The organism is Primorskyibacter flagellatus (assembly GCF_900176485.1).
Lineage (GTDB): Bacteria > Pseudomonadota > Alphaproteobacteria > Rhodobacterales > Rhodobacteraceae > Primorskyibacter > Primorskyibacter flagellatus.
Window position 1 is genome coordinate 56,216 of the sequence record NZ_FWYD01000011.1, and the last position, 44,611, is coordinate 100,826.

Below are 44,611 nucleotides of genomic sequence, written 5' to 3' on the forward strand. Positions count from 1 at the left end.
GCGGCAGCGTGAAGCTGAGCCCCGGCATTAAATTCTCCATGGCTGTCAGAGACAAAAAGTGCCGTCCGGAATGGTCCGGACGGCGACAAAGACATGTTCAAACGGTCAGAGCTTCAGCTCTAGCCCCTCGGTCAGCGCCGGATCCACATAGCCAAGCGATCCGGACTGCATGTACTTTAGCTGGATGTCGAATATCCGTGCCGCCTGCGGATCACGGTTGGCGTAGTCGAACCAGATTGGCACGGCGACTTCGGTCATCAACTCCACATCGTCCTGAGACAGGCGGGTCACTTCGGTACCATCGGCCTCGAATTTGGCCCATGCTTCCTGATCGGCAGCCTGGATGGCGGCGTGATGCATGTCTGAATAGACGTGGGTTTCCATTTCGACGAATTGCTTCATCTCTGGCGACAGCGCCTCCCACGCGGCCTGCCCCACGGTGATGTCCATGATGTCGACGGGCTGGTAGAGCGACATGAAACCGGGCGGTCCCATGACGATGTAATCGGTGACCTGGCTGAAGCCGAGCGCGTAGTTCACCGCGGGCCCCACATAATCGGCCACGTCGATCGTGCCTTTTTCCAGCGCCGGGAAAATCTCGGACCCCGGCAGAACCGTGGTCTCGGCGCCGATGGCGGTGAAGATCTCGGCGACCATGCCGCCCGGCAGGCGCATCTTGCGGCCCGCGAAATCGTCAATCGACCGGATCGGCACCTTGGAGTGGATGATGTTTGGGCCGTGATGCACGGGACCGACGAAATGCATGCCCTGCGCTGCGTAAAGTTCGCGCGCAATGTCGATGCCACCGAGGCCATAGTAAAACACATCAAATTCATGCGGGTTGCGCAGGCCCAGAGGGATGGAGGTCAGAAACGTCGCGGCCGGAATGATGCCTTGCGCGTAGATGGTGAAAGGATTCACCGCATCCAGAACACCGTTCTTGACCGCATCGAAAAGCTGAAAATCGCCAACCACGTCGTTTGCACCGAAGGGTTGAAACGCCAATTCGCCACCGGTCTTGTCGGCGATAGAGGCGCACCAGTCCTTGAATATCTGAAGACCAGCGCCACCGGGCCAGCTTGTCTGGATTTTCCAGGTCGTGCCATGAGACGCTGCCGTGGCAATATGCGGAGCGGCGAGCACCGTCGCACCTGCGCCCGCAAAAGCCCGCAACGCATTGCGCCGAGTGGTGATCTTGTTCATGTTTTTGTCCTCCCTTACATGCGCCGAGGGCCATTTTTTACAGATGGCTCATCCCGACATGCCCTAGGTTAGCGGCAACGGTCTAAATTGGTAAAGTTATTTCTCCACCTCATTGCAAGTTTATCGGCACCCGCATTCAAGAACATTCATCTTCCATTCTCTCGGCCACGACATGTCAGTGAGGGTCAAGCGTTTGACAAAAAATGTATTTTTAATCGATCATTTCCCGGTCGCCCGACACCGGGTAACTGACAGCGTCGATCTAGCAAACCGTCGGGCCAGCGCGCCTTGGCACTATTGCCGCCGCCGGACATATGAACTGAATCCTATCGCTGTCGAAGCAGGGAATGATCCTTCGGCAAATTACCGGCGTGCAAAAGAAATGCGCTGCCGGGAGTTCATCCCCGGCAGCGCAGCATTTTCAGGTCAGGCAGCCTACAGGTTCAGGCAGCGCGACGGCGTTGACGACCGCCACCATTGCCACCGTTCCCCCCACCGCCACCGCCGGAACGGCGACGACGCTGGTTGGAATTTGGCTTGGGTTTCTCACCGCGGACAGGCTCCCACGGGCGGCCAGACGCCACGGGAATTGTCAGCTTCATAATTTTCTGGATCGCCTTCAATTCGCCCATCTCGTCCGGGGCGCAGAAGGCCACCGCGCGGCCTGAGGCCCCGGCGCGCGCAGTCCGGCCAATACGGTGGACATAATTGTCGGGCACGTTCGGCAGATCGAAGTTGTAGACATGGCGCACAGCCGGAATATCCAGACCACGGGCCGCAACATCGGTGGCCACAAGCACCTTGATCTTGCCATCGCGGAACGATTGAAGCGCGCGATCGCGCTGTCCCTGGCTTTTGTTGCCGTGGATCGCAGCCGCAGAGTAACCCGCCTTGTCCAGCGTCTTCAGCAGCCGGTCGGCACCGTGTTTGGTGCGGGTAAAGACCAGCGCCAGTTCTTCACGGTGGACATCCAACTGCTCCACAAGGAAAGACGGCTTTTCAGCCTTCGCCACGAAGTGGATGCATTGATCGATCTTGTCGGCTGCCTTGCCCGGAGGCGAGACCTGCACCTTGACCGGATTGGTCAGATAGCCCGCTGACAGCTCTTCCATCTGTTTCGGCATCGTGGCCGAAAACAACATGGATTGACGCTGTTTGGACAGATGCGGCGTAATCCGGCGCAATGCGTGGATAAAGCCCATGTCCAGCATCTGATCAGCCTCGTCCAGCACCAGAAAACGTGCCTTGGACAGATCCAACGCGCGGCGGTCCAAAAGGTCGATCAGGCGGCCCGGCGTGGCAATCAGCAGGTCGGTGCCGCGCGCCAGACGGTTGATCTGCGCGTTGATCGACGCGCCACCCACAACGATATTCACCTTGATCGGCGTGCCATCCGTCAGGGTCTTCAAGGTTGCGGCGATCTGGTTGACCAGCTCGCGGGTCGGGGCCAACACCAATCCGCGCACGGTCTTGGGGGCAGGCTTGCCTGGCTCTGCCAACATTGCGGTGACCAGCGGCAGGCCGAAAGCGGCGGTCTTGCCGGTGCCTGTCTGGGCAAGGCCCATCACGTCGCGGCCTTGCAGGGCCTCGGGGATCGCGCCGGCCTGGATCGGCGTGGGCGTATCCAGCCCTAGGTCGGCAAGTCGTTTCAGCAGTTGGGCCGGCAGGCCCATTGATTCAAAAGTCGTCAAGGAAAATCCTTCTCTGGCCACGCGACATGCGCAGCCGTGGTCGGGCACGCATTGGCACCCTCATGGTGGTCGGAGACAAAACCGGCGGCCGGGCCGATTGCCCGCCTGCCCTTCAACTCCGCTGCCCCATGCGTGATCGTGGAAGCATTCCCGTTACTCCGATCAGGGGCACCAACAAGGGGCGCGGCCCGTCCTGCTCACGCGGCAGGGAGTAGCGTTGGCATGCATATGCGCTGGCAGGCCCCTAAAGTCAACCCGCCCTACCCACGTCACGTCCTGACCGTGACCTGCCTTCCACCCGGCCCGCCTTTACCCTGCCAGGCCGACGAAAGGTCGCGCCGCAATGTCAAATTTAGGCTTGGCCCATGGCGGAGGTATTCGTTAAACGTCGAGGCCACGAAACCGGAGACCGCGGATGGCCGACACGATCATCGAACGCTGCGAGGCCAAGGGCCTGCGCATGACCGACCAGCGCAGGACCATTGCGCAGGTGCTGGAAGAAGCGACCGATCATCCGGACGTCGAGGAACTGTACGCGCGCGCCAGCGCACGCGACGCCGCAATCTCGATCGCGACGGTCTATCGCACGGTGAAGCTGTTCGAAGAGGCGGGCATTCTGGAACGGCTGGAATTCGGCGATGGCCGCGCCCGGTACGAAGACGCAGAGCGCGAGCACCATGACCATCTGATCGACATGCAGTCCGGCGAAGTGATCGAATTCGTCGACCCCGAGATCGAGGCGCTTCAGGAAAAGATTGCGGAAAAGCTGGGCTACCGGCTGAAAGGCCACCGGATGGAGCTTTATGGCGTGCCCATCACCCCGCGCGCGCGCCGCTGACCCTGTGCTCTGACGCAGGTTGGTCTGTGCGCTCAACAACACTGGTCATTCGCGGGACGCTGAATTAGGTCCAAACCAACCGCACCCATAAACCAACAGGAAAAGAGCCCGCCATGCCTCTGCGCGCGATCATGCTGATGGTTCTGGGGATGGCCTTCCTGGCGCTCAGCGACATGTTCATCAAGCTGGCAGCCGCACGGATACCGGTGGGTCAGGTCATGGTGATGCTCAGCCTCGGCGGCACGACGGTCTTTTATATTGTCGCGCGCATACAACGCGTCCCGATCTTCACCAAGACAGCGCTGCAAAAGCTTGTTCTGATGCGCAACGGAATGGAGATGATGGGCGGTCTGGGCATGGTTCTGGGCATTGCCCTGGTGCCGCTTTCGCTTGTCGCGGTCATCATGCAGGCCACGCCGCTGCTGGTCACGCTGGGTGCTGCGCTGCTGCTGCATGAACCGGTAGGCTGGCGGCGTTGGGCGGCCATTTTTGTGGGTCTGCTGGGCATGTTGCTGGTCGTGCGGCCGGGTTTTGAGGGCTTCGCGCCTGCGACGCTTTTCGTTGTTATGGGCGTCGTGGGACTGGCGATGCGCGATCTGGTAACGCGCATGGCACCTGTCCATATCCCCTCGATCGCGCTGTCCACCTGGGGGTTCGGCGCGACCATTCCCGTGGGTGCCTTGCTGTTGCTGATCCAGGGCGATGTCCCGGTAATTGACGTCATGGCGCTGGCACAGGTTGGCGGTGCGGTGCTGGTCACGACCTCCGGATACTACGCCGTGACGGCGGCAATGCGTCTGGCGCCTGCCTCGACCGTTGCGCCGTTCCGCTATTCGCGGCTGGTCTTCACTATGAGCGTCGGCATCCTGATTTTCGGCGATATGCCCGACACCCTGACCCTGATCGGGGCTGCGATCATCATTGCATCGGGGCTTTACTCTTTCCTGCGCGAACGGCGGCTGGCCAGAGATCCCTTGATCGAGGCGCGGATAACCTCGCAAATGCCCTGACTGCCTGTGAAGGCTGTTCCGGCACACATGCAAGCAAGAGGTTAGCGCTAACGGTCGCAGTTTACTTTCCCCAACGAGATGCTATGACTGCCCCGAAGTTCCATTCAGGCCGAGGACGCCCCAATGAGCACCATTATCGACATTCACGCCCGCGAAATCCTTGACAGCCGGGGCAATCCGACCGTCGAGGTCGACGTCATCCTTGAGGATGGCACACTTGGCCGCGCCGCCGTGCCATCAGGTGCCTCGACCGGCGTACACGAAGCGGTGGAGCGCCGTGACGGCGACAAGGCCCGCTACATGGGCAAAGGCGTGCTGGAGGCCGTGGCCGCCGTCAATGGCGAGATTGCCGATGCGCTGGTCGGCATTGACGCGACCGAGCAGGTTGCCATCGACTCCGCGATGATCGAGCTGGACGGCACCGATAACAAAGGTCGTCTGGGCGCGAATGCGATCCTCGGCGTCAGCCTCGCCGCAGCCCATGCCGCAGCCGATTTCACCGGCCAGCCGCTGTTCCGCTATATCGGCGGCACCTCGGCCCGCGTCCTGCCCGTTCCGATGATGAACATCATCAATGGCGGCGAACATGCCGACAACCCGATCGACATTCAGGAATTCATGATCATGCCGGTCTCGGCCAGCAACATCCGCGAAGCGGTGCGCATGGGGTCCGAAGTGTTCCACACTCTGAAAAAAGAGCTGTCCGCCGCTGGTCACAACACCGGGATCGGCGACGAGGGCGGCTTTGCGCCGGGCCTCAACTCCACCCGCGATGCGCTTGATTTCATTCTCAAAGCCATCGAGAAAGCGGGCTTCAAGGCGGGCGAGGACATGTATCTTGCCCTCGATTGCGCGGCGACCGAATATTACAAGGACGGCGCCTATCACATGAAGGGCGAAAACGCGGTTCTGTCATCCGATGAAAACGTCGCCTACCTTCAGGCGCTGGTCAACGACTACCCGATCATCTCGATCGAGGATGGCATGGCAGAGGATGACTGGGACGGCTGGCGCGCCCTGACAGAAGTGCTGGGCGAGAAAGTGCAATTGGTCGGCGACGATCTGTTCGTGACCAACCCTGCCCGGCTGGCCATGGGGATCGAGCAAGGCTGCGCCAACTCCATGCTGGTCAAGGTCAACCAGATCGGCACCCTGACAGAAACGCTGAAAGCCGTCGAAATGGCCCATCGCGCACGGTTTACCAACGTGATGAGCCACCGTTCCGGCGAGACCGAAGATGCCACCATCGCCGACCTCGCTGTCGCGACCAATTGCGGCCAGATCAAGACCGGCTCTCTTTCGCGTTCCGACCGTCTTGCGAAATACAACCAGCTGATCCGTATCGAGGAAATGCTGGGCGTAACCGCCGAATTTGCAGGCCGTTCTGTCCTGAAATAACCGGCGTTGCGTCGGCGCATGACAAAGGCCCCGTCCCGATCGGGGAGCCATTCCGAAGTTTAGAACACGGGCGACAGGAAACTGTCGCCCGCTTTGCGTTTCAGCCCGCCACGGGTCTTGACGTTTTGTCCATATCTGCGTGCCGTGAAACAGCCACAGTTGGTAGATCAGGCGGGTGAGGACGGTCGTCCCGCCGACGGTCTCGCTTCTTCCGGGTGGCTGTGTCGGGGGCGATCTCCCGTCCCGGCGATCGTTTCTTTTGCCCGTCATCGCCCGCTTGGGCCATGGGGGTCCGCATGGCACGCTTGCACCGATGGCGATGGGCATGTCGGCAAGCAGACGCAGCGGCGATTTCGAGTCCGTCCGCCTGCCGCGGGCCTTGCATGATTTTCGCATCACCAACCTCGCCGCTGCGGCAACGCAATACCGGATGACGCGTAATTCCGGCGAGGCCAAGAATTTTACCCGCGCCTTTGACAAGCTGTCCTTCACGGACGAGCCAGTCTGCTCGGAAATCGCGACCTATGTTGATCAGGTTTTTGGCACCGAGATGCGTTTGATTTACGGCACGACGGAAATTGGCGTCACTATCGCCAACCGTCCCGGATTCTTGGGAAGAACGATCGCCAGACTATACGCCGTCTTTGCCGCGCGATCACGCGCTCTCTGCCAGCGCCCGCGCCAGCCGGGTCTGCTGAGTGATGACGTCTTGCAGGTCAATCGTCACCACATGACCATCCCGCACCACTTGTCGGCCTTCGACGAAGAGATCACGCACCTGCATTGGCCCCGCCAATAACAGCGCGGCCCTGTCCCAGCTTCCTGCGCTTTCGATGCCGCCAATATCCCAAAGTGCTAGGTCCGCACGCTTGCCCACGGCCACCTGACCGCAATCGTCTCGGCCCAGAACTTCGGCCCCGCCTCGGGTGGCAATATAGAGCGCCTCGCGCGCGCTCATTGCATCTGCGCCGCGCGACACCCGTTGGAGCAACATCGCCTGTCGCGCCTCTGCCACAAGATTTCCCGCATCATTGGAGGCGGATCCGTCCACGCCAAGCCCGACACGCACCCCGGCATCGCGCATCGCGCGCACGGGTGCGATGCCCGACCCCAATCGGCAATTGGAGCAAGGGCAGTGCGCAACACCGGTGCGGCTGCGCGCGAAGAGATCAATCTCTTGTGCGTCCAGCTTCACGCAATGGGCGTGCCACACATCCGCGCCGGTCCACCCCAGCTCTTCGGCATATTGCCCCGGTCGGCAGCCGAACTGCGCTTGTGAATAGGCAATGTCCTCGTCGTTCTCGGCCAGATGGGTGTGCAGCATCACCCCCTTGTCGCGGGCCAGAAGCGCCGCGTCGCGCATCAACTCACGGCTCACCGAGAAAGGTGAGCAAGGTGCCACGCCAACGCGGATCATCGCCCCTTCGGCCGGATCGTGGAACGCATCAATCACACGGATCGCGTCGCGCAGGATCTCGTCTTCGCGTTCCACCAGACTGTCGGGGGGAAGGCCGCCCGCGCTTTCGCCGATGCTCATCGCGCCGCGCGTCGGGTGAAACCGCAGGCCGATTTCCTTGGCGGCATCAATCGTATCATCCAACCGCGACCCGTTCGGATAGAGGTAAAGGTGGTCCGAGGTCATCGTGCAGCCCGACAAGGCCAGTTCCGCCAGCCCTGTCAGAGCCGAGACGCGCATATGGTCCGGCGTGAACCCTGCCCAGATCGGGTAGAGCGTCTTCAGCCACCCGAACAGCAGCGCGTCCTGCGCACCGGGGACAGCACGGGTCAGCGCTTGGTAAAGATGGTGATGCGTGTTGACGAGACCGGGGGTGACCAGCGCACCGGCAGCGTCCACGATCTCGCCAGTCGTTTGCAAGCCCTGGCCGATGGCCGCGATTACCCCATCGCGCAGCAGGATGTCGCAGCCGCTCAATTCGCGGGCCTCGTCATCCATGGTCAGCACATGGGCGCAATTGCGGATCAGTATTTCTGTCATCTGTTACAGTCCTCCTGAAGTGTCAGTCCCTTTCGGAGAACGCATTGGACCGGCGACAGAAAGGGCAAGGACTCGACCGGTGCGCCTCAGCTTACCCCGGTCCAGCCGATGTGGGAAGGCCCCACGACCTATCCGATCTCGATCACGACCTTTCCAGTGGAGCGCCTGTAGCGCAGCAGATCCATTCCCTCCGCCGCGCTGGAAAGTGGCAGCAAATGGCTGACATGCGGATGAATGCGCCCCTCCTCATACCAGCGCAGCAGTTCCGCCAGACTGTCGGTGATCACCTCGGGGCGGAATGCCATATACCCCCCCCAATAGAGCCCCAACACCGAAATATTCTTGACCAGCAGATGATTGGCCGGGATCTGGGGAACATCGCCGCTGGCAAAGCCGATGGGCAGGATCCGCGCCTCGGGGTTGCAGGCCCTGAAGGCGGCCTTGAACAGATCCCCGCCGACCGGATCATAGACCACATCCGCACCGCCAAGCGCCTTGACCTCGGCGCGCAGATCCGCCGTTTCGGTGTCGATCAGGTGATCAGCCCCCATATCGCGGGCGATCTGCAACTTGTCGGCTCCGCGCGCGCAGGCAATGACCTTGGCCCCCATCAGCTTGCCGATCTCAACCGCCGTCAGGCCAACGCCGCCGGCAGCGCCCAGCACCAGCAGTGTCTCCCCCGGTTGCAGACGCGCCCGGTGCGACAGCGCAACATGGCTTGTGCCATAGGCAATCTGAAAGGCAGCCGCTTCGGGAAAAGGCATGGCGTCGGGCAAGACAACCGCACGCGCTGCCGGGAAACAGCCGTATTCAGCCAGCCCGCCATGCCCGCCGAACACCGCGACGCGGGTGCCGGGCGCAAACCCCTCCACTCCCTCGCCCACGGCATCGACCGTGCCTGCGACCTCCATCCCTGGCACGAAAGGCAGCGCGGGCGTGTCCTGATAGGTTCCCTTCTGCATCAGAAGGTCCGCGAAATTCAGCCCGCAGGCCGCGATCTTGACACGAATCTCTTCCGGGCCGGGCCTTGGCAGCGCCAGTTTTTCCAGCCGGGCGGGTGTCTGATGTGATGTGACCTGATATCCAAGCATGCAAGCTCCTGTGTTGGACATAATTACGCGACAAAACTACTTAACTTGTCAAACTGTTGCAGAGCCTACATGAATCCAAAAGGTGACTGTACGTCACGCAAGTCTAGATTGCGTAAAATTAACCTAGTATACCTGCGATGGATCAAAATACCTTGCTAGTTAGCATTTTCAAAGATAAGTATTTAGATGCTGTAGGGGTGCGCGGCTGTTGCAAATTGAAAGGGCCGTTTCGCGGCTTCTCTCGGTATGTTGTGACATTGGTAAAAGTGACGAAGGAAAAACGTATGACGCACCCTGTAGATGTACATGTTGGCAAGCGTATCCGACACCGCCGCTGGCTCGTCGGCATGACGCAGCAGCAGCTTGCCGAACGTGTGGGAATCAAATTCCAGCAAATCCAGAAATACGAAACCGGCGCGAACCGGGTCAGTGCCTCCCGGCTTTGGGACATCGCCGACGCGCTTGAAGTTCCGGTCAGTTTTTTCTTCGAAGGGCTGGAAACCACGGAAACCGAGTCGAAAGAATCGGCGCCCGCCGACATCCTTGGCGACAAGGAAGCTTTGGATCTGGTGCGCAGCTACTATGCGATCCCGGAAAATCAGCGCCGTCGCCTGTTCGAGCTTGCCAGGGTTCTGTCCGACGTTGCTTGAGCCATCAGCCGGGCTGAGGTAGCTAAAGGCGGATCACATCTGCCGGAGGGACCATGGCCGGATATTCCGACGAAGCGATGCAAGAATTCAGACGGGTGGCTTTCGCGTTGGCGGATGCCGCCCGTTCCGCGATTCTGCCGCATTTCCGCAGCGCATCACTGACCGCCGACAACAAACTTGCTGCGGGTTTCGACCCGGTGACCATCGCCGATCAGGCCGCCGAGGACGCAATGCGCGATGTGCTGTCCAAGATGCGGCCAGACGATGCCGTTCTGGGCGAAGAGTTCGGCGAAATGCCCGGCACATCCGGCCTGACATGGGTGCTTGATCCGATTGACGGCACGCGCGGGTTTCTGTCGGGCACCCCCACCTGGGGCGTTCTGATCGCTCTGGCCGACGAAACCGGCCCGATCCTGGGCGTCATCGACCAGCCCTATATCGGCGAAAGGTTTCATGGCGGGTTCGGCGCGGCGGAATGCATCGGGCCACAGGGCACACGCCGTCTGGCCTGCCGCGCCGCCCGTGACCTGTCCGAAGCCATCGTGTTCACCACATTCCCCGAGATTGGCAGCGACGCGGAACGGACGGCGTTTCAGCGGGTGTCCGCCACGGCCCGCCTGACGCGCTACGGCATGGATTGCTACGCCTATGCGCTGGTTGCCGCAGGTCAGGTGGACCTGGTGATCGAGGCCGGGCTGAACGCCTATGACATTCAAGCCCCGATCGCTGTCATCGAGGGCGCAGGCGGCATTGTCACCGACTGGCAAGGCAACCCTGCCCATAATGGCGGCTGCGCGCTGGCGGCCGCCAATCCGGAAATTCACGCCGCGGCGCTTGCGCTGCTGGGCTGACCTATCTTAGGCAAAGCGTCTCATTGGCCTTGAAAAAAGTTGGTTCTGCTCCGATATTGACGGCAATGGCCGAAGAATGTCTTCGGTCGCCCGGTTCTTCATTCGGAGGCTTCAATGGCTGAATACAACACAATCCGGACAGGTGCGGCAGGCGCTCGCACAGCCCAGATTGACGAGGGTCTTCGCGCCCATATGAACAAGGTCTACGGCACGATGTCCGTCGGCATGTTCATCACCTTCCTCGCCGCTTGGGCGATTGCAGGCCTTGCTGTGACCACGGATCCCAGCGTGACGGGCATCCAGATCGGCACGGACAAGTTTCTGACGGGTCTTGGGCAGGCAGTCTATGCATCCCCGCTGAAATGGGTGATCATGTTCGCCCCGCTGGCGTTTATTTTCTTCGGCATCGGTGCGGCGATGAAACGTCTCTCCGCAGCGGGCGTGCAGCTTGTCTTTTACGCATTCGCGGCGTTGATGGGCCTTTCGCTCAGCTCGATCTTCCTTGTGTTCACCGGCTACTCGATCATTCAGGTGTTCCTTGTGACCGCGATTTCTTTCGCGGGGCTTAGCCTTTGGGGCTACACCACCAAGAAGGACATCTCGGGCTGGGGGTCGTTCCTGATCATGGGCGTGATCGGCTTGATCGTCGCCTCGATCGTCAATATCTTTCTGGCATCCTCGGCAATCGCTTTCGCCGTATCGGTACTGGGTGTGCTGATCTTCGCAGGCCTGACGGCTTACGACACGCAGAACATCAAGAACACCTATCTGGCACATGCTCAGGGTGGTGACAGCGAGTGGCTTGGCAAGGCGGCCATCATGGGCGCACTGAGCCTGTATCTCGACTTCATCAACATGTTCATGTTCCTGCTGCAGTTGATGGGCAATCGCGAATAACCCATCTCTTCAAGACTGACAGACATGACCCCGCCGGACCCATCATCCGGCGGGGTTTTTCGTGCGATATGACGGTGCAAACCAGAACTCTCGCTAGATCGCAGTGCGATCTCATGGACGTTGAGACGCATTCAAGCTCAGACAGGCCCAACGCCTACTCACCCTCGTCCGGAACGAAAAAACCGCGCCAGCCTTGGGGCCGCGCGGTCTTGACTGTAGCTGCCACCCGAACGGGCAGCGGGTGCAAGATCTTACTTGATCTTGCCTTCCTTGTACTCGACATGCTTGCGCACAACCGGGTCGTACTTACGAACGGCCATTTTTTCGGTCATCGTACGCGCATTTTTCTTGGTCACATAGAAGTGGCCCGTGCCTGCGGTCGAGTTCAGGCGGATTTTGATTGTGGTAGGCTTCGCCATGGGTCGTCTCCTGCACCGGGCGCGGATGCGTCCCGTGAATATCCTAGAAGCCGCCTTTTACTGCGACACGCGCCCGAGTCAACCAGTTAGCCGGGTATCTCATCGAAAAAACCCTGTTTTCCTGTTAGTTGATCCAAAACTGCGCGCCACGCGACCAGTTTAGTTGTCCAACTTAGCGTTTGCGTCACCCATTGGTTCGAAGGGAGCCGCTGAAAGGTCCAACTTGGCGAAGGTTTCTGGACCTGCGCTTGTGCCTCTTGCTTGGGGATTGGCATGAACGGAACCACGCGCACGGCACCCAAAACCATGCTATGATCTCGCTGGACGCGCTGGACGAAGATCGCACACGGCTTGTGCTACCCCACGAATGGCTGGAACCCGCCCTCAGCGCGGCTTGTCGGGTGCCGGTGGCACAGGCCCTGCAAAGCATCCATCCCGGCCCTCGGGCCAATTACTTAAAGGAAGGAAATTTCATGCCAAACTTCATCTTTGCATTTCACGGTGGAAAAATGCCCGAGACGGAAGAAGAAGGTGCGGCCGCGATGGCGGCCTGGGAAGAGTGGTACAAGGACATGGGCGATGCGGTGGCCGATCCCGGAAACCCGGTGGGCATGTCCATGACGGTGTCCTCGGGCAGTGTTGACGACAATGGAGGGTCGAACCCGCTTTCGGGCTACACCATTGTCACGGCCGACAGCCCGGAGGCGGCCTGCGAGATGGCCAAGGGCTGCCCGATGCTGAAGGATGGCGGCACTGTCGAAGTCGCCCCCATCATCGAGATGTGATCCACACGGGCCATTCCTGTGGCCGGGGTGGCCATATGAGAACAGCACGATTGGCCACAACAAGGCGGCCCTGTGACCGGCAAGAACGACACATGGCCTTGGGGCAGCGGTGGATGGTTTCGTGGTCAAATTTGCGCGGAGGGCCTGTAAGCCGGATTCTGTTCCCCCGGGGCCGAAACCCTGGGTTCGATGACCATTCCTCTACGGCGCCTGTTGCCAGACGCCTTTAGCTGCCAACCCGGACCTCTGGGCTGAAGCAGCCCTGCGGTGATGTCGGTTGCCCGATCAACCCGCCCGAGGTCCCTATTCGGCATTGCTCCCGGTGGGGCTTGCCATGCGGCGCGTGTTGCCACGCCCCCGGTGCGCTCTTACCGCACCGTTTCACCCTTACCCGTCATAATTTCCTTTGGCGTACCTCCGGTATGACAGGCGGTCTGTTTTCTGTGGCGCTTTCCGTCAGGTTGCCCTGCCCGGGCGTTACCCGGCACCGTTGCCTCAGGGAGTCCGGACTTTCCTCGGAACATTGCTGCCCCGCGGCCATCCGGCCCTCCGCGCAAGCGATCTGTTAGGCGTTGCGTGGCACCGGGTCAACGGGATAGTCACGCGCGAGTTTCAAAGCCAGCGCGCTGTCGGCCCGCGACGCGGGCCCCGTGGCGGCAGGGCGATAGCGCAGCCGAAACGCGGCCAGCTTCGTCGTCATATCCGCGTCGGACGTATAGCCGATTGCTTCAAGCGTCTTGCCCAGATCGTCAAGCTCGGCCGGGGTGTCGTCGCCCTCAGCATCCAAATCGCTATCCGACCAAACTGCGAAGCCCCGCAGCGCCAGCCGCCGCCAGTCAAAGCGCGGACCGGGATCTATCTTGCGGCCGGGGGCAAGGTCGGAATGGCCGATGACGCGCTCTGGCGGCACCTGCCAGCGCGCCGTGATGCCACGCAGCAAATCCTCCAGCGCGGCCATCTGCGGCTCTGGGAAAGGCTCTGCGCCGGTATTGGCCAGCTCTATGCCGACAGAGCGGGAATTCACATCCGACACGCCGCCCCAAGCCCCTGCCCCGGCATGCCAGGCGCGCATCTCTTCATCCACCAGTTGCCAGACCGTGCCGCACCGCGAAATCACATAATGCGCGGAAACCTCGGCCTGCGGATTGCACAACCAGTCCCGCGCCTCTTGGGCGCTGGTCATCGCGGTATAGTGAATCACCACCATATCCGGCCGGGCACCATCACGCCGCGGCCCGAAATTGGGCGAAGGATGCAACAGCGGTGTCAGTTGACCGCGCGCACCGTGCGGAACGGTGCGGGATCCCAAGCGCAGGCATAGCCGTCGCCATCCGGGTCAAGTCCCTTGCGGTCCTTCTGCGGGCCGCCGTTGGCGAGGAAATCCTCTTGCGCCAGATCTGCCGAATCAAACCGCGCACAGTTGCGCTGGAACTTCGATTGGGCGTTAAAGCCGGACCGGCTGAAGATCGGCGTCCCCTTGGGGTTGGACGTCCGCAGCGCGTATTCGACAATATTGGGCCCGCTGGACCCGCTGCGCGTCGGCAGCGCGGTGGGCTGCACGACCTCGTATTGCGCGCGGTTGCGTGCGATGAGGGCTGCGTCACTTTCAATGCTGCGCTCGCCCGACACGGCGTTGAAATCGTTCTCGTCGGAAATGCCCGCCGCGTTCGACACAACCTGGGGCGCTGCGTTGGTGGGCGACGCGTTGATCGGCACCACGCCGGAATTTTGTTCGGCATCATCGGACAGGGCCGCTCGGGCGGCGTCTATCGGATCTGGCGCGCCGTCGGTGATCGGCCCCTGACTGACGGCCGAGACCGGCGGGATGGAACTTCCCTCCAAGGCGACATCGCGTCGGGCGCGATCTTCGTAACTTTCAAAACCGGCTCCCGCGCCGCTATCTGGAATTCCAGGCTGGCAAGCGCCAAGCACAACCAGCGCCAGACCACTAAGTAAAAGCCGCATTTTTGTATCCTGTCATCGGTTCACCGGGTTCCTGCGTCTACCACCATTTTCCGGGTTTTGCCATAAATCCTGCCGCAGCCTCCAGCGCGTAGGCGGTATTAAGCAGATCGCCCTCCTCCCACGGACGGCCAATCAGTTGCAGCCCCATCGGCAACCCCTGCTTGTCCTGCCCCGTCGGCACCGAGATCCCCGGCAGACCGGCAAGGTTCACGGTCACGGTGAACACGTCGTTAAGGTACATCTGCACCGGATCTGCCTCTGCCATCTCGCCCAGACCAAAGGCCGAGGACGGCGTGGCCGGTGTCAGGATCGCGTCGATCCCGGCGGCGAAGACATCCTCGAAATCCTTCTTGATCAGCGTGCGGACCTTGCGGGCGCGGTTGTAATAGGCGTCGTAGAAGCCCGCCGACAGCACATAGGTGCCGACCATGACGCGGCGCTGCACCTCTGGCCCAAAGCCTTCAGCGCGGGTTTTCTCGTACATCTCGGTGATGCCGTCGCCTTGCGCCAGCGTCGCGCGGTGGCCGTAACGCACCCCGTCATAACGCGCGAGGTTCGAGGACGCCTCGGCCGGTGCGATCACGTAATAGGTGGGCAGCGCGTATTTTGTATGCGGCAACGAAATATCGAGGATTTCCGCACCCGCATCGCGCAGCATGTCAGCACCGTCGGCCCACAGCTTTTCAATCTCCGACGGCATGCCATCCATCCGGTATTCCGACGGGATGCCGATTTTCTTACCTTTGATGTCGCCGGTCAGCATCGCCTCGAAATCCGGCACTTGCAGATCGGCAGAGGTGCTGTCCTTGGGGTCGTGCCCGGCCATGGTGCCCAGCACGATGGCGGCGTCGCGCACCGTTTTGGTCATCGGCCCGGCCTGATCCAGCGAGGACGCAAACGCCACAATACCCCAGCGCGAGCAGCGCCCGTAGGTCGGCTTGATCCCGACAGTGCCGGTAAAGGCCGCTGGCTGACGGATCGAACCGCCGGTATCCGTACCCGTCGCGGCCAGACACAGATCCGCCGCAACAGCGCTTGCAGAGCCACCCGAAGAGCCGCCCGGCGTCAGGGCAGTGTCGTCATTGCCGCGCCGCCACGGGTTCACGGCATTGCCATAACAGGACGTTTCGTTCGACGATCCCATGGCGAATTCGTCCATGTTCAGCTTGCCCAGCATCACCGCGCCCGCATCGAACAACTGCCCCGACACGGTGGATTCGTATTCCGGCTTGAAGCCTTCAAGAATGCGGCTGCCGGCCTGGCTTGCCACGCCCTTGGTACAGAAAAGATCCTTGATCCCCATCGGGATGCCGCACATATCCGGCGCATCGCCAGCCTTGATCCGCGCATCAGCCGCGCTGGCCTGTTCCAGCGCCAGTTCCGGCGTCTTGTGCACAAAAGCGCCAAGCGCATCGGCACCCTCGATGGCCGTGAGGCAGGCCTGGGTCAGTTCAACGCTGGTCACATCGCCCGCGCGCATCGCGTCGCGGGCCTCGGCAACCGTCAGTTTTGTCAGATCGCTCATTATTCCACCACCTTCGGCACCGCAAAGAAGCCTTCGCGCGCATCGGGCGCGTTCGCCAGAACCTTGTCCTGTTGGTTGCCATCGGTCACGCCATCGTGACGTCGCGCCAAACGCATCGGGGTGACGGAAACCATCGGCTCTACGCCGTCCACATCCACCTCGTTCAGCTGCTCGATAAAGCCGAGGATGGTGTTGAACTCGCCCGCCAGTGCAGGCAGCGCGTCGTCTTCCACTTTGATGCGCGCCAGTTTGGCCACACGCGCGGCGGTCTCAAGGTCAATCGACATGGAAAGCCTCCCGTTTACAGGTCAGGCCTGCATTTACCGCCCACATGGACGCCCTGCAAGCAGATGCCGCATCAGCCCCTTGGATTTGACCATCAGGCCCTCCCCGACAGCCCGTTCCAATGGGGAAGTCTTATGTAAAGGCCCGTGTGCCAACGGGACGGCTGGACCCTTGCCAGAACCATGCTAGGCTTTGGCAAGACACGGCAAAACGGGAGAAAACACATGAAGATCATCTGGCTTGGGCACGGGTCTTTCCGCTTCGAGATAGGCGGGCTGACGCTGCTGCTGGATCCGTGGCTGACCGGCAATCCGATGCTGAGCGAAGACCGGCACGACGCGGCCACCGAAGGCGCCACGCATATTCTGCTGACCCACGGGCATTTCGATCACGTCACGGATGTCCTGCCCTTGTCGCGCAAACTGGGCGTGCCGGTCGTGGGGCAATTTGATCTGATGAACCACTGGGCCGAAAAGGAAGGCATCGAGACGGTCGGCTTCAACAAGGGCGGCACGGTCGATCTGGGCGGCGTGAAGGTGACGATGGTCCATGCCGTGCATTCCTCGACCTTTGGAACGGAGGACGGGCCGCGCGCTGCGGGCACCGAATGCGGCTTCATGATCGAAGGCGAAGGCCACACGATCTATACCTCCGGTGACACGGATGTGATGGCCGATATGAAAATCTTCAACGACCTGCATCACCCCGATATCGGCATTCTGTCGGCCGGTGGTCATTTCACCATGGACATGAAGCGCGCGGCCTATGCGGCAAAGACGTTTTTCAACTTCAAGACCGTGATCCCATGTCATTACCGCACCTTCCCCATATTGGAGCAAAGCGCCGAGGTGCTGGCACAGGCGCTGCCCGATGCCAAGGTCATCGAGCCGCAAGTTCTGGAAGCGATCGAGATCTGACATCACCCAAACGGCCCCGGCCTGAATGCTCTGCACAGCATCGGGCCACGTTGCACCGCGGGGAATACAACCTATAGTGCGGGCAAAACCTAAAAGGCACAGAGCGAACGGACGCCCGGATATGGCCACGCGCGAGGGGCAGGACCAGACCGTCAATATCATGATCGTCGGTCAATCCGGGCGGTTGCAATACGAGTCGCTGCTCTTTGCGGCTTCGCTGCTGGACGGCCCGAACACCCTGCCCCACAGGCTGATTGTCGCGGAGCCGCAACCCGGGCCGCTTTGGCCGAATGATCCGAGGATCAAGCAATCCGAAGTCCGCGATCTGCTGGAACAGATGGGGGCAGAGATTCGCCCTTTTGAGAGCCTGCATTTTGGCCGGGACTATCCTTACGGCAACAAGATCGAGGCGCTGTCGGTGCTGCCGGAAGGTGAGCCATTCGTGTTTTTCGACACGGATACGCTGATCCACGGCGATCCGGGCTCCGTGCCATTCGATTTCGACCGTCCAGGCGCGTCTTTGCGCCGTGAAGGGACGTGGCCGAAGATAGAGCTGTACGGTCCGGGCTATACCGAGATCTGGCGCGCGCTTTACGACCGGTTCGGGTTGGATTTCGAAAGCTCTCTGGACCGCAGCCAGCCGGATGAATACTGGCGGCGCTACCTCTACTTCAACGCCGGTTTTTTCTATTATCGCTGCCCGCGTGTCTTCGGGCAGCGTTTTCTGGACTACGCGCTGGAGATCCGCGACGCGCCGCCCGCGCCACTGGTTTGCCAGTCCTTTGATCCGTGGCTGGATCAGATCGCGTTGCCGCTGGTCATTCATTCGCTGGGGGGCGGTCGCGACAGTCTGCCAGAGGGGTATCTGGATGGTGAGGTGTCCTGCCATTATCGCGTCCTGCCGCTGCTTTACGCCCGCGAATCCGACCGCGTGATCGAGGTGTTGGAGCGGATATGCGCCCCCAATCGCCTGAAAAAGGTTCTCAAGCAATACGAGCCCATCAAGCGCATCGTCTATCAAGGGCGCGGCCGGAAGGTTCGTGCGTTGTTTGACCAGAACAACCTGCCGGCCCGCGAACAAATGATCCGCAATCAGATCAAGCGCGAAGGTTTCTGGATGCGCTGACCCGCTGACCCGCTGACCCGGCCGGGCATTGCCCTGGTCGATCTACCATGCTGATCTGATGCGCCCAATGTGTCGGCGTTCATCACCAGATAGGAGCCGCAAGTTCGATTGTCAGACAGCCATATTTGTCCGCTCCCGACAGACCCGGCTGGGCGAAAGGGCATCTCCGGACGCCCTTTGAATTATTGTTACTTTTGACCGCTATGCAGCTTTTTCCAGCAACGTGTAGGTCGAGATCACCTCGCCCGCGATCTGGGCGCGAACGACCCGACCAGTCTCGGACTTCTTGCCTCGTGCGCCGACTGCCTTCTTGATGAGTCGCCCCAATTGCTGGTTCAGCGGCGCTTGCGCGCGGGCGGATTTGCCATCTGCATCTGCGCCAATGGCGATATTATAAAGCTCCGCATATGCAGCGTCCTGACTTGCCGAACGCATAACCGTCAGGATGAAGTGCTCGTCAAACTGGCCCGCTGCGTCGATCATGCGCGCCAATTCCACAGTATGGTCGATGACGGCGCGCTTCGCGCGCAACCGCTCTGCCAGTGCATTCCCCGGCTCTGCGTTCTCAAGCACATGGTTCTCCAAGACCTTTTGCATCAGATGGCCAAGATCCACGCCTTGTTTCTTGGCTTCATCGGCAAAAAGTTGACGCACCTCGGGTTCCAGGCTGAATGAAACTTTGGTGGCCTGAGCGATCCGCTTCAGCCGACGTTTGCGTTTGTTGGCAACGTCTGAACCGTCTGTTGGGGACGTAACCGATTCTTCATTGATTTCCATGACAGGATCTCCAAATCAACATACAGAGACAGTATGTCTGGCGTCAGCAGTCCGTCAACGAAACAACCCCGAAACCAGCCGCAATTTCGGCGCAAGTTTAAACAAAACCATGGCAAGAATCTGACAGGTGCAGGTGTCGCCGGTCACACGCAATAGACCCCCGGGGTTCACCGCGCGTCCCGGAGCCGATCCAGACAGTCGGCTCTTGGTGCTCACAGATATTGTGTGCGCTCGGTGGATACCTTAGGCATTTCGAGGACAATTCAACGAGGGAGAACAGCTCAATGACAGATGCCCCGAATTACGGCTTCGAAACTCTGCAAATTCATGCGGGTGCGCGGCCTGACCCGGCCACTGGTGCGCGGCAGGTGCCGATCTACCAGACCACGGCCTATGTGTTCCGTGACGCAGATCACGCGGCGGCGCTTTTCAACCTGCAGGAAGTGGGCTATATCTATTCCCGCCTGACCAACCCGACCGTCGCCGCGCTGCAAGAGCGGGTCGCGACCCTGGAAGGCGGCGCAGGCGCGGTGTGCTGCTCCTCGGGTCATGCCGCACAGATCATGGCGTTGTTCCCGCTGATGGGACCGGGCCTGAATGTCGTGGTCTCCACGCGTCTTTACGGCGGTTCGATTACTCAGTTCAGCCAAACGATCAAGCGTTTCGGCTGGTCAGCAAAATTCGTGGATTTCGACGATCTTGATGCCGTCTCCGCAGCAATTGACGACGATACCCGTGCCATTTTCTGCGAATCCATTGCCAATCCCGGCGGCTACATCACCGATCTGGATGCCATCGCCAAGATCAGTAATGCGGCGGGTTTGCCACTGATCGTCGATAACACCTCGGCAACGCCCTACCTGTGCCGCCCGATCGAACACGGTGCCACTTTGGTCGTGCATTCGATGACCAAGTATCTGACCGGAAACGGCACCGTCACCGGCGGCTGCATCGTCGATTCGGGCAAGTTCGACTGGTCCGCATCGGGCAAATTTCCGTCGCTCTCCGATCCGGAACCAGCCTATCACGGGCTGAAATTCCACGAAACCTTCGGGCCTCTGGCGTTCACCTTCCACGGCATCGCCATCGGATTGCGCGATCTGGGCATGACGCTTAACCCGCAGGCCGCGCATTACACGCTGATGGGGATCGAAACGCTGTCGCTGCGCATGGAGCGCCATGTCGAGAATGCCGAAAAGGTCGCCGGCTGGCTAGAGACTCAGGACAGCGTGGAAAGCGTTACCTATGCAGGTCTGAAATCCTCGCCCTATCACGACCGGGTGGAGCGGATCTGTCCCAAGGGTGCGGGCGGGTTGTTCACGATCCAGTTGAAGGGCGGTTATGACGCCTGCATCAAATTCGTCGACAGTCTGGAGATCTTCAGCCACGTCGCCAACCTGGGCGATACGCGAAGCCTGGTGATCCACGCTGCCTCGACAACCCATCGGCAACTGTCCGATGAGCAGCTGACAGCCGCAGGTGCCGGACTGGATGTGGTGCGTATCTCGATCGGCATCGAAGATGCGGACGACCTGATTGCGGATCTGTCGCAAGCCTTGGAAAAAGCGACGGCCTGAAACCGCTGGCGCGCGGGTTGGCTACAGCCCGCGCGCCCGTTCGTTCAAAGGAAAAGTCGGAAATTCCCGTGCCGGGCTTGACCCGGCACCTCTTGTTTCGCGGCATCTTTTGTTCATCGACGCCGCAAGGGCCCCTGACATAGAACGGGACCCATGCATGTCCCCCCGCGAGTCAAAACATCGCGGAACCGCACCGGAGGAGGGTCGCTGATCTAATCCGCGATCTCATAGACAATCTGCACGTCGGCCGAGACATCCAACTCTCCGGCGGCAACGGGCACAGACCCGCGCGCCATCGACATTTCCGCCATATACGGGCCCGGCGATCCTCCCCCGCGTTCAACAAGCGACTGTACCGCCCCAAGGGTGACACCCGCGGCCTTGGCATAGAGTTCCGCCTTTGCACGCGCATCGGCCACTGCAAGTTGCCGCGCCTCATCCATCAAAGGACGCGGCTCCTGCAAACCAAAGCTCAGCCCGTCCAACGTATTCGCCCCGTCCGACACAACGGCATCCAGCACCTCGCCCAGCCGGTCGAGATCGCGCAACCTGACCGTCACGCCATTTGACGCCGCATAGCCCGCGATGCCCGGAGTTTCCGCAGTCCCTTCGCGGTAGTTCTGACGCAAGGGCGACAGCGACAACCCGGATGTCTGGATATCGCGCGCCTCGATTCCCGCCTCGCCCAACCGATCCAGAATGCGCTGCGTGATGTCAGAGGTTTGGCGCAGTGCTTCGCCGGCCTCTTTGGCCTCTGCCGCAGCACCAAGCCTTAGCGTCGCCATATCGGGAGCAGCCGCCACACGCCCTTCGCCCGTGACCGTGATCTGTCGTAGCGCAGTCTCCTGTGCCGTCGCCATGCTGCCCGCGAGCAGCACTGCCGTAGTCACCCATGCAAGAAATCGCATTCTCTTTACCTCTTCAGAATTGGTGTCTCGCGGCGGATATTCTATACGGCGCGCGCCCGCTGCAACCTCTGTCTTTCTTGTCTCGGCAAAGAGTTGCCCCCATATAGAAAAGGTCGGAGCAAAGACTCCCAAACCCACCCGAGCAGTGATAAAAACCCGCCATGAAGACAAACTATGCGCTGTTACTGTCATTTGAGGGAATCACCCTGGCCCGCCGGACGATGGCTGGCTGGCTGAGTGTTGGTAAAATCGCGCCCGATTCCGACGATCTTGATACGGCGCTGCAAACGCTCCGCCGTAAGGCTCAGGCGCTGTCTTCGGATGCCGAGCGTGTCAAACTGGTGATCCCGAATGAACAGATCCGGTATCTGACCCTGCCTGCGCGGCCACGCAGCACCGACGAGCTGAATGATGACATCCGCGCGGCTCTGGACGGCGAGACCCCCTACCCCGTTGACGATCTGGTGTTCGATTGGGCGGAGCTTTCGGATGGCTCGGTCCAGGTCGCCGCAGCGGCGCGCGAAACACTTGATGAGGCAGAACATTTCGCAACATCGCATCAGTTCATCCCGGTCAGCTTTGTCGCCGCCGCACCTGACGGGGCGTTTCACGGCGAGGTGTTTTTTGGCCCCGCAAGCGGCGGCACCAACGGCGCGACACCTGCCCGCGACGCGCAGCCTGTCCGTCTTGTTACCGCACAGCCAACCGCGCCTCCGCCAGCGCCGAGATCCGAGGATACGCCCGAGGATCACGTCGCTGTCAGCACCACAACCGATGGTGCCGCCAATGTGGCAGGCGATCCCATGGATGAAGCCATCCTTGCCGCTGACCGCTTGGACCCATCCAGCCCAGGAACCGCACCCGAAACCTTGGGCGTCGACGCGTCCCGAACCAAACCCGAAACATCGGGCGGCCCTGCAAACCGGCCAGCAGACACGCCCCTAAAGCCACGGAACCGCCCGCGCAACTCTGGCGCAAGCCAAGCGGCTGCCCCCGCAACGCCGAACATCAAAGCCGCGCCTGCCCCGCAACTTCGCGAGATCGACACACCCGAACGCCCCGCGACACACAGCAATAGCGCCTCGATAGACGCGCCAAGGACAAAAGCGAACCGCCCTGCGCAAGACCCCCAAGCGGCTGCACCGGGCCCGCATGTGTCCGCGACCGACAATCGGCCATCCAGCCCCCCCCCCGGCACCGACAGCATCCGGGCCAGCAGACCTGCTCCGGATGCGCCCGTCCCGAAATTGTCTGGCACACGATTCAGCCCCGCCGATACAGGCCGCGCTGCGCCGCGCATTGACCCGGTGGCGGACCCCACGTCGATGGCAAAGAAAGTCGCGGCGCGACGCGACACCCTTGCTGCGCATGTCCCCGATGACGCAACCGTCGCGCCGATTGCCAGCCTGACAAGACAACCTGCCGCTCCGACTGATCCTGCCTTGGCGGCCCCGGAAAAGCCCGCAGGGAAAGCCGGCTTTTTCAGCCGCAGGAATGCGCGCCAGAAACAGACCAGCACGTCATCCACGCCGCGCAAGACAAGCAGCGCCCAACCGCCATTGCACAGAAAGCCGGCGCAGATGACGCCGGTGCAGCGGCTCGCTCAAGCAGAGCCGACGGTCAAAATATCCAGATCCGCTTCGGAGGATCCGGTCACAGCGCCCACCCCGACGGAAGACGAAGCCGACCGCCTGACGATCTTTGGAGCCCGTAGAAATAACGAAAGGATCGGTGGCAAGCCCCGTTACCTTGGATTGATGCTGACGGCGGCGTTGATCCTGTTTCTTGCAGCAGTCGCAGCCTGGGCTGCGGTGTTCGTCGATGAAGGTCTTGCACGGTTTTTCCGGTCCTCGCCCGCACCTTCCGCAGTGGCGCAACTGCCGGACCTGCCGGCCATTGATTCTGTCGATCCATCCGAGACCGAACCTGAACCCGAGCTCGAAACCGCCTCGCTCGCGCCCGATCTGACCGGCGAGGCGGATCAACCTGGATTGCGGACCGATACGACGCCGGCGCTTGCGGCACCTATTCAGTCCGAGGCGCTGACCCCTGAAGAGGCCGAGACCACCTACGCCGACACCGGGATTTGGCAACGCACCCCGCCGGAACCCGGCCTGCCCACCGAAGTATCGTTGGACGATATCTACGTCGCTTCGATCGACACCAAAGTGCAGCAATTCGATGCCGTCGCGCTGCCCGCCGTTGACGACTACGGCACCGATTATGCCATGCTCAGCCCCGCCTCGCCTGCGGCAGCGGGAACGGAGTTCACTCTGGATGACCGTGGCCTTGTGATTGCCACGCCGCAAGGTGCGCTGAACCCCGACGGTATCTTGATCTATTCCGGGCGTCCGCCAATGGTGCCGCCCACCAGAAACGCCACGCCAGACACCGCCGCACAGTCGACGCCCGAAGAGGATGCGCAGCTTAAGGCTCTTTCTGACAAACGGCCCCGCGCCCGGCCCGGCGATCTGATCGAGAAATCAGAGCGGGCAACGCTGGGTGGGCGCTCGTTGGCGGAATTGTCCGGCCTGCGTCCGAAGCAACGTCCCGAAACCGTTGTCGCCCAGCTCGAGGCAATTGCAACCCTGGAGCAAGAGCAAGCAAGCGCGCTGAACACCGCCACTGCCCAAGCGGTAGGCCGGTCTGTGGTCCCCGTTGGACGGCCTAGCAACTTTGCGGCAATCGTGAAGAACGCTCGGGCCACGCCACAACCAGAACCCGTGACAAGAACGGCTTCGGCAGCGACCGTCGCGCCGCGCACGGTCGCCCCCAGAATCCCCTCTTCGGCCAGCGTAGCGCGTGAGGCCACGGTCAAGAACCAGCTTAACCTGAACCGCGTCAACCTGATCGGTGTCTATGGAGCCCCGTCCAGTCGGCGGGCGTTGATCCGGCTATCGAACGGGCGTTACCAAAAGGTCAAGGTTGGCGACCGGATCGATGGCGGGCGTGTCGCTGCCATTGGTGACGCAGAGCTGCGTTATGTGAAAAGCGGCCGCAACGTGGTCCTGAAGATGCCGCGTAGCTAACTCTGCGTTTCAAATGCGGGAATGAGAGCGGCCCTTACCAACGCGAAACGGCTGACCCCACAATATTTTCGAACAAAAAGCGACCTGCCCTGATCGGCGGGTCTTGGTGTCTCGGCTCAATCTTGACGTCAGTCGACATGTCATGCGCGACCTCTTCAAATCAGCCTCCCGACAGGTACAGCCCACGCGGATCGCATGGGCTGTCTGAAGATGCTATTCGGTTGTGTCCAATTCGCCCGCGTCGATCTGTTCTCGCTCGATCGACTCGAACAGCGCCTTGAAGTTGCCCTCGCCAAAGCCGTCGTCGCCTTTGCGCTGGATGAACTCGAAGAAGATCGGCCCGATCACGGTCTTGGAGAAGATTTGCAGAAGAATGCGGGTTTCGCCGCCATCCACCACGCCTTCGCCGTCGATCAGAATGCCATATTTCTTCATCCGCTCGACAGGCTCTTCATGGCCGGTCACGCGGTCAAAGCTCATGTCATAATAGGCGTCGGGCGGGCCGGGCATGAATTTCAGTCCGTTATCGGCAATCCGGTCGGTGGCATCGTAAATGTCATAAGCACCCACCGCGATATGCTGGATGCCCTCGCCGTTGTATTTCTTCAGATAGGCGACAATCTGGCCTTTCTCGTCCCGGTCCTCGTTGATCGGGATGCGGATACGCCCACAAGGAGAGGTCAGCGCACGGCTGGTCAGTCCGGTGAATTTGCCCTGAATGTCGAAAAAGCGGATTTCCCGGAAATTGAACAGGTCGCCGTAGAATTTGAACCACTTGTCCATGTTTCCTTTGAAGACGTTGTGCGTGAGGTGGTCGAGGTAGTAGAACCCGACGCCGCGCGGCTTTGATTGTTCCAGCCAGTCGAACTCCTCGTTGAAGGGCGAGGTGTCGTAATACTGATCGACAAAATAGATCAGGCTGCCACCGATCCCCTTGATCGCGGGTACATCCATTGTCTTGTCGCTGCCCGTGTAGGGCTCTGCCCCTTTCGAAACAGCGTGATCGAACGCGTGCTTTGCGTCCACGACCCGCCACCCCATCGACGGCGCGCAGGGACCGTGATCTTCGACAAAGCGCGCGGCAAAGCTGCCGGGCTCGGCATTCAGGATGTAGGTGATGTCGCCCTGCTGCCACAGCTCGACATTCTTGCTCTTGTGCCGCGCGACCAACGCATAGCCCATACTGGCAAAAAGCGTGCGCAACTTCTCTGGGTCTGGATGGGCAAATTCGACGAATTCAAACCCATCCGTGCCAGCGGGGTTTTCGTCGGTGATCTTTGATTTCGGGGCGTCGTGCGGGAAAGGTCCCATTATCGCGTCTCCAGATTCAAATTCATGTTGGGGCTACTCTACCGCATGTGTGTCCGGAATTCTGCGCGAATAGAGGTGCATCTAACGGCCAATTCGCGTAGAATTCACAAAAACGGATACAAGGGTACGGAAAACACGCAAATGCTCGACCTGACGGATAAACGGCTTCTTGCAGCCCTTCAGCGTAACGCCCATATGACCGCGCAGGACCTGGGCGAGCATCTCAACCTGTCGCCAAGTCAGGCGGGGCGCAGGCGACAACGGTTGGAGGCGGAAGGATACGTCACCGGCTACACCGCACGTCTGGACCCGATGAAGGCGGGTTTGACGGTGCAGGCGTTTGTGCAGGTACAACTGGCGACCCACGGTCCCGAACAGGCGCAAAACTTTGCCCGGCTTGTCGCCGCACGCCCCGAGGTGATCTCGGCCTGGACGCTGACCGGCGAGGCGGATTACCTGCTGCGGGTCTATTGCGCCGACCTGCGGGACCTGAACCGGCTGATTCACGAGGTGCTGCTGCCTCATGCCGTGGTGGCGCGGGTGCAAAGCCAGATTGTCATGGATCAGGTCAAACCGGATGCGCCGCTGCCAACGTGACGCGGCGATTGCCACCCAAAGGGCCATCGCCGCTTGTTCCTTACCCAGCGCTTCTGCAAAGTGACCCGGCATAACAACGGACACATTCATGGACTCTTTCCTCTATCAGGCGTCGATCTACCTGGCGGCGGCCGTGATCGCGGTGCCGATCGCCGCGCGGCTGGGCCTTGGATCAGTGCTGGGCTATCTGCTGGCTGGTATCTTCATCGGGCCGGTGCTGGGAATTGTCGGAGCGGAAACAGAGGATTTGCAGCATTTTGCCGAATTCGGCGTCGTGATGATGCTGTTCATCATCGGGCTGGAGCTGGAGCCGAGAACGCTTTGGGACATGCGCCATAGGTTGATCGGGTTGGGCGGACTACAGGTCGTACTGACCACCGCGGCGACGATGGTCGTGGTTATGGCGATGGGTCAGGCCTGGCAGCCCTCATTGGCCATCGGGATGATCTTCGCCTTGTCATCGACGGCGATTGTTCTGCAAACGCTGTCCGAAAAAGGCCTGATCCAGACCGGCGGCGGCCGGTCCGCGTTTTCGGTCCTGTTGACACAGGATATTGCCGTAATCCCGATGCTGATCGTGTTGCCCCTTCTGGCAAGCGGCCCCTTGGTCGGGATTGGACAGGAGGAGGCCGTCACGCAGGCAAGTCAGGTGGACAAGTCTGCATATGTGGCGATGTCGCTGGTCGACGGCTTGCCGGGCTGGGGCGTCGCACTGGTGACGCTTGCCGCCGTCGCGTCGATCATCCTTGGCGGCGTCTATCTGATCCGCCCGATCTTCACCTTCATCCACTCTGCCAAACTGCGCGAGATGTATACCGCGCTGGCGCTGTTGATCGTGGTCGGCATCGCCTTTGTGATGACATTGGTCGGCCTGTCACCGGCGCTTGGCACGTTTCTTGCGGGCGTGGTGCTGGCCAACAGCGAATTCCGCCATGAACTGGAATCCGACATCGAGCCATTCAAGGGCCTGTTGCTGGGCCTCTTCTTTATCACGGTCGGCGCGGGCATCGACTTTGCGACACTGTTGCGCGAACCACTGCTGATCCTCGGTCTGACCACGACGCTGATCCTTGGAAAAGGCGTGATCCTGTACGCGCTGGGGCGGCTGTTCGGCCTGCGGGGTCGCAATCAATGGCTGTTCACGCTGGGGCTGGCACAGGCCGGAGAGTTCGGCTTTGTGCTGGTGTCGTTTTCGCTGCAACAGGGCGTCTTGCCGGACTTTCTGGGCGGCACGATCCTGTTGGTGATTGCGCTTTCCATGCTGATCACACCGCTGTTGTTCATCCTTTACGAACGCATGTCGCTGCGGATGAAGGCCGATCACGCCGAACAATACGATGAGGACGAGATCGACGAACAAGGCCCGGTGATCATCGCCGGTATCGGCCGGTTCGGGCAGATCGTGAACCGGTTGGTGCAGTCTTCGGGCTTCAAGACCGTTGTGCTGGATCACGACATGCAGACCATCCAGTTGATGCGGCGCTTTGGCTTCAAGGGCTTCTTCGGTGATCCTACCCGCCCGGACGTTCTGCATGCCGCAGGGCTGGAAGATGCGCGCGTCTTGGTCGTCGCATTGGACGATCCAAAGGCCACCACGACGCTGGTAACCTATGCGCGGAACATGCGCCCCAATCTGCACATCATTGCACGGGCGCGTGACAGGACGCATGTTTACCACCTGTATCGCGCCGGAGCGAATGACATCGTGCGCGAAACTTTCGACAGCTCATTGCGGGCCGGGCGCTACGCGCTCGAAAATATCGGGCTGACCGAGTATGAGGCGTCGCAGGTCGAAAAAACCTTTTACGCGCATGACCGCTACGCTGTGCGGGAACTGGCCAAGGTCTGGAATCCCGACACGCCTTCGGCGGAAAACGCAGATTATATCAAGCGCACGAAGGAATTGGAAAAAGAGCTTGAGGCGGCGCTTCTGGATGCCATGGAGAGCCGAAACACCGATGCCGCGTGACGCGGCGCCTTGCTACATCACAAAAAGAAACCGCGCCCCGATGAGGGGACGCGGTTGAATTTTCACTGACCGAGGGGGCCGGTTCAGGCGGCTGCGCGTGACACCAGCACGTCGTCTACCTGCTTGGCGGCGGCCAGTTCGTCCTCGCCCGACACGGCAGCAACCTCGCGGGTCAGCCTTTCCAGCGCCGCTTCGTAAAGCTGACGTTCGGAATAGCTTTGCTCGCGCTGGTCGTCGCCGCGATGCAGGTCACGAACGACCTCTGCAATCGCGATCAGATCACCGGAATTGATCTTCTGCTCGTATTCCTGCGCGCGACGCGACCACATGGCGCGCTTGACCTTCGCCTTGCCACGCAATGTCTTCATTGCCTGGCTGATCACATCAGGTGAGCTGAGCGAGCGCATCCCGATTTCCGTCGCCTTATGCGTCGGCACCCGCAGTGTCATCTTGTCCTTCTCAAAGGAGATCACGAACAGCTCCAGCGAGATACCGGCGATTTCCTGCTCTTCGATCGACACAATCTGGCCAACGCCATGGGCCGGATAAACCACATATTCGTTGGGACGAAACTCGGATTTCTTGCTTTTTGTCATTCAGTTCTTCCTCACAGGTTCGCCCTGCCATGGGCGCAAGAAAACGGGTGGGGAACAGCAACCATTCCCTTGACCCGTTTCGAATTGATCGTGCTAGATCACCGGATGCAGACCCGTCCGGTGATTGGTGCTTGTTTGTTTCATTGGCGCTAACATAACATAAAAAACCCGCCTATCAAAGCGGGCACCCGCGCAGGGCATGACGAATTCAATCAGATCAACGCCTTAGATGACGAAAATCTGATCAAATTGCTGCAAAATCTGACCGGGCAGGCCGAATCAGCTTAGCCGCCCTCGCCCGGCTCTTCCGAGAAATACTTCTCCAGCTTGCCTTCCTCGCCGTCGCGTTCTTCGGCTTCGGGCAACTGGTCTTTCTTGGTGATGATGACCGGCCAAGCTTCGGAGTATTTGCGGTTGAACTCAACCCATTTCTCCATTTCCGGCTCGGTATCCGGGCGGATCGCATCTGCCGGGCATTCAGGTTCGCACACGCCGCAGTCGATGCATTCGTCAGGATGGATGACGAGCATGTTCTCGCCCTCGTAGAAACAATCCACCGGGCAGACCTCGACGCAATCGGTATATTTGCAGGCAATGCAGTTATCGGTCACCACATAGGTCATGGAAAGCCCCTGTTTCAGCGAATTCTCTGTCTAGCTAGAACAGCCGGACGGATCATTCAAGCGCATCCCGCCGCGATTGATCCATCTTGCGACGGTCCCTTTTCGTGGGCCGCCCGCCACCGTCGAAACGCGGCACGGACGGTTTTTCCATCCGTGGCGGCGGTGGCGGACTAAGGTCCTCGTAAAGCGCCTGTGCCTCGGACGCCGGTCCGCGCCGGGTGCCGATTTCCAGAACACGCACCACGCAAACCCGATCACCCTTGGCGAAGGTCAGCACGTCCCCCGGCCCCACCACAACCGCCGATTTGGCGATACGTGTGCCGTTCAGTCGCACCGCCCCGGCAGTCACGATCTTCGCGGCAAGGCTGCGCGTCTTGAAGAATCGCGCATGCCACAGCCACTTGTCGACGCGCAGCTTTTGCGCCGGATCGCTCACGTCAGGTTTTGTCCTTCAATCCCATCAGCGCCGCCGCAAACGGGTTGTCGGGGTCGATGCGATCTTTCTTCTCGGGACGGGCCTGATAGGTTTTCGTGCCGTCGTCGCGGCGCGGTTTGCCCTTGGGGCCACCCTTGCCGCGCGGTTTGCCCTGCTGGCCACGTCCGCCGCCGCCTTCCGCCGATTTCGGCTTGGCGTTGCGGCCTCCGCCCTCACGGCGCGTGTTCTGACCGCGAGGGTTCTCGCGCTTGCGACCCCAAGTGAAGGTGTAGAACACCTCTGTCTCCGGCGCGTTCACCGCCGCGTCGGGGGCGGTGCCAGTGGGCACTTCCTCGGCAGCGACTTCCGGCACAACCGGTGTTTCCTCGGGCGTGCCTGCCGGATCAATCGGGGCCTCGGCCACGGGGGCCACGCCATCGTCTTCGACCGCATCGACCTGCGGCACAATATCGGCAGCGGCCGGTTCCTGCGGCGCGTCGATGACCGCACCGGGTGCCGCCTCTTGCGCCACATCCATGATCGGCGTGTCGGCGGCAGGTGTCTCCGCTGCTTCGGCACCCGGCACAACGGCATCGGCCGGTTTCACCTTCTGTCGTTCGCCTTTGACGGCGTTATAGCCCAGCCCCTGCATGAGGTCGGCGAACTGTTCCAGCGTCATCCCGGTGATCGAGAGCATGTCGGCCTTGGCCTCGAACCCGCCGCGGCTGTCCTCGGCGCGTAGCATGTCGGCCAGACGTTCCAGCATATCGATACGGATCGCCCGTGCGCCCGCCGCGCGGTAGCCCGAGATCGTATGATGCACCGCAGGCGTCCCTGCCGTGTTGGGCACCGTCACCAGACCCGGCGGCGGTGCTTCGGGAAACTCGTCCATCCCGTTGGCCAAGCTCCACAATACCAGACGTAGGCGGGTCGGCGCGGGCTTCAGCAACAAAGGCATGAAGATGGTGAACTGACCAAAACGCAGGCCGTGCTTGCGCAATGCGCCGCGCGCATCCTGATCCAGCGACTTGACCTCGTCGGCAACTTCGGCGCGGGGCAACACGCCCAAAGCCTCGACCATGCGGAAGGCAAAGCCGCGCGCAAGCCCGGTCAGCGCCTCATCGTTCTTGAGGTTCATCAGCGGCTCGAACAGCGCGGCAACCTTGCGGTCGATGAAATGTTGCAGGCGGCGCTCCACCTTCTGCGCGACATCCGGCCCGGCCTCGTCATCGACAAAGACCACAACGCGCGGCTTGAGCGGATCGTCGGACGCGGCAAGTTTGCCGACGGCCTGATCGCCCCACATCAACCCGCCCTGTTCGGTAAAGTCGATCTCTGTATCGGGCGCGTTGTAGAAACGGTCCGCGCGCAGATGGAAATGCGGTGCCAACGCCTGAAGCCCGGCGGTCTTCAGCATCTTTGCTTCCTGCCCGCTGGCATCCTTGTCCTGCCGGAAGCGAAACCCTTCCAGCCGCCCTACGAATTCACCCTCGACGGTCACTTCGCCCTTGTCGTTCACTTCGGCCAAAAGGGCCTCCTTCTGCTTCAACCGGCGCAACAGGATAGATGTCCGCCGATCAACAAATCTTTGTGTCAGACGCTCGTGCAGAGCGTCAGATAGCCTGTCTTCTACAGCCCGCGTGCGCTCACGCCAATGGCTATTGTCACCAACCCAACCGCTGCGCTGCGCGACATATGTCCATGTGCGGATATATGCCAATCGTTTCGACAAGGTGTCGATGTCACCATCGGTCCGGTCGATGCGCTTTACCTGCCGGGCCATCCAGTCATCCGGCACCGACCCACGCTGATGCAGGTATCCGAAGATAACTTCCAACAGGCTCGCATGTTCCGCATGACTTATGCCACGGAAATCGGGAATGCGGCAAACATCCCATAGCAGCCGGACCGAGGCCGGATCGGACGCGCGCGCCGCAACCTCGGCGCTTTGCACCAATGTCTTGAGCGCGCCAAGATCATCGGCCTCGCGCGCCCTGACCAGCCGGTCATCGGTCGGCGCAACTTCCAGCGACGTGATCAGCGTGTCGAGCGTGCCGAACCGCAGGTCCGAATTGCGCCATGTCAGCTTGCGCAGGGGCGTGAAGCGGTGATTACAGATCGATTCGACCACCTCATCGGGCAACGGACCGGCCTCGCCTGTCACCCCGAACGATCCGTGGCTCATGCCGCGCCCGGCGCGACCCGCGATCTGGGCCAGCTCATTGGGCGCAAGGGGGCGCATCCGGCGGCCATCGAATTTTGACAGGGCGGAAAACGCGACATGGTTGATGTCCAGGTTCAGCCCCATGCCAATCGCATCGGTCGCCACGAGGTAATCCACGTCCCCATTCTGATACAGTTCGACCTGCGCGTTGCGGGTTCGCGGCGACAGCGCGCCCATGACTACTGCAGCGCCGCCTTTCTGACGACGGATCAATTCCGCAATGGCATAGACGTTTTCAACCGAAAACCCGACGATCGCGCTGCGCGCCTGCAACCGACTGATCTTCTTGGAACCGGCATAGGACAGTTGGCTCAGCCGTTCGCGGCGCACGAATTGCACGCCGGGCACCAATTCAGCGATCGCGCCGCGCATCGTGTCGGACCCCAGAAACAGGGTCTCGTGCAGGCCGCGCATCCGCAGCAACCGGTCGGTGAAGACATGGCCGCGCTCTGGATCGGCGCAAAGCTGGATCTCGTCTATGGCAGCAAAATCGACGCCCATGCCCTCTGGCATCGCCTCGACCGTGCAGACCCAGTATTTCGCCCGGGGCGGCACAATACGTTCCTCGCCGGTCACCAGCGCGACGACGGAGGGGCCACGGATACCCACGATGCGGTCATAGACCTCGCGCGCAAGCAGCCGCAACGGCAGGCCGATCACGCCCGTCCGATGCCCAAGCATGCGTTCGATGGCGTAATGCGTCTTGCCGGTATTGGTCGGACCCAGCACGGCCACGGTGCGGGATGGCTCGGCCATGCGTCTTCCTTCAGAAACTATCAGATAATCGGTTCAGATGTCCTGGCCGGTGACCTGAATTTCAAGCCGTTCGACCGCTTCCAGAACTTCGGGATCATGCGGATGAATGTCCAGCAGCTTTCTGTAGGCCGCATCCGCCTTTGCCGGTTCGTCCAACTGCTCGAACACCGCGCCAAGCCCCTTGATCGCGCCGAAGTGCCGCGGATTCAGCGCAAGCGTGCGTTCCAGCGCGTAGACACTGGGGCCCAACAGCTCTGCCTGATAATAGGCCAGCGCCAGGTTGCTCCATCCTTCGGCGAAATCCGGCGCATGATCGGTCAGCGCCGTCAGATGTTCGATGGCCAGCGTGACTTTCCCCGCCGCAAGCGCATCGCGACCGCGTTTGAGCAGAAGATCCATCGCGGCCGAACCGGATTTGGACCATTCCAGCCGAATCTCCCGGACGATGCCTGCGGCCTCCTGCGCAGAGGACGTCGCCAGATCGGACAAAAGGTCATCAACCCGCGCGGTTTCCGCCCCGGCAGGTATGGAAAACATGACTGTGACGAGAAGTGTCGCCACGGTATGTTTGAGTCTTGAGAAAATGCTGCTCATAACACTCCTGAGTGTAGCGTATGCGCGAGAATTTACCACCCGCGCGATCATCAATTGGAGGAGAGTGAAAATGAGCGATGTAACCGAAGCTGCGGTGGCGGCACTGAACAAACGGCTGGGCGACGAAGGCTTTGACGGCTCGGCGCGTTTCGACATTGAAGGCGAAGGTTCGATCATGATCGACGGCAATGGCGCACGCGCCGCCGAGGAAGAGGCCGAGGTCACGCTGACGGCCGATGCAGAGACCTTTCAACAGATCCTCGAAGGGGATCTGAACCCCACGGCTGCCTTCATGTCCGGCAAGCTCGCTGTCGATGGCGATATGGGTCAGGCAATGAAGCTGGGGGCGGTTCTGTCCTGATGGAAATGCAAGCAGCCCCCTATTTTGCTGCAATAGCCGAAGGCCCGGAGGACGCGCGCGTTTTCTGGGTCACGGCTGCTGACGGGCTGCGCATCCGGCTTGCGCATTGGCCAGCCATTGCTAAGTCGCAAGGCACGATCCTGCTGATGCCGGGCCGCACCGAATATATCGAGAAATACGGCCGCACCGCCCGTGATCTGGTTGAGCGCGGCTTTGACGTGCTGTGCATCGACTGGCGCGGACAGGGGCTGGCTGACCGGTTGCTGGACGATCCGCGCCGCGGGCATGTCCTGACCTTCGACGACTACCAGGCCGATCTGGATGCGATGGTCGCCGCCGCAAAGACGCTGGACCTGCCGCACCCCCTGCACATGCTCGCGCATTCGATGGGCGGTTGCATCGGGCTGCGCGGGTTGCTGCGCGGCCTGCCATTTGTTTCAGCAGGCTTTTCGGGGCCGATGTGGGGGATCCGCATGAAAGCCTATACGCGCCCCGCAGCATGGGCGCTTGGCTGGAGCAGTGGAATTTTTGGCCTTGGCGATTCCTACGCGCCCGGCACCGGGTCAGGCAGCTATGTGGCGACCGAGCCGTTCGAAGGCAATCTTCTGACCCGCGATCCCGAAATGTTCGAATATATGCGGTGCCAGGTCACCGCCCATCCGGAATTGCAACTGGGCGGCCCCAGCCTGAACTGGCTGCATGAGGCTTTGCGCGAAACGCTGGCGCTGTCCCGCCTGCCCTCGCCGCCGCAGCCCTGCCTGACCTTCGTGGGCAGCAACGAACGCATTGTCGACATGCCACGCATCCATCAGCGCATGGCCCGCTGGCCGAACGGCACGCTGCGCGTGATCGAAGATGGCGAACATGAAATGATGATGGACACCCCCGGTATGCGCATCATGATCGCCGACGAGCTAACGGCGCATTTCAGCAACGCGTCAGCGCGCGACAAATCCCGCCTGACCGCCTGACAGAATCAGCGGCTCTGGCGCTTTGATCCGCGCGCCCTATCATCGCTATATGGCTGACCAGGTACTTTGCTTCACCGATCGCGGCATCTACTGCCCCGCAGGCGATTTCCACATCGACCCCTGGCGTCCGGTGGACCGGGCGCTGATCACCCATGGCCATGCCGATCATGCCCGTCCCGGTCACGCCCGCTATCTGGCGACAGAGCCTGCCGCCCCGGTCATACGTCACCGTCTGGGCGAGATCACGCTGGACACCATACGGTTCGGCGAACGGCGCAGGATCGGCGGGGTAACCGTCTCTTTTCATCCCGCAGGCCATGTGCCCGGCTCTGCGCAAATCCGGGTGGAGGTCGGCGGCGAGGTCTGGGTCGCATCGGGCGATTACAAGCTGGAAAGCGACGGGTTGTCGGAGCCGTTCGAGCCGGTCCGCTGTCACAGTTTCATCACCGAATGCACCTTTGGTCTGCCGGTTTTCACATGGGCACCGCAGGCGCAGGTCGCGGCAGAGCTGAACGCATGGTGGCGCGACAGTGTCGCCGCGGACCGGACGCCGGTTCTGGGGGCCTATTCGCTGGGCAAGGCACAGCGGCTGCTGGCCATGCTGGATGTGGAAATCGGCCCGATCCTGACGCATGGTGCGGTGGAAACCACGACACAGGTTCTGCGCGATCAGGGATTGCACCTCCCCCGGACGCATCATGTGACGCCCGAGCTTGATCCCAAGGATTTCCCCGGCGCGCTGGTTTTGGCACCGCCTGCCGCGCTCGGCTCTGACTGGATGCGGCGTTTTGGGGCGGTCTCCACCGGGTTCGCCTCGGGGTGGATGCGGATGCGCGGGGTCCGCAGACGGCGTGCCGCTGACCGGGGCTTTGTCGTCTCGGACCATGCCGACTGGCCTGCACTGAACAGGACTATTGCCGAAACAGGCGCAGAAAACATATATGCCACGCATGGTTACACGGACATCTTCGCGCGATGGCTGAGGGACCAAGGATATAACGCAAGCGTCGTTCCCACCGAATTTGGCAGCGATGACGCCGAGGATGGCTCGGCATGAAATCCTTCGCCGCGCTGTTCAACGCCATCGACCGCACCACCCGGACCAAGGAGAAGACCGCCGCGCTGACCGCCTATCTGCGCGAGGTGCCCGATACCGAAAAGCTGTGGACCGTGGCGCTGTTCACGGGTCGTCGCCCACGCCGCGCCGTGACCACCACTCAACTGCGCGAATGGGCGGCCGAGCGTGCGGGCCTGCCACTGTGGCTGCTGGAAGAAAGCTATCCCATCGTCGGTGATCTGGCAGAGACCATCGCTCTGATCCTGCCTCCGCCCGGTCGCGCGACGGACTTGCCGCTGTCGCATTGGATTGCGCAACTCCAGCGCCTGCACGATCTGCCCCCGGAGGCACGCAAGGACCAGATCCTCGACGCGTGGGACCAGTTGGATGCGACCGAACGGCTGCTGTTCAACAAGCTGATCACCGGCGGATTTCGCATCGGTGTCAGCCAGAAGCTGATGACACGGGCAATCGCCGCTGCTTTGGGCCGTGACGAGGCAGAGATTGCGCTGCGGCTGATGGGAAAATGGCGCGCCGACACGACCACCTGGCACGCGCTGATCGAGGCCGAGGATGCAGAGGCCGACGCCTCGCGCCCCTATCCGTTCTACCTCGCCTATCAGTTGGACGCGGCACCCGAGGATCTGGGTGCGTCCGATGACTGGCAGGCGGAGTGGAAATGGGACGGCATCCGCGGCCAGCTGGTCCTGCGCGGCGGCACGCATCACCTGTGGTCGCGCGGCGAAGAGTTGATGACAGAGCGTTTCCCCGAATTTTCCCGCGCTTTGGATTTCCTGCCCGACGGCACCGTGCTGGATGGCGAGGTGCTGGCCTGGGATAACGGCCCCCTGCCCTTTGGCACGCTGCAAAAACGGATCGGGCGCAAGACCGTGCCCAAGAAACTGCTGGCCGAGGTCCCGGTCGTTCTGGTGGCCTATGATCTGCTGGAACATGAAGGCCGCGACATGCGCGCGGAACCCTTGTCCACCCGCCGCGCGGCGCTGGACGATCTGCTGGACCAGACCCCGGCCGAGGCACCGCTGCGCCTGTCGCGCCCCATCGCCTTCGATACCTGGCAGGCCCTGGCAGAGATACGCGCCACGGCGCGCGACGAACGCGCAGAGGGCGTGATGCTGAAACGTCTGGACAGCCCCTATCTGTCTGGTCGCAAGAAGGGCGATTGGTGGAAATGGAAGCTGGACCCGCTGACGGTGGATGCGGTGATGATCTACGCCCAGCAAGGCCATGGACGCCGCGCCAACCTGTTTACCGATTTCACCTTCGCCGTCTGGAGCGGCAATCAGCTTGTCCCTTTCACCAAGGCCTATTCCGGCCTCACGGACGAGGAATTTCGCCAGATCACCGTCTGGGTGCGCAAGAATACCCAGCAACGCTTTGGCCCCGTCCGGCAGGTCAAACCGCATCATGTGTTCGAGATCGCCTTTGAAGGCATTCATGCCAGCCCGCGCCACAAATCCGGGATCGCCCTTCGGTTTCCACGCATGTCCCGCTGGCGACGCGACAAACCGCTGGACGAAGCCAATACGCTGGATGACCTTAAGGCGCTTCTGGCCAGTTATGGATGACACGGTATTTGTGCGAATCTGCGAAATCAGGCAGAGTTTGCGGCATTGCTTCAAGCCGTAGCCGGGACAGGATTTTCATGACGCGCATTCTCATCGCTGCAATCTTCGCCATTATCGCATCTGCCAGCATGGCCTCGGCGCAAAGCTGCCCCGAAATCCGCTTTGCCAAAGGCGCCTATTCCGGTGGCGTCGGCGGCGTGGTCTCTGATGGTGCGCCGCAATGCTATACTTTCGGAACGGGGAACGGCCAGACGGCGCGATTACAGCTTTCGGGCAGCAACAATGCCTGCTTCAGCGTTGTGGGCCTTGCCGATTGCCAAACCGACTTCAGCTTTGTCACCAGCCGGCAGACATACCGGGTTTTTGTCGTTCAGCTTTTCCCGTCGCCTGCCGCAGAGCAGTTCGGACTGACGCTTTCAATCTACTGACCCCTTTTGCCTGCGCCCCCTTGCACCTATGTGACAAGTCGCCTTACCTGCCAGTCAGCATAGCCCAAGGAGACCAACATGACCGTCCGCCCCGTTTTCGACGCCAATGCAACCAATGGCAGCAAGGACCTTGGAAACCTGCCGGAATGGGATCTGACGGATCTGTACTCTGCCCCCGACGCGCCCGAGATCAAGCGCGATCTGGATTGGCTGGAACAGGCCTGCGCCAGTTTCGCCGCCGATTACGAAGGCAAGCTGGCCACGCTGGACGCGGCGGGTTTCCTTGATTGCGTGCTGCGGAACGAGAAGATCGACACGACCGCCGGGCGGCTGATGAGCTATGCGGGGCTGCGCTATTACCAATTGACCACGGATGCCGAGCGCGCCAAATTCCTGTCCGACCTTCAGGAAAAGGTGGTCAACTACTCGACCCCGCTGGTGTTTTTTACGCTGGAACTGAACCGTTTGGACGATGGCCATCTGGACACGCTGTTCGCGGAGAACGACGACCTGGCCCGGTACAAGCCGGTCTTTGACCGCATCCGCTCGATGAAACCCTTCCAACTGTCCGACGAGCTTGAGAAATTCCTGCACGATCTTGGCGTCGTCGGCGATGCATGGGAACGGCTGTTCGACGAAACCATCGCCAGCCTTGAGTTCGAGATCGAGGGCGACGCGCTGAATATCGAATCCACGCTGAACCTGCTGACCGAACAGGACCGGTCCAAGCGCGAGGCCGCGTCGCGCGAATTGGCCCGTGTCTTTTCCGAGAATATCAAGATCTTCGCGCGCGTCCACAACACGCAGGCCAAGGAGAAAGAGATCCTCGATCGCTGGCGCGGCATGCCCACGCCGCAGACCGGGCGACACCTGTCCAACCATGTCGAACCAGAGGTGGTCGAGGCGCTGCGCAACGCGGTGGTCGCCGCCTACCCGCGCCTGTCGCACCGCTATTATGAACTCAAGCGCAAGTGGCTGGGGCTGGACGTCATGCAGGTCTGGGACCGCAACGCGCCCCTGCCGATGGAAGAAACACGCACTGTGGGCTGGGACGATGCCCGCGACACGGTGATGAACGCCTATGCCGGGTTTGATCCGCGCATGGCCGAGATCGCGCAGCCCTTCTTTGACAAGGGCTGGATCGACGCGGGCGTGAATCCGGGCAAGGCACCGGGCGCGTTCGCGCATCCCACCGTGACGGATGTGCACCCCTATGTGATGCTCAACTACCTCGGCAAACCGCGTGACGTGATGACCCTGGCGCATGAGCTGGGCCACGGCGTGCACCAGGTACTGGCCGCCGGCCAGGGCGAGATGCTGTCCTCTACCCCGCTGACGCTGGCCGAAACCGCAAGTGTGTTCGGCGAAATGCTGACCTTCCGCCGGATGCTCGACAACGCCAAGACCGATCAGGAGCGCAAGATCCTGCTGGCTGGCAAGGTTGAGGACATGATCAACACGGTCGTCCGCCAGATCGCCTTTTACGACTTTGAATGCAAGCTGCACGAGGCGCGGCGCAGCGGCGAACTGACCCCCGACGACATCAACGCATTGTGGATGTCCGTGCAGGCCGAAAGCCTTGGCGAAGGGTTCGAGTTCATGGAGGGATACGAGACGTTCTGGGCCTATATCCCCCATTTCGTCCATTCGCCTTTCTACGTCTACGCCTATGCGTTTGGCGACGGGTTGGTGAATGCGCTTTACGCCGTCTACGAAGAAAACCCCGATGGTTTTCAGGAAAAGTATTTCGACATGCTGAAAGCGGGCGGTTCCAAGCACCATAAGGAACTTCTGGAACCCTTCGGCCTTGACGCGTCCGACCCCGCCTTCTGGGACAAGGGCCTGAGCATGATCGAAGGGTTCATCGACGAATTGGAGGCTATGGAGGGATAGCCCCCTCGAAGACCAATTCAGAGACACCGCACAATGTAACAGCGGCAATCGCACCGGCACCAAGATCAGAGCGCCCCGCGCGGTTGCTGCAACAGGACGACGACCTTATGTCGGGCAAACGACTTTGCTGCACGGATCTCAGCTCACGTCAGTGTCTGGTGCCGTCCACGCCGGCCTTTTCGGCATGGTTTTTCGCTCAACGAAGAAAGAGTGATCCTGGCGCGAGGATCCTCCCATGCTTTTTACGGGTGACGTTGGCGAAAAATGGTTTCGCCCCAAGCGAATGAAGCCTTCATTGCATAAACTCATCCCGAGAGGATCATCGCCGATCATGAGCTCAAAAATCTATAATGGATAGGGCTTTCTGTTCGATCTTGGCGCGCGTTCGCATGGTCGACATGATTTGCGAGGTGCACCGAAATGGATGATGAGCCATTCGAAATGGGCCCCCTACAACACCCACCACATGAACACGACGCAAGGATAGGCAAGCTACGCGACCGGCACGGTGAGGTGCTGTTCATCGACGCCCGCAAGATGGGCGCGTTGGTGGTAGAGTAGCGCAAGCAAAGGGAACTGTTGCAGAAAGAGGTGCGCGCATCGCAACCCGCTATCACGCATGGTGCGAACCCGCCGGCCATGCGCGCAGTTGCGCTGTTCGCCACCGCATCGGCTTTTTCCGGAACGGGATCGGGTCTGGGAACTCGGATTCGGCTTTGAAACGCCACGCCGCCTTCCGGATCTTGCAGACTCTCCGGGCGCCTCGGCCACATCGGCCGCAGTACTATGCGGAAAGAGAGAACGTGGATACCTGAACAAGCCGGAATAATCGGCCTGAGAACTCAGATGTGCGGTGAAGTAGACGTTTCTCGCTGTGCAGCTTCGAAGGCCGCGAAAAGCAGCTGAGTTAAGCAGCGAGACATTGAGCATGGCAAATTTTTTGCGCGCCATAGGGCAAACCTTTCCCGTCAACCCAATTGCGGTTGGGCTGACGATTGCCGGTGTTCGGCATCTGTCATGGGGTTGAAATCAGGGGCGCGTTTGTCCTAGGATTCCGGTGATCACGCGAATACGACAAGGCCCCGCCCCGTGCGGGGCTTTGTACTTTGGAGCCTATGCCGCATCACCAGGAGAGACCCGGTTCTCTTCGATGTAAGCGTTCAAATCGCGCCCGAGGTATTTCACCCGCCGACCGAACTTGACCCATGCCGGGCCCACCCGCCGGTGACGCCATTGCGCCCGTTTCGCACGAGGGGCGATAAGATCAAGCTCTTTGTCACCATCATCGTAGACACGTTCGTTCTCAAAAATCTCCATTGTTCCGACATCGCCTTTCTTCGGTTGCGTTCGACTGCATCCATATTGTCCAGCCTGCCGCAATCGTCCTAGCGCAATCGAAAAAGCAATATCTTTCTACTTGAAAACAATGACTTGCATTCCTTTCTGTTTGATCGGCTTGGTATGCGTTGTCATGTTCAAGAGGTCTCGGAACAGATATGGGAACTGGACAATGTGCGAGTGGTCAAAACCAGGAACGCGCGCAGCGAGTCGTTGCGCTTGAGCGTAGTCCAGATACACATATGCTAGCACGGGCTCTTAGACCGCCCATAATTTCTGTAGCGATCGAGGACTTCGTCCTAGTTCCGTGCGACTTCGATCCCTTTCGTATCAAGTACGCTCTTATACTCTTGCTGGGCGAACCCCTGTGCGTCAGCATATGCCGTTCCCTTGGATGACCCATGAATGACGATCCGGCGCAGCACATCTCCTAGACGCATGACGTCTTGACACAGTTCATCCTGACCCAAAGCGCATTGCTTCACTGCATGTCGAACAGCGCCTTCAAGCAACAATGGATCAGAGCCAGGGGCTGGCCAAAGCGCGTCCCTCCTACCGGTCTTCAGGTCTTGATCTCGAGCTCGAATCTCCAGCAGCCCGGTATGCAGTTTTAAAAAGTCGGCCTTCGTCTTAGTCGCGATTAGAAGGGCTCGTATGGCGAGCCACGCGGCGTCAAACTTCGAAATGAAAGTCAGGTGGGAAATCCTTGCCGCGACGTGTTCGATTTCAGTTACCACAGTTCAGCCTCCACATTGCGAACAAGAAAAAAGGTTCCAATCGCGCATCAGTTCACGCCTTCTGGAAAGAAGATCAGATCGCGCATAGGCCCGCTCCACTGCCGAACCCACCTTGTGCCCCAAGCTCATTTCCGCTACCTCGCGCGGATGGTTCCCCACCTCGGAAGCCCAATCCCGAAATGCTGATCTGAACCCGTGAACGGTCACACCCTCAATCTCCATGCGTCGCAACAGCATCAGCATCGACATGTTCGACAGCGGCTTGTGCCGACGCTGGCCTTCAAAGACACTTTCGAAGTGAAGGGCTTTCAGTGGCTCGATAATCCCCAGTATCTGATCCGTAAGCGGAACACGGTGCTCGCCCCCTGTTTTGGTGCGCTCTTCGGGGATCGTCCAAATCAGGTCATCGAAATCAAATTCCTCCCAGACAGCCCTCAGAACCTCGCTGGTTCGGCATCCCGTGAAGCATGTGAACATCAGCGCCTTGGCTGCCATCCCGCTTTGCTGTGAGAGCTGCGCGTAGAACGCGGGAACGTCTTGCCAGCGCATCGCATTGTGGCGCTTCACCTTGGCCTTCACGCGCGGCAGCACGAGAGCGTCCATAACGACCGTCACAGGGTTTTCGCCCTCGCGGTAGCCGCGCGACCGCGCCACATCGAGGACCGCCTTCATCCTCTGCGCCACCCTGCGCGCGGTTTCGTGCTTCTCGGTCCAGATCGGAGACAGCACCTGCAAGATTTCCGGCTGGTCGATATCCGAGACCGGCATTCGGCCGATCTTGGGGAATGCATAGTCGGCAAGCGTGTTCATCCACTGCTGCCCGTGCTTCGGGTTCTTCCAGGTCGGCAGACGCTCTATGTGGACCTGCCGGGCGACCTCTTCGAAACAGGGCACGTCCTGGACCTTGTGGTATTTCGGATTGAGGCCCTGCTTGGCGAGGCGACGATACTCCAGGGCGCGTTCGCGAGCCACGTTGAGCGTCACCACGTCAGCACCGCCGAGACCGAAATCGGTGCGGAGCGGCTTTCCTTGCCGATTCCGCTGTCCCTTCACCGTGACGCGGACGATCCAGCGCCGCGCACCGGATGGATCGACCACCAGATACAGCCCGTGACCATCGCCATGCCGACCAGGGCCGAGCGTTCGGACCAGATTCTTCGTCAGCTTTCCCGAGGTATAGGCCATATAAAATACCACAGTTCGTACCACCAAATGAACAGAACTGAGCGCAATCGAAACGAAGCCAGTGACAATAACGAACGCAGATGAGCGCATAAGTTCAGTAACTTATACGCTATCAAGCGGCCCCATAGGGTTCAATGAAAATGGTGGGTGGCGGAGACGAAGGGATTCGAACCCTCGAGACGGTTTCCCGCCTACTCCCTTAGCAGGGGAGCGCCTTCGACCACTCGGCCACGTCTCCACCGACGCGTATAGCCAACAAAACATAAGGGTTACAAGGCGAAAACCTCCAGTTCTGAAATTTTCTTACTTGGGCAAAAAACCCTCAAAATGGCACCGGATTTGGGAAACATTTGGTCAATTTCCCTTACAGGGAAAGCGCCTTGAACTGCGTCAAGACAAATTTTCGATGGCAATCGCCAAGCGCGAGAGCAACCGATCGAAAGGCGTTTCCGTTAACGCTCGCTCGAACCGATCTCCTTTTTGTATGCAGGTTTGGTCATGAAAAGCGTCAAGAACGATCCAGGTTCAGCAAGCACAAAAGAGCTGGCCGAATATTGGAGAATGCCATCTGTCAGGGCAGCTCGTGAACTTGCAGGGCACTCGGCCTACAGCGTATCAAAGGTAGATTTCCCTGGTATTCCATCTGGGCAACTGAGGGCTTAGCTCCACCACGACGCAACAGATGGGAAGATTTAAAGCTTGCATCCGAGGCAGGGATTACAGAGGAGCAGCTGCAAGTCTCGGTCCAGCGACTGAACGATGCGCAGTTGCTCGAATATGATTCAGAGGTCGAATTGCTCAGAATCTCTGGTTGGTTTCGGTCCATAAATTGCCCTGACAATCTCTCGCGCGTCCAGAACCTGGCGCAGAGTTATCTGTCCGGCGAACTACCGACCACTGACATTTGTCGCCGCTCTATCGCTGAGTTCGTCCTGGGGTCGCCACACGGTCCGACCCAGATATCGTTGCGCATTGACCGCGTCGTTGCGGGCAATAGCGCCCGCGCTGGTTGGTTTCCAGGGCTTTGCATTC

Annotated in this window: 41 protein-coding genes, 1 tRNA gene, 1 other RNA gene and 1 pseudogene (1 of these 44 only partly in view); 20 read left to right on the forward strand and 24 right to left on the reverse strand. The window is 60.6% G+C overall.

Features of this window, described 5'->3' with window-relative positions; translation table 11 throughout:
• The 3 genes from B8991_RS21120 to B8991_RS13570 form a co-directional block, all read right to left on the reverse strand.
• A protein-coding gene (locus tag B8991_RS21120; RefSeq protein WP_143514600.1) for a TRAP transporter small permease subunit crosses the window boundary here: on the reverse strand, positions 1–28 show its 5' end (the start). 1,286 nt of this gene lie to the left of the window's left edge; 28 of the gene's 1,314 nt are visible here — the first part of the coding sequence; it begins with the start codon at positions 26–28; the stop codon falls past the left edge of the window.
• Positions 29–105: 77 nt separating this feature from the next.
• Positions 106–1,203, reverse strand: coding sequence for a TRAP transporter substrate-binding protein DctP (gene dctP / locus B8991_RS13565; protein WP_084353537.1), 1,098 nt, complete (start codon positions 1,201–1,203; stop codon positions 106–108).
• A gap of 443 nt (positions 1,204–1,646) precedes the next feature.
• Positions 1,647–2,894: a DEAD/DEAH box helicase gene (locus tag B8991_RS13570; RefSeq protein WP_412780878.1), complete on the reverse strand. Its 1,248-nt coding sequence runs from the start codon at positions 2,892–2,894 to the stop codon at positions 1,647–1,649.
• A gap of 415 nt (positions 2,895–3,309) precedes the next feature.
• Here B8991_RS13570 and B8991_RS13575 point away from each other — a divergent pair, with 415 nt between their 5' ends.
• The 3 genes from B8991_RS13575 to eno all read left to right on the forward strand — a co-directional run bounded on the left by B8991_RS13575 (position 3,310) and on the right by eno (position 6,140).
• Complete coding sequence (locus B8991_RS13575) at positions 3,310–3,732, forward strand: Fur family transcriptional regulator (RefSeq protein WP_084353539.1); 423 nt, start codon at positions 3,310–3,312, stop codon at positions 3,730–3,732.
• A gap of 113 nt (positions 3,733–3,845) precedes the next feature.
• Positions 3,846–4,742, forward strand: a complete 897-nt coding sequence (locus B8991_RS13580; protein ID WP_084353540.1) for a DMT family transporter — start codon at positions 3,846–3,848, stop codon at positions 4,740–4,742.
• A gap of 123 nt (positions 4,743–4,865) precedes the next feature.
• Positions 4,866–6,140, forward strand: a complete 1,275-nt coding sequence (eno, locus tag B8991_RS13585) for a phosphopyruvate hydratase (protein ID WP_084353541.1) — start codon at positions 4,866–4,868, stop codon at positions 6,138–6,140.
• A gap of 655 nt (positions 6,141–6,795) precedes the next feature.
• On the opposite strand, the gene B8991_RS13595 is transcribed toward eno, so the two are convergent.
• A complete protein-coding gene (locus tag B8991_RS13595; protein WP_084353542.1) occupies positions 6,796–8,136 on the reverse strand; it encodes an 8-oxoguanine deaminase in 1,341 nt (446 codons plus the stop codon).
• 128 nt (positions 8,137–8,264) lie between these two features.
• Complete coding sequence (locus B8991_RS13600) at positions 8,265–9,227, reverse strand: NADPH:quinone oxidoreductase family protein (protein WP_084353543.1); 963 nt, start codon at positions 9,225–9,227, stop codon at positions 8,265–8,267.
• 284 nt (positions 9,228–9,511) lie between these two features.
• On the opposite strand from B8991_RS13600, the gene B8991_RS13605 reads away from it, so the two are divergent.
• The 3 genes from B8991_RS13605 (at position 9,512) to B8991_RS13615 (ending at position 11,625) form a co-directional block, all read left to right on the forward strand.
• Complete coding sequence (locus tag B8991_RS13605) at positions 9,512–9,877, forward strand: helix-turn-helix domain-containing protein (RefSeq protein ID WP_084353544.1); 366 nt, start codon at positions 9,512–9,514, stop codon at positions 9,875–9,877.
• Between the two features lie 53 nt (positions 9,878–9,930).
• Entirely contained in the window at positions 9,931–10,728 is a 798-nt protein-coding gene (gene hisN / locus B8991_RS13610) for a histidinol-phosphatase (protein WP_084353545.1), read from the forward strand.
• 114 nt (positions 10,729–10,842) lie between these two features.
• Entirely contained in the window at positions 10,843–11,625 is a 783-nt protein-coding gene (locus B8991_RS13615; RefSeq protein WP_084353546.1) for a Bax inhibitor-1/YccA family protein, read from the forward strand.
• Between the two features lie 251 nt (positions 11,626–11,876).
• Here B8991_RS13615 and rpmG read toward each other — a convergent pair whose 3' ends face one another.
• Positions 11,877–12,044 carry a 50S ribosomal protein L33 gene (rpmG, locus tag B8991_RS13620; RefSeq protein WP_084353547.1) on the reverse strand — a complete coding sequence of 56 codons (168 nt, stop codon included), beginning with the start codon at positions 12,042–12,044 and terminating at the stop codon, positions 11,877–11,879.
• 311 nt (positions 12,045–12,355) lie between these two features.
• On the opposite strand from rpmG, the gene B8991_RS13625 reads away from it, so the two are divergent.
• Complete coding sequence (locus tag B8991_RS13625) at positions 12,356–12,829, forward strand: YciI family protein (protein WP_412780881.1); 474 nt, start codon at positions 12,356–12,358, stop codon at positions 12,827–12,829.
• Positions 12,830–12,960: 131 nt separating this feature from the next.
• On the opposite strand, the gene rnpB is transcribed toward B8991_RS13625, so the two are convergent.
• From rnpB to gatC, 5 genes are all read right to left on the reverse strand, one after another.
• An RNA gene (gene rnpB, locus B8991_RS13630) (RNase P RNA component class A) lies at positions 12,961–13,382 on the reverse strand.
• Positions 13,383–13,394: 12 nt separating this feature from the next.
• Positions 13,395–14,087: an N-acetylmuramoyl-L-alanine amidase gene (locus B8991_RS13635; RefSeq protein ID WP_143514601.1), complete on the reverse strand. Its 693-nt coding sequence runs from the start codon at positions 14,085–14,087 to the stop codon at positions 13,395–13,397.
• Between the two features lie 8 nt (positions 14,088–14,095).
• On the reverse strand, positions 14,096–14,794 hold the full coding sequence (locus B8991_RS13640) for a hypothetical protein (protein ID WP_084353548.1): 699 nt from the start codon (positions 14,792–14,794) through the stop codon (positions 14,096–14,098).
• Positions 14,795–14,831: 37 nt separating this feature from the next.
• Entirely contained in the window at positions 14,832–16,319 is a 1,488-nt protein-coding gene (gatA, locus tag B8991_RS13645; RefSeq protein WP_084353549.1) for an Asp-tRNA(Asn)/Glu-tRNA(Gln) amidotransferase subunit GatA, read from the reverse strand.
• On the reverse strand, positions 16,319–16,606 hold the full coding sequence (gatC, locus tag B8991_RS13650; RefSeq protein ID WP_084353550.1) for an Asp-tRNA(Asn)/Glu-tRNA(Gln) amidotransferase subunit GatC: 288 nt from the start codon (positions 16,604–16,606) through the stop codon (positions 16,319–16,321). Before gatC ends, gatA begins: the two co-directional genes overlap by 1 nt.
• Positions 16,607–16,828: 222 nt before the next feature.
• On the opposite strand from gatC, the gene B8991_RS13655 reads away from it, so the two are divergent.
• Entirely contained in the window at positions 16,829–17,521 is a 693-nt protein-coding gene (locus B8991_RS13655) for a metal-dependent hydrolase (protein ID WP_084353551.1), read from the forward strand.
• A gap of 121 nt (positions 17,522–17,642) precedes the next feature.
• Complete coding sequence (locus B8991_RS13660; protein WP_084353552.1) at positions 17,643–18,647, forward strand: hypothetical protein; 1,005 nt, start codon at positions 17,643–17,645, stop codon at positions 18,645–18,647.
• Positions 18,648–18,848: 201 nt separating this feature from the next.
• Here the strand turns inward: B8991_RS13660 and B8991_RS13665 are convergent, their stop codons facing one another.
• Positions 18,849–19,424 (reverse strand): hypothetical protein, encoded by a 576-nt coding sequence (locus tag B8991_RS13665; RefSeq protein ID WP_084353553.1) that lies wholly within the window; start codon positions 19,422–19,424, stop codon positions 18,849–18,851.
• A 284-nt stretch (positions 19,425–19,708) separates the two neighbouring features.
• On the opposite strand from B8991_RS13665, the gene B8991_RS13670 reads away from it, so the two are divergent.
• On the forward strand, positions 19,709–21,001 hold the full coding sequence (locus B8991_RS13670; protein WP_084353554.1) for an O-acetylhomoserine aminocarboxypropyltransferase/cysteine synthase family protein: 1,293 nt from the start codon (positions 19,709–19,711) through the stop codon (positions 20,999–21,001).
• Between the two features lie 212 nt (positions 21,002–21,213).
• Here B8991_RS13670 and B8991_RS13675 read toward each other — a convergent pair whose 3' ends face one another.
• Complete coding sequence (locus tag B8991_RS13675) at positions 21,214–21,909, reverse strand: SIMPL domain-containing protein (protein ID WP_084353555.1); 696 nt, start codon at positions 21,907–21,909, stop codon at positions 21,214–21,216.
• Positions 21,910–22,070: 161 nt separating this feature from the next.
• On the opposite strand from B8991_RS13675, the gene B8991_RS13680 reads away from it, so the two are divergent.
• Entirely contained in the window at positions 22,071–24,938 is a 2,868-nt protein-coding gene (locus B8991_RS13680; RefSeq protein ID WP_084353556.1) for a hypothetical protein, read from the forward strand.
• Between the two features lie 213 nt (positions 24,939–25,151).
• Here B8991_RS13680 and hppD read toward each other — a convergent pair whose 3' ends face one another.
• Positions 25,152–26,249, reverse strand: coding sequence for a 4-hydroxyphenylpyruvate dioxygenase (hppD, locus tag B8991_RS13685; protein WP_084353557.1), 1,098 nt, complete (start codon positions 26,247–26,249; stop codon positions 25,152–25,154).
• 141 nt (positions 26,250–26,390) lie between these two features.
• Here hppD and B8991_RS13690 point away from each other — a divergent pair, with 141 nt between their 5' ends.
• Positions 26,391–26,846, forward strand: coding sequence for an Lrp/AsnC family transcriptional regulator (locus B8991_RS13690; RefSeq protein WP_084353558.1), 456 nt, complete (start codon positions 26,391–26,393; stop codon positions 26,844–26,846).
• Between the two features lie 88 nt (positions 26,847–26,934).
• Positions 26,935–28,815: a monovalent cation:proton antiporter-2 (CPA2) family protein gene (locus B8991_RS13695; protein WP_084353559.1), complete on the forward strand. Its 1,881-nt coding sequence runs from the start codon at positions 26,935–26,937 to the stop codon at positions 28,813–28,815.
• 83 nt (positions 28,816–28,898) lie between these two features.
• On the opposite strand, the gene B8991_RS13700 is transcribed toward B8991_RS13695, so the two are convergent.
• The 5 genes from B8991_RS13700 to B8991_RS13720 all read right to left on the reverse strand — a co-directional run bounded on the left by B8991_RS13700 (position 28,899) and on the right by B8991_RS13720 (position 34,023).
• Entirely contained in the window at positions 28,899–29,411 is a 513-nt protein-coding gene (locus B8991_RS13700; RefSeq protein ID WP_084353560.1) for a CarD family transcriptional regulator, read from the reverse strand.
• 284 nt (positions 29,412–29,695) lie between these two features.
• Positions 29,696–30,034, reverse strand: a complete 339-nt coding sequence (fdxA, locus tag B8991_RS13705) for a ferredoxin FdxA (RefSeq protein WP_084353561.1) — start codon at positions 30,032–30,034, stop codon at positions 29,696–29,698.
• 52 nt (positions 30,035–30,086) lie between these two features.
• Positions 30,087–30,470 carry an RNA-binding S4 domain-containing protein gene (locus B8991_RS13710; RefSeq protein WP_084353562.1) on the reverse strand — a complete coding sequence of 128 codons (384 nt, stop codon included), beginning with the start codon at positions 30,468–30,470 and terminating at the stop codon, positions 30,087–30,089.
• A 1-nt stretch (position 30,471) separates the two neighbouring features.
• Positions 30,472–33,429 carry a helicase-related protein gene (locus tag B8991_RS13715; protein ID WP_084353563.1) on the reverse strand — a complete coding sequence of 986 codons (2,958 nt, stop codon included), beginning with the start codon at positions 33,427–33,429 and terminating at the stop codon, positions 30,472–30,474.
• A 33-nt stretch (positions 33,430–33,462) separates the two neighbouring features.
• A complete protein-coding gene (locus B8991_RS13720) occupies positions 33,463–34,023 on the reverse strand; it encodes a tetratricopeptide repeat protein (protein ID WP_084353564.1) in 561 nt (186 codons plus the stop codon).
• Positions 34,024–34,093: 70 nt separating this feature from the next.
• On the opposite strand from B8991_RS13720, the gene B8991_RS13725 reads away from it, so the two are divergent.
• The 7 genes from B8991_RS13725 (at position 34,094) to B8991_RS21495 (ending at position 40,880) form a co-directional block, all read left to right on the forward strand.
• Positions 34,094–34,384, forward strand: coding sequence for an SCP2 sterol-binding domain-containing protein (locus B8991_RS13725; RefSeq protein ID WP_084353565.1), 291 nt, complete (start codon positions 34,094–34,096; stop codon positions 34,382–34,384).
• Positions 34,384–35,355: an alpha/beta fold hydrolase gene (locus tag B8991_RS13730; protein WP_143514602.1), complete on the forward strand. Its 972-nt coding sequence runs from the start codon at positions 34,384–34,386 to the stop codon at positions 35,353–35,355. Before B8991_RS13725 ends, B8991_RS13730 begins: the two co-directional genes overlap by 1 nt.
• A gap of 49 nt (positions 35,356–35,404) precedes the next feature.
• Positions 35,405–36,412 carry a ligase-associated DNA damage response exonuclease gene (locus tag B8991_RS13735; protein ID WP_084353577.1) on the forward strand — a complete coding sequence of 336 codons (1,008 nt, stop codon included), beginning with the start codon at positions 35,405–35,407 and terminating at the stop codon, positions 36,410–36,412.
• Positions 36,409–37,998 carry an ATP-dependent DNA ligase gene (locus tag B8991_RS13740; RefSeq protein WP_084353566.1) on the forward strand — a complete coding sequence of 530 codons (1,590 nt, stop codon included), beginning with the start codon at positions 36,409–36,411 and terminating at the stop codon, positions 37,996–37,998. The genes B8991_RS13735 and B8991_RS13740 overlap by 4 nt, the downstream gene beginning before the upstream one ends.
• A gap of 77 nt (positions 37,999–38,075) precedes the next feature.
• Entirely contained in the window at positions 38,076–38,426 is a 351-nt protein-coding gene (locus B8991_RS13745; RefSeq protein WP_084353567.1) for a hypothetical protein, read from the forward strand.
• 78 nt (positions 38,427–38,504) lie between these two features.
• A complete protein-coding gene (locus tag B8991_RS13750) occupies positions 38,505–40,319 on the forward strand; it encodes a M3 family oligoendopeptidase (RefSeq protein WP_084353568.1) in 1,815 nt (604 codons plus the stop codon).
• 420 nt (positions 40,320–40,739) lie between these two features.
• Positions 40,740–40,880: a hypothetical protein gene (locus B8991_RS21495; protein WP_179141494.1), complete on the forward strand. Its 141-nt coding sequence runs from the start codon at positions 40,740–40,742 to the stop codon at positions 40,878–40,880.
• 552 nt (positions 40,881–41,432) lie between these two features.
• Here B8991_RS21495 and B8991_RS13755 read toward each other — a convergent pair.
• The 5 genes and pseudogenes from B8991_RS13755 to B8991_RS21125 form a co-directional block, all read right to left on the reverse strand.
• Positions 41,433–41,636: a hypothetical protein gene (locus B8991_RS13755; RefSeq protein ID WP_071972618.1), complete on the reverse strand. Its 204-nt coding sequence runs from the start codon at positions 41,634–41,636 to the stop codon at positions 41,433–41,435.
• Between the two features lie 320 nt (positions 41,637–41,956).
• Entirely contained in the window at positions 41,957–42,394 is a 438-nt protein-coding gene (locus tag B8991_RS13760; RefSeq protein WP_084353569.1) for a hypothetical protein, read from the reverse strand.
• A gap of 3 nt (positions 42,395–42,397) precedes the next feature.
• Positions 42,398–43,591, reverse strand: a complete 1,194-nt coding sequence (locus B8991_RS13765; RefSeq protein WP_235866632.1) for a tyrosine-type recombinase/integrase — start codon at positions 43,589–43,591, stop codon at positions 42,398–42,400.
• A 136-nt stretch (positions 43,592–43,727) separates the two neighbouring features.
• Positions 43,728–43,817: transfer RNA gene (locus tag B8991_RS13770), tRNA-Ser, on the reverse strand.
• A gap of 700 nt (positions 43,818–44,517) precedes the next feature.
• Positions 44,518–44,611: pseudogene (locus tag B8991_RS21125) on the reverse strand (IS5/IS1182 family transposase); the annotation flags it as partial.

Excerpts from the sequence above, each read along its gene's own strand:
- B8991_RS13575 (WP_084353539.1), top strand. The coding sequence starts at position 3,310 with ATGGCCGACACGATCATCGAACGCTGCGAGGCCAAGGGCCTGCGCATG.
- B8991_RS13655 (WP_084353551.1), top strand. The coding sequence starts at position 16,829 with ATGAAGATCATCTGGCTTGGGCACGGGTCTTTCCGCTTCGAGATAGGC.
- B8991_RS13680 (WP_084353556.1), top strand. The coding sequence starts at position 22,071 with ATGAAGACAAACTATGCGCTGTTACTGTCATTTGAGGGAATCACCCTG.
- B8991_RS13720 (WP_084353564.1), bottom strand. The coding sequence starts at position 34,023 with ATGAGCAGCATTTTCTCAAGACTCAAACATACCGTGGCGACACTTCTC.
- B8991_RS13730 (WP_143514602.1), top strand. The coding sequence starts at position 34,384 with ATGGAAATGCAAGCAGCCCCCTATTTTGCTGCAATAGCCGAAGGCCCG.
- B8991_RS13675 (WP_084353555.1), bottom strand. The coding sequence starts at position 21,909 with ATGCGATTTCTTGCATGGGTGACTACGGCAGTGCTGCTCGCGGGCAGC.
- B8991_RS13740 (WP_084353566.1), top strand. The coding sequence starts at position 36,409 with ATGAAATCCTTCGCCGCGCTGTTCAACGCCATCGACCGCACCACCCGG.
- B8991_RS13755 (WP_071972618.1), bottom strand. The coding sequence starts at position 41,636 with ATGGAGATTTTTGAGAACGAACGTGTCTACGATGATGGTGACAAAGAG.
- dctP (WP_084353537.1), bottom strand. The coding sequence starts at position 1,203 with ATGAACAAGATCACCACTCGGCGCAATGCGTTGCGGGCTTTTGCGGGC.
- rpmG (WP_084353547.1), bottom strand. The coding sequence starts at position 12,044 with ATGGCGAAGCCTACCACAATCAAAATCCGCCTGAACTCGACCGCAGGC.
- B8991_RS13715 (WP_084353563.1), bottom strand. The coding sequence starts at position 33,429 with ATGGCCGAGCCATCCCGCACCGTGGCCGTGCTGGGTCCGACCAATACC.
- B8991_RS13665 (WP_084353553.1), bottom strand. The coding sequence starts at position 19,424 with ATGGAAATCAATGAAGAATCGGTTACGTCCCCAACAGACGGTTCAGAC.
- B8991_RS13600 (WP_084353543.1), bottom strand. The coding sequence starts at position 9,227 with ATGCTTGGATATCAGGTCACATCACATCAGACACCCGCCCGGCTGGAA.
- B8991_RS13700 (WP_084353560.1), bottom strand. The coding sequence starts at position 29,411 with ATGACAAAAAGCAAGAAATCCGAGTTTCGTCCCAACGAATATGTGGTT.
- B8991_RS13640 (WP_084353548.1), bottom strand. The coding sequence starts at position 14,794 with ATGCGGCTTTTACTTAGTGGTCTGGCGCTGGTTGTGCTTGGCGCTTGC.
- B8991_RS13670 (WP_084353554.1), top strand. The coding sequence starts at position 19,709 with ATGACAGATGCCCCGAATTACGGCTTCGAAACTCTGCAAATTCATGCG.
- B8991_RS13605 (WP_084353544.1), top strand. The coding sequence starts at position 9,512 with ATGACGCACCCTGTAGATGTACATGTTGGCAAGCGTATCCGACACCGC.
- B8991_RS13615 (WP_084353546.1), top strand. The coding sequence starts at position 10,843 with ATGGCTGAATACAACACAATCCGGACAGGTGCGGCAGGCGCTCGCACA.
- hisN (WP_084353545.1), top strand. The coding sequence starts at position 9,931 with ATGGCCGGATATTCCGACGAAGCGATGCAAGAATTCAGACGGGTGGCT.
- B8991_RS21495 (WP_179141494.1), top strand. The coding sequence starts at position 40,740 with ATGGATGATGAGCCATTCGAAATGGGCCCCCTACAACACCCACCACAT.
- B8991_RS13595 (WP_084353542.1), bottom strand. The coding sequence starts at position 8,136 with ATGACAGAAATACTGATCCGCAATTGCGCCCATGTGCTGACCATGGAT.
- gatC (WP_084353550.1), bottom strand. The coding sequence starts at position 16,606 with ATGTCGATTGACCTTGAGACCGCCGCGCGTGTGGCCAAACTGGCGCGC.
- B8991_RS13735 (WP_084353577.1), top strand. The coding sequence starts at position 35,405 with ATGGCTGACCAGGTACTTTGCTTCACCGATCGCGGCATCTACTGCCCC.
- B8991_RS13695 (WP_084353559.1), top strand. The coding sequence starts at position 26,935 with ATGGACTCTTTCCTCTATCAGGCGTCGATCTACCTGGCGGCGGCCGTG.
- B8991_RS13745 (WP_084353567.1), top strand. The coding sequence starts at position 38,076 with ATGACGCGCATTCTCATCGCTGCAATCTTCGCCATTATCGCATCTGCC.
- B8991_RS13690 (WP_084353558.1), top strand. The coding sequence starts at position 26,391 with ATGCTCGACCTGACGGATAAACGGCTTCTTGCAGCCCTTCAGCGTAAC.
- B8991_RS13660 (WP_084353552.1), top strand. The coding sequence starts at position 17,643 with ATGGCCACGCGCGAGGGGCAGGACCAGACCGTCAATATCATGATCGTC.
- hppD (WP_084353557.1), bottom strand. The coding sequence starts at position 26,249 with ATGGGACCTTTCCCGCACGACGCCCCGAAATCAAAGATCACCGACGAA.
- B8991_RS13725 (WP_084353565.1), top strand. The coding sequence starts at position 34,094 with ATGAGCGATGTAACCGAAGCTGCGGTGGCGGCACTGAACAAACGGCTG.
- fdxA (WP_084353561.1), bottom strand. The coding sequence starts at position 30,034 with ATGACCTATGTGGTGACCGATAACTGCATTGCCTGCAAATATACCGAT.
- gatA (WP_084353549.1), bottom strand. The coding sequence starts at position 16,319 with ATGAGCGATCTGACAAAACTGACGGTTGCCGAGGCCCGCGACGCGATG.
- B8991_RS13750 (WP_084353568.1), top strand. The coding sequence starts at position 38,505 with ATGACCGTCCGCCCCGTTTTCGACGCCAATGCAACCAATGGCAGCAAG.
- B8991_RS13580 (WP_084353540.1), top strand. The coding sequence starts at position 3,846 with ATGCCTCTGCGCGCGATCATGCTGATGGTTCTGGGGATGGCCTTCCTG.
- B8991_RS13625 (WP_412780881.1), top strand. The coding sequence starts at position 12,356 with ATGATCTCGCTGGACGCGCTGGACGAAGATCGCACACGGCTTGTGCTA.
- eno (WP_084353541.1), top strand. The coding sequence starts at position 4,866 with ATGAGCACCATTATCGACATTCACGCCCGCGAAATCCTTGACAGCCGG.